This window comes from Flavobacterium nitrogenifigens, assembly GCF_003254565.1.
Taxonomy (GTDB): Bacteria; Bacteroidota; Bacteroidia; order Flavobacteriales; family Flavobacteriaceae; genus Flavobacterium; species Flavobacterium nitrogenifigens.
This window is the reverse complement of the sequence record NZ_QJRI01000165.1, coordinates 1-57671: the sequence shown is the minus strand read 5'-3', so window position 1 is coordinate 57671 and position 57671 is coordinate 1. Positions and strand designations below refer to the sequence as shown.

Here is a 57671-nt window from a genome sequence, read left to right as displayed (position 1 = left end):
ACTGTAATTTATAAAGTGCAAAGATAGTCAAAGAAAGCAGATAAAAAATGTATCACAGAGATTCACAAAGCTAAACACAGAGTTCCACAAAGATTTCTATCGAATATTGCCATTTTAAAAAATATTACTTCGCGAATCTTTGCGAAAAATCTTTGTGAAACTTTGTGGCAAAAACCACAATTGTTACAAATATCACTTTTTTAACCAATAAAACATGTTTTTATAACAAAAATACATTGTAACGAAAAAACCCCTAACTTTATTAACTACTTTTGCAGCAGTTTTTAAACCCTAAAAATCAAAGCGATATGTTAGAAATCGATTTTAAAGAAATCATTACCGTTAGTATGGTGCTTTTTGCCGTAATTGATATTGTTGGTTCAATTCCGATTATTGTGAATTTAAGAGCTAAAGTCGGACACATCGAATCTGAAAAAGCTTCTATTGTTGCCGGAGCAATTATGATTGTTTTTCTTTTTGTTGGAGAAGGTTTACTAAATTTAATTGGTATCGATGTTCATTCGTTTGCTGTTGCAGGATCTTTCGTTTTATTCTTTCTGGCTTTGGAAATGATTTTAGGAATCAGAATTTATCGTGATGAAGAACCAGGATCTGCTTCTATTGTACCCTTGGCTTTTCCTCTAATCGCTGGAGCGGGAACCATGACCACCTTATTATCACTTCGATCTCAGTTTCATACGATTAATATTATCATTGCAATTGTACTAAATATCATCTTGGTTTACATCGTTTTGAAGTCTTCTAAAAAAATCGAAAATCTATTAGGAGAGAACGGACTTGGAGTAGTTCGCAAGACATTTGGAGTAATACTTTTAGCAATTGCTGTTAAATTATTCGCTGCTAATGTTAAAGGTTTGTTTGTCTAAATTTTATTTTTATAAATTTACCCCGTAAAATTTCTAAAATACAACTTTAAGGCAATTTCCCCATAAAGTTCTACTTTATTATTTTAGGCAAAAACAAAAACAACCTTATGAAAATTTTCACTTCAATCTTAGTGCTTTTGGCATTAGCTTTAATCGTTTTTAATATTACGCTATTAGACTTTCAAAACCCTTTTCAAGGAGATAGTATGGTAGCTTTTATTGGAATCGCCGCTTCATTTTGCGCTGTTTTGATTCTTTTGATTTTTAGAATTTCAAAAAGAATTGAAGAAAAAATGAATGACAACAGATAATATGTTTGATGTTTTAATTATCGGCGGAGGAGTATCAGGCATGTCTTGTGCTCTTGTCTTAGGGTCCGCAAAAAACAAAACTTTTGTTACTGATAAAAAAATCGGAATTTTTACCCACCAGAAAAATTCTTCTTTACAAGAGGCAATATTTTATAACGCTTACGGAATTACACCAGGAAAATTAGGTTCTGAACTTTTAACTGAAAGCACTCAGGATTTAGCCATAACTTACCCGCACATTACTCAGATTCCAAATGAAAAGGTAATAAAAATTGAGGGGAGCTATCCTGAATTTACCGTGGTGACAAACAAGAATTCATACCAAACAAGAAATATCGTAATTGGAATTGGTTCTGCTAATACTTTCGACATTGAAGGTTTAATGCAATTTGTTGAACCTCATAAAAAAGCTCTTCCAGAAAAACAGCGTATTCAGCTTAAAAACGAAGATCATAAAGTGGCTGACGGCATTTATGTAATCGGAACTTTAGCTGGCTGGAGAAGCCAATTGGCAATTGCTGCCGGAAGTGGCGCGGCTGTAGCAACAGATATTCTTACTTTATGGAATAACGGCGTACAGACTCACGCTCACGATAGTATTCGATAATTTTTTGTTTTTACCATTAAGAGATTAAGAAAAATTAAGTTTTATTCTGACGGAAACTTAATTATCAAGTTTCATTAAGAAAAAAAAACTAAACAAAAAAACCATTAAGATATTAAGAAAACAAGCCTTGCAGCTTAATAAACTTAATCTCTTAATGTTTTTTTTTGCATGGTCGTCTATTTAACCGAAACGATTTCTGTTACCTTGATATGGTTTTCCTCTTCAGTTTTCCATTTTTCTCCTTTTACAGACGCCACATCTCCAATTTTTAATTGTTTGTAGTTTTGAGGTCCGCCAACGTTTACAATACTAATTGTGGCAAAATATACCTCTTTGGCGTCTGTGGTAATTTTAGCCGTGTAACCATCTTTACCAGCTTCTATACCATCCACTTTTCCTGTAACTACAGCATTCGCATCATTTTTCATAGTTGTGCAAGAAATTACAAAAGTCATTAAAAGTACTAGAAAACTTATTCTTTTTAGATTTTTCATATATTTTAGTTTAACCGCGAAGTTCGCAAAGATTTACGCTAGGTTCGCTAGGTCTTATTTTAAGTTTATATTATTTATGGTTTCCAAACTTTACGCCAGCTGAACACAGCTTCCTGCTATAACTTTTAAATTTTTCCCTACTTTTTTCCAGACTCTTATGTACTTGAAAACTCCATTAATCGGATTACCATCATAAGCTCCTTTTAACGCGACTGTAACAGTAACTACAGCCGAATCGCCAATTATATTCACGATTTGATCTGAACCTTCCAATGAATCGATTTTAATCTTTCCAGAACGGTATGTTTGTAAATCGAAATCTTTAGTGATGGTTTGTCCGTCGGGCATATTAAACAATAAATCATCATGAAGGATTGTTTCCAAAGCCATAACATCCGATTTTTTAATTGCAGTCAAGAGTTCGATTTCTGCATCAACAACGGTTTCTATTTTCATGATATAAGGATTGAAGTTATTTCTTCGGAGTCAGAATTGTTTTTATCATGGCATCTTCTTTTAAGATTACATCATAATAATACAATTCGCCAAACAGCTGTCGTGCAAATTCAGCCGTAATATGGCGGTTTACTAGCGCTTTTGTTTTGTCTAATTTCAAATCCAAGCCTGTCATCAAAATGTAATTCTTGAATCTTTTAAAATAAAGATCTGAATTCTTCATTTTAGTCAAAAACGCATTGAAATTATCTCCTGCAAAAGCATTTCTATTTTTATCTAATTCTTCAAAAACAAAATGTCCCACAATTCCTGTTTGCAGCAAATAAGCAACATTTTCATTTCCGTGCTCTGCTTCCATCGGTACAAAAACGTCCGGAACGATTCCGCCGCCGCCGTATACTATTTTTCCTTTAGGAGTTTTAAATTTTAAAGAATCGGCCACTTTTATGCTGTCTTTTGCATATAATTCTCCAGTAGCAATTCTAGACTCTGATTCTTTAAAATACTCTTCGTTTCCTTTTTTATATGGTTTCTGAATCGATCTTCCTGTTGGTGTATAATAACGAGCTACAGTCAATCTTACTGCTGATCCGTCATTAAAATCCATTTCTCTTTGAACGAGACCTTTTCCAAAAGAACGGCGTCCAACAATAGTTCCACGATCATTATCTTGAATGGCTCCAGCTAAAATTTCGCTTGCAGAAGCACTGTTTTCATTAATTAAAACATACACTTTTCCAGTTTCAAAACTTCCTGCTTTTGTTGCATATGTTTTTTCGGTTGAACCGTTTTTGCTTTTAGTGAAAACAATTAACTGTTTGTCTTTTAAAAATTCATCTGCAATGGCAATCGCTTCTTCCATATAACCGCCACCATTATCTCGCAGGTCAATTACAAGCGATTGAATTCCTTTTTGCTTTAATCTTGTTAAACCAGTTTTAAACTCATTAAAAGTGGATTCTGCAAAACGGTTTATTTTGATATAGCCGATATTATTTCCAAGCAGCATAGAAGCATCAACGCTTTTAATCGGAATAACGTCCCGCTTAACTTTAAATTTCAGTTTCTTCTGTTCTGATTTTCTAAAAACAGTCAATTCAATTTCTGAACCTTGAAGTCCTTTTAATTTGGAGAATAAACTATCTGAAGGCAATTTTCTGCCATACAATTTGGTTTTTCCTGCAAATAGAATTCGATCGCCAGATTTTATTCCTGCTTTTGCTGAAGGCCCATTTTCAACTGGTTTTATAATCGCAACCGAATCTTTATACATATAAAAATTGATTCCGATACCCACGAAATCACCTTTCATGCTTTCGGCAACCTCAGCTTGTTCGCTTGGCGGAATATAAACCGAATGCGGATCTAATTTAGAAAGTATATTATCGACCGTAAGATTTACAATCGAATCGGTATTGACACTATCAACATATTCGGTATTGATAAAATCAATAAGCTTATTAAGTTTGGTTTTAGAGTAATTTTTAGCCAAAAGCTGTTCGCTTGCGGGAGCATTCATTAAGCTTCCGGCAATTGTTCCAAGAGCAAAGGTTGCTCCTATGACTATTGGCAAATATTTTGGATTAAATTTCATTACTCTTCTAAAACAGGAATATGCTCTACTTCTACACCTGCTTTTATTAAAAATTGAATTCCAGAATCATCACGATATCCATCTTTATACACCACTCTTTTTATTCCAGACTGATGTATTAATTTGCTGCATTCTTTGCAAGGCGAAAGCGTGATATATAATGTCGCCCCTTCACAAGATTGTGTTGATCTTGCTACTTTCAGGATTGCATTTGCTTCGGCATGTAAAACATCCCAGCGTGTTAATCCGTCTTCGTCTTCGCAGCAATTTTCAAATCCAGATGGTGTTCCGTTGTAACCGTCAGAAATGATCATTCTGTCTTTTACAATAATAGCACCAACTTGTTTACGTTTACAGTAAGAAAGCAGACTCCACTCTTTTGCAATTCGCAGATATGCTTTATCGTATTTATTCAGTTTTTTTACTTCCATTTAATTTATCTGTTCCAAATTGGGCTATCAATAATCATCGGAATTACAACTCCAATAATAAAAGCCGACATTACCAGTGCCCAGTCGCGTTTTGAAAAACGGAAAACGGTCTGCACTATATATGAAATTACCAGAACAACAAAAACTACTATTAGCTGAGCAGCTTCTATTCCTAAGGCAAACTCTCCTAAAGGCAACAATTTTGAGGTTGCAGAACCGCCTAAAATTGTTTTGAAATAATTAGAAAAACCTAGTCCGTGAATAATTCCAAAGAATAAAGTTATGAAAAATACTAGATTTACACCATCATTTTTTGAGGTCTTTCCTGCTGTAAACAAATGATAAAGTGCTGTTACGAGAATTGTAATCGGAATCAGGAATTCTACAACATCTACTTTTATAGCAATTATACCATAAACAGAAAGAATCAAAGCCAAAGTATGGCCAATTGTAAAAAGAGAAACCAATAAGAAAATTCTTTTCCAGTCTTTAAAAAGATACGGAACAGTTAAGGCGATTAAAAAAAGAACGTGATCGTAAGCATTGATATCTAAAACGTGTTTTAATCCTATTTGAAAATAAATCCAAAATTGTGACATAGGTATATTGCAATTAAATAATTAGGGGTTGTAAACTTACGATTAATTTTCATACCTAAAGATTCAACTCAGTAAATCCTTCAATAAAGAAAAGTTAAATTTTAGGAGAATTTTAAAATCAATAATTTAAAAATAGGATTATATTTGTTATAATAAAACTTTATAACTTATGTCATTTTCAGAATTATTTGATAGCGAATTCAAGCAAAGAAACAAAGGACACTTTTCTGCAATTGTTCGTGTAGCTTTAGCTGATGGAGTTGTATATCCAGAAGAAAAAGCCTTTTTAGATAAACTTGCTTCTCGTTTAGAAATTACAGAATCGGAATACGAAGAAATTCTTAGCGATCCATTAAAATATCCGATCAATCCACCGTATTCTTATGTTCAACGCTTAGAGCGTTTATATGATTTAACAAGAATGGTTCATGTTGATCATCATCTTGAAGACAAACAAGAAGTATTATTGAAAAAAATAAGTGTTGCTCTTGGATTTACACCAAGCAACGTAGATTACATTATTGCAAAAGCTTTATCATTAGTTGATAAAAAAGTAGATGCTGATACTTTTATCTACGAAATGCAGCACATGCATAAATAGTATTCAGTTTTCAGTGGCAGTTTACAGTCTTGCTACTTGATGCAATTTAACTAAAACAAAAAAACAAACCCGACAGTTTTCAAACCTGCCGGGTTTTCTATTTATAATTCAAACTGAAAACTGAGACTGATACCAAAAACTTAATCTGCTTCAGCCATAAATTCCTCAGCCTTTTCTACCATATTATAGCTTCCGCAGAAAAAAGGTACTCTTTGGTGCAATTCAGTTGGCTGAATTTCCATAATTCTTCCGAAACCGTCTGTTGCTTTTCCTCCCGCCTGTTCGGCCAAAAATGCCATCGGATTACACTCGTACAACAAACGTAATTTCCCTTTTGGTGCTTTTGAACTTGTTGGATAAATATAAATGCCACCTTTAATCATATTTCGATGAAAATCGGCTACCAAACTTCCAATATATCTTGAAGTATACGGTCTGTCTCCTTCTTCACGCTGGCAGTATTTAATGTAATTTTTTACTCCCTGCGGAAAATGCACATAATTTCCTTCGTTTACCGAATAAATATTTCCGTTTTCTGGAAATTTCATGTTTGGATGCGAAAGATAAAATGTACCTATCGCTGGATTTAACGTAAAACCATTTACACCATGTCCAGTTGTATAAACCAACATTGTTGAAGTTCCATAAATTACATAGCCTGCTGCAACTTGATTGATTCCCGGCTGTAAAAAATCCTCGCTAGTTACCGGAGTTCCCATTGGAGTTACTCTTCTGAAAACAGAAAAGATAGTTCCCACAGAAACATTTACATCAATGTTTGAAGATCCGTCTAGCGGATCCATTAAGATCACGTACTTATTATTATGACTGTTGTCGCTCCCCTGAACAGTAATAAAATCGTCGTTTTCTTCAGAAGCAATACCACAGACAATCTCACGGTTTATTAACGTCTGGATAAATACTTCGTTTGCATAGACATCTAATTTTTGCTGGTCTTCACCTTGAATATTCTGTTCGCCTGCCGCGCCCACAATATCTACTAAACCCGCTTGGTTTACTTTATGATTGACCACTTTTGCTGCCAATCGAATAGAGTTGATAATTCGCGAGAGTTCTCCCGACGAATACTGAAATGCTTTTTGGTTCTCAATAATAAACTCTCCCAGTGTTTTATTGCGTTCTTCCATTTCTAAATCGTTATAGTTTTATTTTTAAGTCACAAATATCGCTTATTTTGTGAGAATGATTTAAAAATTATGTTGTTAGTTTGCTACTATTGTATATTTGCTAATAATCTGCAAAAAGCACTAGCTAAAATGAAGCTTTTTTAGATATTAAATAGTTAAAAATAGGAATATATGAATATTAGAAAAGGAAATCCTGAAGACATGAAATCGGTGTTAGGGCTTATTCAGGAGCTGGCTATATTCGAAAAAGAACCCGATGCAGTTGTCATTACAGAAGAAGATTTAGTGCGCGACGGTTTTGGTGAAAAACCATTATTTAATGTGTTTGTAGCCGAGATCGAAAATGAAGAAAAACAAAAAGAAATTGTTGGAATAGCATTGTACTATTATCGCTATTCTACCTGGAAAGGAAAAACAATTCACCTTGAAGATTTGATTGTAAAAGAAAAGATGCGAGGCACTGGTTTAGGCTCTGCCCTTTATGCTGAAATCATGAAACAAGGAAAAAGAGACAATGTTAGAAGAGTAGAATGGAATGTTTTGGATTGGAATACTCCAGCTGTTAATTTTTACAAGAATTCTGGCGCGAGAATTCTCGATGGCTGGCAGGTTGTTCAAATGGATGAAACAGGAATTAATTCGTTCTTAGAAAAATTATAAAAAAAATATTTAGCCACAGATTATAAAGATTAAAAGGATTTTAAAATCTGTGGCAATTCGCCACGAATTCACGAATTTTTATTCGTAAAGATTAGAAAAAATAATTCGTGAATTCGTGGCGGAAAAAAAATCTAAAAATCTAAAATTAAAAATGAGAGTATTTAAATTTGGTGGTGCATCGGTAAAAGATGCAGATGGAATTAAAAACGTATACGACGTTTTACAAAAAGTGGGTTATGAAGACGTGATTTTGGTAGTTTCTGCGATGGGAAAAACTACAAATGCTCTCGAAGTTGTAATCAAGAATTACTTTGAAAAATCGACAGAATTAAATGCTTCTGTTCAGGAAATTAAAAAATACCACAATCAAATCTTATTGGATTTGTTTGAAGATGAAAACCATGCGGTTTTTGCAGCTGTAAATGCTCAGTTTGACGAATTAGAATACTTCTTGGCTCATAATAAATCTCCAAACTACAACTTCGTTTACGATCAGGTGGTAAGTTTTGGCGAATTGATTTCGACTAATATCTTAAGCCATTATATGAATTTCAGAGGGATTCAGACGCAATGGCTTGACGTTCGTAATTTCATTAAAACGAATGCAAACTATAGAGACGCAGAAGTTGATTGGGAAACTACGCAACAAAACATCAGTAAAAATGTTCCAAGAAAACAGCTAAATATTACACAAGGATTTTTAGGTGCTGACGAAAATAATTTCACTACAACTTTGGGCCGTGAAGGTTCTGATTATACTGCCGGAATTTTTGCTTACTGCTTAAATGCAGAAAGTGTAACAATCTGGAAAGACGTTCCTGGAGTTATGAATGCCGATCCACGTTATTTTGAAAATGCAAGTTTGCTAAATCAGATTTCATATCGCGAAGCTATCGAGTTGGCGTTTTACGGAGCAACGGTTATTCACCCAAAAACATTACAGCCATTACAGAAAAAAGAAATTCCATTATACGTAAAATCGTTTATCAACCCACTATTAAAAGGAACTTGCGTTTCTAAAGGAGTAGATTTGGAACCGCAATATCCATGTTTTATCGTAAAAAGAGAACAGCTTTTAATTTCGCTTTCATCAATTGATTTCTCTTTCATTATGGAGGAAAACATCAGTGAGATTTTCGGTTTATTCCACGAATTTAAAATCAAAGTAAACTTGATTCAGAACTCAGCAATTAGTTTCTCTGTTTGTGTGGAAGATAAATTTGGGAATTTCCCAGAATTGAACGCTATTCTTTCTAAAAAATTCAAAGTAGAATACAGCGAAAATGTAACTTTATATACAATCCGTCACTTTACAGAAGAGGCAGCGCAGACTGTTGAAGCTAACAAAGAAGTTTTATTGAAACAAGTTAGCCGCGAAACTATGCAGATTGTCACTAAAGAATTAATCTAATATTGCTTTATAAAAGGTAATTATTTAATTCAAAAATTATTGAAAAGGCTTCACATAATTGTGAGGCCTTTTTTATTCCGAAAGAATTTTCTTTATTTAATCACTTTTTGATTATATTTACTTTCTTTATAAAGAACTCAAAATGAGCAAAAAAGGCTTTTTATTAGTTTTCATTATTCTTGGTTTATTATACATCAGTATATCTTTAAGTCCATTACTTGCTAAAGACATAAAAGACATTTCTTATTCAGATTTTAGATTGGTAATTGGTCCGTTTTTATCTACAGTTGGAATTCTTATAACCTATACACAACTGAAAAGTAGAAAAGCCAACAAACAATAGTAATTTTTCTGCTGCTTCTTGATCCTGGAAAATCAAAAAACATCCATCGAAAAAAAACAATTGACAGAACTATTCTAATAACTGATTTTAAAGAACACATAATCCTAATTCACTTTTCTTTACAGCATTATTTATACTTATTAAAACATCATATCAAAAACACATATAATCATGGTCGAAATTTTTAGAGGTTCTTATATTGAATCAATGAATATTAAAAATCTATTGGAAAATAACGGCATTTCTGTTTTTATTGCAAATGAATACATGTCCAATATTCAGCCTTGGTCCGTCTCTGCTGGAGGGAATGATCCTGCCGTTTTAAAAGTACTCGAAAAAGATATGGCTGACAGTCAAGTAATAATTGACAGTTATAATAAAGGCGAATATAATTTGACAGTATAATCTTTTGATGGGCCACAAAAATGAACATTAGATTCCCGATTTAATGCAAATTTAAATCTTAAAAAAAATGAAATTCAGTAAAGAACCATCCGAAGAAGAAAAAAACAATTGGCAAAATGATCCAAATAATTGGGTTTGGGGAATGTTCTATTATAATCCAGAGGACCCAAGATTATTTCCGCCAAAAAAGATTAAAGAATTTGGTTGGACGACCAACTTTGCAAATCCCAATTCAGTACTCGTAATGATTATACTAATTTTAGTAGTGTTAATCTTCATATTGTTTGCTCATTAATATCTATCAAACTATTGTTATATAAGAAATTAAAACTAAAATTTCCGACATAACAATTCCCAATTATAAATACTACTTTTGACTTTTTAGAGTTAGAGTATTTATGTTGAAAAAATTACTGTTTTTGACGGTTTTCTTCTGGTTTTCTGCGCTTCAGGCTCAGGAAACTGAATCTCTGTACAAAACCAAAAAAGTAATCGTTTCAAAAGACACTATTCGCCTTGAAAAAGTCTCTATAAATTCTGGATTTTTTCAAATTCTGAATACAAAAAACCAACCAATCGATTCGACTTCCTATAAAGTCAATTTTCAAAAAGGATATTTACTTTTAAATGAAAATTTCCAATCGGTTTCAGATACTTTAATTGTCAATTATCTTAATTATCCTGATCTCTTGACTAAAGAATACAGCCTTTACAAATCGGATCAGATTGTAAGCGGTGATGTTGGAACAGACAAATTGTATCGCATAGACAATAACTCAAACGCAAAAAAAGCAACTCCTTTTGATGGACTTGAAACTTCTGGAAGCATTACCCGAGGCGTTACTGTCGGGAATAACCAAAGTACGGTTTTAAACTCCAATTTAGATCTACAGATTACAGGAAAACTTTCAGACAAAGTGAGTTTGAGAGCATCGCTACAAGACAATAATATTCCGTTGCAAGATGGTGGCTATTCGCAAAAACTTGATCAATTTGATAATATTTTCATAGAACTTTTTAGCAATGACTGGAACATTCGCGCCGGCGATGTCTTTTTAGAAAATAGGAAAACTCAATTTTTAGGCTTTAATAAAAAAGTTCAAGGACTTTCTGCCAACTTTGATTTTGATACCGAAACAAGTAAAACCAACGTTTTTGCTTCGGTTGCTTTTGTAAAAGGACAATATGCCAAAAGTACTTTTACAGGTCAGGAGGGAAATCAGGGTCCGTATAAACTAAAAGGGCAAAATGGCGAATTGTATGTTTTGGTGATTTCGGGTTCGGAGCGAGTTTATGTAAATGGCGTTTTATTGAAAAGAGGCGAAAACAACGATTATGTGATTGATTACAATGCCGGAGAAATTGTCTTTACTTCGCTTTTTACCATCACTTCAGAAATGCGTATTAATGTCGAATATCAATATTCTGAACGAAATTACAATCGTCTTGTAACATACGCAGGCGCAACTCACGAAAACAAAAACTGGAGTTTTGGCGGATATATTTATTCTGAAAATGATATGAAAAATCAGCCTTTGCAACAAAATCTTTCTCCAGAACAAGTTCAGATTTTAAGTCAGGCAGGTGATGATGTTAATCTAATGAAAGCACCTTCTGCTTACGAAGATAGTTATGCCGAAAATAAAATTTTATACAAAAAAATACTTGTCAATTCGGTTGAAGCTTATGAATATTCAAATAATCCTGCTGATGTCTTGTACAATGTAAGATTTAGCCAAGTTGGTGCAAATTCCGGAAATTATATCATTCAAAACAATAATTCTGTCGAACGAATTTATCAATATGTTGAGCCTGTTAAAGGAATTCTGCAAGGAAATTATGAGCCAATTGTACAGCTTGTTGCGCCAATAAAACTGCAGGTGGCAACGTTTTTAGGAAAATACAATCCGAATGAAAAAACTTTAGTTGATTTTGAATTGGCTGTTAGCAATAATGACCAGAATTTATTTTCTGGAATTGATGATGCTAATAATGAAGGAATCGCTTTTAAAACCAATCTTAAAAAACGTCTTTTTTCTAGAAGCTGGAACTTAGACGCTTTCGCGAATTATCAATTCGTACAGCAGAATTTTAAATCGGTAGAACGTTTGTATAATATCGAATTTAACCGCGACTGGAATTTAACGGGAACCCAATATGGTAATCAGAGTCTTTTGGTTACAGGTTTGAATTTTGATTTGTTTTCGAAAAAAGAAACTTCGAATATTGGTTTACTGACTTATCAATTTGAAAAATTAGATTACAGCGAAAGCTACTCTGGAGCCAGACATACTACAAACGCTTTATTCAAATTGAAGAATTGGACAATCGAAAACAACGGAAGTTTCCTTAATTCTGATGCTACAGCTTCGACTTCAAAATTTATTAGAAACCAAACCAGAACCAAATATCATTTTGGCAAAAACTGGGTTGGAGGAACTATGCAATTAGAAGATAATCAGCAAAAAGATAAAGTAACCAACCAGTTTTCGGCTTTAAGCCAAAGATTTTCAGAATATGGTGTATTTACCGGACGAGGCGACAGCACTAAAGTTTTTGTGGAAGTTGGTTTTCTGCAAAGACGCAACGATAGTTTGCAAAACGGATTACTGCAGCATGTCAATAATTCGCAAACCTATTATTTAAAATCAAAACTGATTCAGAACAAAACAACCGATTTAGCAGTTTATGCGAGTTACAGAAATTTAGATTTTACGGATAAATCAAGACAAAATGAACCTTCTTTAAATTCGAGAATTCTGTACAACGACCGTTTTTTTAATCAGTTGATGCAAATTGGAACGGCTTACGAAACCAGTTCGGGAACTATTGCACAACAGGAATTCACTTATGTAGAAGTGCCAACAGGTCAAGGTGTTTATACTTGGAATGATTATAATGGCAACGGAATTCAGGAATTGGAAGAGTTTGAAGTTGCCGTTTACCAAGATCAGGCGCGCTATGTTAGAGTCTTTTTGCCGAATCAGATTTACATTAAAACCAATCAAAATAAATTTTCGCAATCTTTAACTTTAAATCCGCTGCAATGGCAGAATGAAAAAGGATTTAAAAAACTGCTGTCTTATTTTTATAACCAGACTTCTTTTATAATGGATAGAAAGGTTAAGAGCGATGGCGAAAAATTAGAACTCAATCCGTTTGATTCATCAGAAGAAAATATTTTGGGTTTGAATTCGAGTTTCAGAAACAGCTTATTTTATAATCGAGGCAAACAGAAACATTCGGTTACGTATTCTTACCTTATAAATAAAGGAAAGAGTCTGCTTTCTGTAGGTTCACAACATGTGCAGAATTATTCGCATCAAATTCAGTACACCCATTTATACCAAAATAGCTGGCTGTTTAATTTCTTCACCAAAACCATAAAAACCGATTTGGTTTCAAAAGATTTTGCAGAGAAAAACTATGATATTCAAGGTTGGCAGCTGGCACCAAAAGTCAGTTATTTATTTTCTAAAAATACCAAATTGGATTTCTTTTATGAGCTTCAAAACAAAAAAAATCAAATTGGAAATTTTGAAACTTTAGACCAAAACAGAATCGGAACTTCTTTTTCTTATGCGGGCGAAAAGAAAGTTACAGTTAATGGCGAATTCTCTTTTTATGAAAATAAATTTAACGGAAACGAATTCTCTTCAGTCGGTTTTCAAATGCTCGAAGGACTACAAGCGGGATCAAATTTGGTTTGGAAACTGCTTCTGCAAAAGAACATTACGTCTTTTTTGGATGTTAATTTAAATTATCAAGGAAGAAAAAGTGAAACCGGAAATACGATTCACACAGGAAATGTCCAGCTTCGTGCATATTTTTAATGCACTGCGAAAAAGATGACAATAAATTGTTTAATTTTAATTGAAATTTAAACTTTTAGCCTTATGAAAAAATTAGTATTATTATGTTTAATGGTTGTTTTCTCTTCTAATTTTTACGCACAGGAAACAACTGCAAAAACTACGAAAAGCAAGACAGAAGCTTCCGCAAAAAAAACTAAAGCGACTGCAGATAAAGCCTCGGCTGATGCAAAAAAAGAGGCCACAAAATCTAAAAAAGCAGCAGATGATGCAAAAACAGCTTCAACAAAAGCCAAAAAAGAATCTGCTGACGCAGCAAAAAAGACTGCCGACAAACAAGCGACTAAAGCTAAAGCTGATGCAAAAAAAGCTACTGTAGAATCTGACAAAGCAAAAAGTACGGCTGACAAAGCAAAAAGCACAGCAGACAAAACCAAAGCTGATGCCAAGAAAACAACTGCAAAAGCTGACGCTACAAAGAAAGATGCCACAGCTGCTAAAAAGTCGGCTACTAAAACTTTAAAAGAAACGAACGAAAAAGCGCCATCTGTACCAGACAAAGTAACTGGCGAATACAATGGTAAAAAAGTATATACAGGTCCAAGAGGCGGTAAATACTATATTAACAAAAATGGTAATAAAACGTATATTCAGGATTAAGGTACTGAGGGACTAAGGTTCTGAGGTGCTAAGGTTTAGTACGAGATTTTGAAGAAGCTGTCCAAAAGGACAGCTTCTTCTTTTTGTAAGCTTCGGAGAAGCAAAATATTTATAGAAATTGCAATTCCCAGAGATAAAAAAGCTCCAGCGGAGCGACATGTTTTTTATAATCGAATATATGTCGCTCCGCTGGAGCTCTTTGCCTTTGCGCAATTGGATTTCTATAGATATGTCGCCCCTCTGGGGCTTTTTAATATGTTTGCAAAATCTTTTTTATTTAAATCAATAAATCTCAGAACCTTAGTTCCTCAGCAACTTAGCACCTTAAATTAATAATTTCGTAATACCTTCGAAATAACATAAAAAACATATTTTTCTATCTTCGTTTTTAAAAACGTGTTAAAAATGAGCATAGATTATTCTGCGAATAAAACTATTTTAGTGGCTCCATTAAATTGGGGACTTGGACATGCCACTCGATGCATTCCTATTATCAAGGCGCTTCAGGAGAATAATTATATTCCGATTATCGCTTCCGACGGTGTTGCGCTGGCTCTATTACGAAAAGAATTTCCTTATATACAAACTTTAGAATTGCCTTCTTATCATATTGAATATGCAAAGAATGGCAAAAACTTTAAATGGAAGCTGATTAAAAACCTTCCGAAGATGATTACCGCTATTCTCGATGAGAAAAAAATGGTGAATCATTGGGTAAAAAAGCACGGCATTGACGGTATAATTTCGGACAATAGATTGGGAGTTATCAGTAAAAAAGTGCCTTCTGTTTTTATTACGCACCAATTGAATGTAATGACAGGAAACACAACTTGGTTTACGAGTAAATGTCATCAGCATTTTATTAAAAAATACAATGAATGCTGGGTTCCAGATTCTAATGAAAAAACAAACCTAACGGGAGATTTAGGCCATTTAAAAAACAATGAACTGAATCTAAAATATATTGGCCCGTTAAGTCGTATGAAGAAAAAGGATACGCCCAAAATATATGATATGATGATTATATTGTCTGGGCCAGAACCTCAACGTACTTTTTTAGACGAAAAACTGCAGAAAGAAGCGGCAAAATATCCTGGAAAAGTGGTTTTTGTACAAGGAAAAGTAGAAAAGTCACAAGAAAAATGGCAGGCTGGAAATGTCACTTATTATAATTTCATGAACTCGAAACAGCTGGAACAGACTTTTAACGAAAGTGAGTTTGTATTGTGCCGTTCGGGTTATACTACTGTTATGGATTTGGCGAAGCTGGGTAAAAAGGCCTTTTTTATTCCGACACCTGGACAATATGAACAGGAATATCTGGCGATAAAACTGCAGGAAGAAAATCTTGTGCCGTATGCCATGCAGGATGATTTTACCATTGGAGACTTATCAAAAGTAAAGTCTTTTAAAGGATTGTCTCAATTTGAAAACAATATTGACTGGGATTCGCTATTTAAGGTTTTTGAAGACAAAACTGCGTAATTGAACGCGGATGAAACGGGTTTGCTATCGCAAAGACGCAGATTATACGGATTATATCTATTGTTTCTTCCTATAAAAAAACCTCCAGCTAAAGCTGGAGGTTTTTCAGTTTTTATCAGTGTCTTCGCGAAAGCGAATCCGTTTTATCTGCGTACTGATTTTAGAAGTTAAACTGCACTTGTAATCTTAGTACATTTCCTTGCTGTCTGTTTATTGGCAGTGCGCTATCTTCAAAAGTTCGATCTGCTACAACGTATTCTGCTGTAAGTTCAAATGCTTTGATTGGTTGCCATTCTACACCAAATTCGTAATCTCTAACTACGTAACTTCTAGCATCTTTTTCATATTTTTTCCCTCCGTCATAATATTGAAATTTAGCGAAAGGATAAATACGCTGTTTTTTAAGATCCCATTTATAGTTTAACAAAACATAGCCTCCGTTCAAATCGGTTTGGTCAATATTTTTGGTAAGCGTATTGTATCGAGGCCCAGTTCCGATGTTGTATTCAGTTTGGATTCCGAATGGTCTTGGATATAAAACGAAAGTCGCTCCAACTCTCTGATCTTTTACATATTGCGGATCGTTAACCGTAACTCCTGGCGAAACTTCTCCCGTAAAAGCCCATTTACCAGTATACGCCTGAATTCCAGGTTCTATAATTTGGCTTCCAATAACAAAAGGATATGATACTCTTGTTACGACATTCAAATCTCTGTTTCCATCCAATTTATTAGCAATCTGGCCGTTGTAAACTCCAAAGGCAAAAACACCAAAATCTCCAGAACCTTTGTAACCATCTTTAACTAGCATTTCAAAACGCTGTCTGATTTCGGCTGGAGCCCAATAAAAGAATATTCCTAAATCACGCTCATTTAAGATTGAGCTATTGATTGCATCGGCGCGGTCTAGAGTTAAACGCTGTGAACTAGATTGCATGTTTTCAAATCCGTATGGAATTTTACTCTGTCCAACACGTACTCTATATTCTTTTTTCTTATCAAAAGAAAGATCAAAATACAAGTCACGAATCTGAACGAAGTTATTAATTCCGCTTGACGGCGAACTCGCAAAATCAGGCTGAAAGTAGAAAAACACATTTGGATGCACTTGTCCAGAAAACACTAAACGGGCACGGCGAATAAAAAGTCCGTTGTTTGCTTTTGCATCTGGAGCTGTCGAAGTTGTCCCCCAAGATCTATCACATTGCTCGCACGAAACTTTATCGTTTGTCGAAAATAGACCATTGTATCTAATTTGCGCATAACCTCTCAAAGAGATTCTATCATACCAATGTTCTTCAACTCCTCCTCCAGATTTAGTTTCTGGAAGTTTTGCTTTGTTTATAGAATCTAAAATACGCATTACTTCGTTTTTTACATCCTGCTTATTTAGCTCTTGCTTATTTGTTTCTTGTGCATTGGCAGCACAAGTTAGCAGTAATAAAACTGCCAATAGTTTTCTTTTTATCATTAGTTCTGTAATTCCCTTAATTTCAGGATGCAAAGATGGAGCACCTATGTTAAGAAATCATTAACCAGATGTTACTATAATAAAAATTTAATGTTATGACCTAAATTGTAATGTTTATTTATCGTTAAACACCTTTGTTTTAGGGCTTTTAGCAAAACTGACGTTACGATTTTTTAACGTCAGTTTTCACTGTTTTATTTGCTTTTTCGAGTGTAAAAGAGAATTCTGAGCCAATTCCGAACTCACTTTCTACATAAACTTTCTCTTTATGCGCCTCAATAATATGCTTTACAATCGCCAATCCTAAACCAGAACCGCCTTCAGATCGAGTTCCGCTTTTATCCACTCGGTAAAAACGCTCAAAAAGTCTTGGAATGTTTTGTTTTTCAACGCCTTCTCCGTTATCGCTAATACGTATTAAGACTTTTTTCTTCGTTAAGTTTACAACACCAACTTCAGTCAGACCGCCTTCTTTTCCGTATTTAATAGAATTGACAATTAGATTTTCCAACACTTGCTGAATTCTATCTTGATCTCCTCGAATCATTACAGACTGCACATTTTTACTTTCAAAAGCCAATTTAATTTTCTTTTTGTCGGCTTTCATTTCAAGCAATTCGAAAACATTTTGAATTAATTCAACAATATCAAAATCTGTCATGTTCAAATCTAAATCTCCCGATTCTAATTTGGTAATCATATCCAGATCTTCTACTATATAAATAAGACGCTCTACTCCTTTTTCGGCACGTTTTAAATATTTTTTTCTGATATTTTTATCGTCCATTGCGCCGTCAAGCAAAGTCGAAACATAGCCTTGAACGGTAAACAAAGGTGTTTTCAGTTCGTGCGAAACGTTTCCTAAAAACTCTCTTCTATATTGTTCACGAATTTCGAGCATTTCGATTTCAAGCTTTTTATCTGTCGCAAACTTTTTCACTTCACGCGAAAGTGTTTCCATATCAGTATTAATCGGCTGATTAATCAATGTCGTTGATTCTAACAGTGAAACCTCATCGTAGATTTTCTTCACTCTTCGGTAAATAAACCGTTCTACGCGATATTGCAAAACCAAAAAAGAGAAAATATAGATTGCAATAATGAAAATTATTCCAAATGCAACCTGATGTTTTAATTGATTTTTATAAAATAATGACATTAATATCAGCACAAATCCCGTTGTAAAGAGACTGATATACAATGCCGATTTTATGGCGAATTTGTATGTTTTTTTAAAATTAATCTTCATTGAAAAAATTGAACCATTAAGAAATTAAGGAAATTAAGTTTTGTTTTTAAGTTGTCTTCTTATGAATGAATTAAAAAAACAAAAAATGAATAACTCAAAAACCATATAAGAAAATGAAGATTGTAGAGCTTCAATTCTTATATGGTTTAAATGTATTGAATATTTTTAAAAGAATTTGAATGGGTTTAAAAACTAAGTGCCCTAGCAACTTAGTATCTTAGAACCTTAGCATCTTCAAAATCTAAACTTCAAATTTATAGCCTACACCTTTTATGGTTTTAAAAAGGTCTTCGCCTATTTTTTCGCGCAGTTTTCTGATGTGAACATCGATTGTTCTTCCTCCAACCACAACTTCATTGCCCCAAACTTTATCCAAGATTTCGTCTCTTTTAAAAACTTTTCCTGGTTTTGAAGCCAATAGATAAAATAATTCGAATTCTTTTCTTGGCAAAGCAATTTCTACATTGCCTTTTATGATTTTGTATTCCTCACGGTTAATTTCGATTCCGCCTACATTTAAAGTATCTGTAACAACTTCTTGCTCTTTTAACCTTCTTAACAGCGCCTTTACTTTAGACACCAATAATTTTGGCTTAATAGGTTTGGTTATATAGTCGTCGGCACCTGCATCGAAACCAGCTACTTGAGAATAATCTTCGCTTCTTGCTGTAAGGAATGTTATGATAACATTATTTAATTCTGGAATTTTTCTAATATGCTCGCAAGCCTCCATTCCGTCCATTTCTGCCATCATCACGTCCATAATGATTAGTTCTGGCAGCTCTTTCTGCGCTTTTGCTATAGCATCTTTTCCGTTAGAAGCTGTAACAATCTGATAGCCTTCCTGAGCAAGGTTATAGCCAACGATTTCTAAGATATCTGGTTCGTCGTCAACTAATAAAATCTTAGTTTGTGTTTTTTTCATAAATAGCAAAAATTGAGATTTTTATATCGAAACTTCTTCATTAAACATTCGATATTTCTTATTTCACAGGGTAAATATACTAACAAAAGAACCTTTAAAAAATGGTGTTAACCGTAATTTAATCTCGTAACAATTTGATAATCTTAACAACACAAAAACATAACAAGTCGGTAACATGGACTTCACAGAGCGGTTCTTTCTTTGCACAAAAATAATAAGACACAAACACAACACTGAAAAAAAATGAAATTCAATTTAAGATTTCTCTTTATTGCATTATTTATCTGTACGATTTCGATCGCGCAAAACAAAGGTACGATTTCTGGAGTTCTAACTGACAAGGATATGAACAACGAAGCGTTGCCATTTGCTAATGTTTTAGTTAAAGGTACAAATATTAGCGTAAATACCGACGTAGACGGGAAATATTCCTTAAGCGTAAATCCTGGAAGTTATACTTTAATCTTTAGTTTCCTAGGATATGAATCTGTAGAAGCTCCGGTTGCCGTAAAAGCAAACGAAACTGTAACTGTTAATAAAGGACTTACGTCTGGAAGCTATACACTTAAAGATGTAGTGGTAAAATCAACAGCCAACAAAGAAAAAGAAACCGCTTTACTTTTAGATCAAAAGAATGCTGTTGTAATTAAACAAAGTATTGGTGCACAAGAAATGTCTCGAAAAGGTGTAAGCGATGTTGAGGAAGGTTTAACTAAAATTACTGGAATCACAAAAGTAGATTCTCGTGGAATATTTGTACGTGGACTGGAAGACCGATATAATAATTTATTGATTAATGATTTGGCTGCACCAACAAACAGCCCATTCAATAAAATTATTGCTTTGGATTTGTTTCCAACAAATATTGTTGGAGTAATTGATGTGTACAAAACATTTAATCCAAACATTTATGGTGATTTTGCTGGAGGTACTTTTAATATTCAAACTTCAAAACCAACAAAAAGCATTACGAAAATAAATATTGGAGCAGGTTATACAACCGGAAACAGTTTCAAAGATTTCTTGCTTTCTGGAGATGCAGATAGCGCTTCAGGTTTCTTCGGATTTAATGGTAAAGACAGACAATTACCAAGTTTTCTTGGAGATCAGGCAACGAGACAAACTTTCACAACTGACCAGGCTTTAAACTCTGTAAGTGGAGACAAAGGTTTTAATGTAAGTCAATCTAAAAGCCCTTTGAACACAAGTATCAACCTTTTGCATGCCGAGAAATTCGATTTGAGTAATAATAATGTTTTCTCGTACCTTCTTTCTATAAATTACGACAATAATTTTTCAATAAGAGAAGGAGTTGACAGAACTATCGATTTACAGTCTTCTGGATCTAAGTATGTAAACAATTTTATCACCACTGATTATCGTTTCAAAACCACAAACTCAGCATTAGTTGGTTTAAACTACGGCAACGAAAGACTTAAGTTATCATTCAACACATTATACATCAGAACTACCTTAAACTCTATAAAAGATCAATACGGGCCATCAGGAGGAACAGCTGCTGAAAATGGATTTATCCGTACCAATCAATTAGACAAAAGTGATTATTTGAATGCTCAATTATTGGGTGAATACGCAATAACCAAAGATAAAAACCAGACTATTAAAGCTGGAGCCTCTTTTGCTACTACAAAATATGAGCAGCCAGACAGAAAGTTTTTCTCTGGTCTTAAAACAGGCGATGATATGATAAGTTCTTCTTATGGAGCAAATAATTTCCTACGCCAATATTTGACTGTTGATGGTAATTCTTTTTATTCAGCATTAGTAGAGTATAATTTGAAATTCGGAAAAAATGACAAACAAAACAAATTAACAGTTGGATATAATGGCAGCGGATCTAAGATGGAATCTTCATACCGTTTTGTTTCAAGTACTGGAAATGATGGTTTTTCTTCAAGCATAAATAATATAGATACTCAAATAATCAGCGACATTTCAGCTAATAAAATGTCTTTTAGCGAAAACTCTAATGCTACTTACAAAGTGAAACTTGACGAAATGGCTAATGCAGGGTATGCTAATTTGTTTTTAAAATTTGGAGAGAAACTTGAAGCAAACGCTGGAATTCGATTTGAAAGCACTCTTAAGGAAACTCATTACAGAACATTAGGTTCTTTTGATGCTCCTTTCAGAGTATTAAAATATGATAATGCTTATTTTTTACCATCAGTAAATCTTAAGTATTTGCTTACTGACACCGCCAACATTCGTTTAGCAGCAAGCAAAACATACACCAAACCAGTTATCATGGAGGCTTTCCCTATATCTTTCATTAATGCTGACGGAACTTCAACTCAAGGAAATTCAATTTTGAAAAACAGTGACAATTACAATGCTGACTTAAAATATGAGCTGTTCCCAACGACTAAAGAAATGATTGCTGTTGGAATATTTGGAAAACACATTGTCAATCCAATTGAAAAAACGTTCATCTCAAACGCAACAACAGGAACAGTTACTACTTTTCTAAATTCTGAAAGTGCCAACATATTTGGAATGGAAGCTGAATTAATCCTTGGTTTAGAAAGAATCAGCGAAAAATTAGATAATTTTTCATGGGGATTAAATGCTACTTTGATGTCATCAAAAGTTACTGTAAGCCCAACTTTTGAATCTATCGATGAGGACGGCATAATTACTGTAAAACCTTCCATTGAAACGCATCAATCAAGATCACTTCAGGGTGCATCAAACTGGTTAGTAAATTCAGATTTAAAATATGAATTTAATTTCAGCAATGATTGGTCGAACACTGTTTCATTAGTGTATGGTGTTTTTGGAAAAAGAATATATGCTGTAGGAACCAATGGCCAAGACAATATCTATGAGTTGCCTGTGCAGCAATTGGATTTTGTATGGGGAAGCAAAGTTTCTGAGCACTTTGATGTAAAATTCACTGCTGATAACATTTTAAATTCATGGAGAAAACGTGAATTTGGAAACGATGGAACTATAAAAGTAGCTGAAGAATCATTATTGGCTAATAGTTATAAAAAAGGAGTTGGTTTCTCTGTAAAACTAGGATATACTTTTTAGTACCCAAATAAATATAAAAATGAAAGCTCCAGATATCTGGAGCTTTTTTATTCATAAACTATTGTAAAAAATCCCTTAACATTCTCTTCACATTTTGGTTGTTTTTTGATAACTGTAATGTAATATTGAGATAACCTCCTAAAGAGATTTCCGTTCTACTTTTGACAAAAATAAAAACGAATAATACAACACAAAAACTATGAAAACTAAATTTTTTGCTTTAGCACTTGCTACAGGATTATTTTTAAATTCTTGCTCAAGTAGTGATGATCCAACTCCTGCTCCACAACCTGCAACAGGCGAAATCACTGGTCCAATCACTGCAAACAAAACTTACGCTTTAGGTAACTACACTTTAAAAGGTATTGTAAAAATCAACGAGGGTGTAACTGTAACTTTTGAAGCAGGATCAACAATTACTATCGATAAAGCTACTGGAGACAACGCATTAGTTGTTTTAAAAGGCGCAAAATTAATTACAAAAGGAACTGCTGACAAACCAGTAGTATTTACAGAAAAATCAAAAGTTCCAGGATCTTGGGGAGGAATCATTATGTATGGTGATGCTCCTGTAAAAGTAGCTGGTGGAGGATCGACTTCAACATCTGAAGACGGAAATAACACATCTTACGGAGGTACAAATCCTACTCACAATGGTGGATCTTTAGTATATACAAGAGTAGAATATGCAGGTTCAAAATTAGCTGACGGTCAAAAAGAGAACAATGGTTTTACTTTTTACTCAGTAGGTTCAGGAACAACTTTAGATCACTTAGTAGCTTACAAAGGTGCTGATGACGGATTCGAATTCTTCGGAGGAACTGTAAGTATGACAAACGCTATTTCTTACGGAAACTATGATGATTCATTTGACTGGCAAGATGGATGGCAAGGTCAAGCAAATACAAACTGGTATGCTTACCAAGTTGATAAAGGAAACTATGGTATGGAAATTGAAGCTTCTTCAAACAACAATGCATTTTTTCCAAAAGTAACTAATATCACTCTAAAAAGAGCTGCAGGTACAGTTACAGAAGAGCAAAAAGAAATTCAATTGGATGCTATTCAATTTAAAAAAGAAGGAAATGGAGACTACAGTAATATCGTAATCGATGGTTATGTTAGTCAAACTTCTCCTACAGCATTCAATGGTGGTGTGTTACAAATATTAGATAAAGTTACTTACGATCACCAAGTTGCTGGTGGAAAAATCAAATTAAACAACGTAAAAATCACTAACTCTCCTATTACTTTTATTTCAGGACAGGCTACTTTTACATTATCTGCTGCTAGTTTTGTTCCTGCAACAAACTGGTCAACTAGTACTACTGCTACTGGAGCTACATTAACTCCTGGAGCTTGGGCAACAGTTGATGGTGTAAACTTGATCAAATAATTTGAAAATTATATTTCAAACATAAATTGTTAAAAACATCCTAATTCTTTAGGATGTTTTTTTTTGGCGTCATTTTTGTATTTTTTTTTGTATATTTACGGTAATCAAATACATACGATGGCAAAAAACTACTTTTATATTACTTTCTTATTGGCATTTTTCTTTACTCTAAGCGTTTCGGCGCAAGATAATAAGCAATTACCAAAACCTCAGGAATCTACTTCTATTGAGGGTCTAAGCTTGTATCCTAACCCTGTGACTAACGGAAAAGTCTATATATCATCTAAAAACGATTTAGAGAAAGAAATTATTGTGTTTGATCTTTTAGGCAAAAAAGTATTGCAAGCACATTTAGTATCAAAAGAACTAAGTGTTTCAGAACTGCCACCAGGTGTTTACATCATCAAAATAAGCGAACAAAACGCATCGGCAACACGAAAACTCATTATACGATAAAAAAGCTCCTTTGGAGCTTTTTTTAGTTTTCAGTCGCAGTTCACAGTTTTCAGTTTATATGCTTTGCTGAATACTGCGACTGAAAACTGTGACTGAATACTGCGACTGAACACTAAATATAATATCTTTGCAAAAAAAAAGTTTTGATCACAGCCAACGATATCTTTACCATTTCAAGTCAGAAACAATTTGAAAAAATAGCACTAAAAGTGTTTCGTTTTCAGCATGAGAATAATAAAGTCTATCGCGATTTCTGTGATTTTTTAAAAGTAAATCCGCAGCAAGTAAAATCTTTGCAGCAAATTCCTTTTTTACCCATTCAATTTTTCAAAAGTCACAATGTCGTTTCTAATACAGATCCTGCACAAGTAACTTTTACAAGCAGCGGCACAACCGGAATGATCACCAGCAGACATTTAGTGACCGATATTTCCCTGTATGAGGAAAGTTACCGCAAAGGATTTTCTCAATTTTATGGCAATATAGAAGATTACGTTGTTTTAGCCCTTTTGCCGTCTTATTTAGAACGCGAAGGCTCTTCGTTAATTTACATGGTAGAAGATTTAATAAAACTCTCTAATCAGCCTGAAAGTGGGTTTTATTTGCACAATCATGACGACCTTATCAAAAAGCTTCTTGAATTGGACGAAGCAGGCCAAAATGTAATCTTAATTGGGGTTACGTATGCTTTGCTGGATTTAATCGAAAAGCACCAATTCAATCTTCAAAATACCATTATTATGGAAACTGGAGGAATGAAGGGAAAACGCAAAGAAATGATTCGTGAAGAACTGCACGAAATACTTTGCAAAGGTTTCGGCGTTTCATCTATTCATTCAGAATACGGAATGACCGAACTTTTAGCGCAAGCCTATTCTTTAGGCGAAGGTGTTTTCGAATGTCCGTCTTGGATGCATATTTTAGTTCGCGATCCAGAGGATGCTCTCACTTACGTGAATGATGGAAAAACTGGCGGAATAAATGTGATAGATTTAGCCAATATCAATTCATGTTCTTTTATAGCCACGCAGGATTTAGGCAAAAAATATTCAAACAACTCTTTCGAGGTATTGGGACGTTTTGACAATTCTGATATTCGTGGCTGCAATCTGATGGTTTTATAGTTTAATCGTTGATTTGGTTAATCGTTTAATCGATCATACCGAATCTTAAATTCACTGCATTGTTCAAACGTTCCTACGGAACGTATAATTTCAAACCAAATTTTTACTACCGACGAGACATTCCTACGGAATGATTTTTTTCAATAAAAAAATCCCAATATTCTTTCGAACATTGGGATTTATATATCAATTTAAATTTCATTAATCGATTAAACGATTAACCGATTAAACCGTTAAACCTTTTAAACAACACGAATCACAAAATAGTTCTTCTTTCCGCTTTGCAATAAAACGAATTGATTGTTGATTAAATCATTTGCCGTTAAAACAAAATCTTCTTTTATTTTTTCTCTATTTACAGAAATTGAGTTTGCAGTTAAAGCACGTCTCGCTTCTCCGTTTGACTTAAAGAAACCCGTTTTTTCATTTAAAACCGTAATGATATCCAATCCATTTTCTAAATCAGCTTTTGCGATTTCAGCCTGCGGAACTCCGTCAAAAACTTCTAAGAAAGTCGCTTCATCCAGTTTTTTCAAATCTTCAGCAGTTGAATTCCCGAATAAGATATTTGAAGCTTGAATTGCTTTTTCTAATTCTTCTCTATTGTGTACAAAAACGGTGATTTCTTCTGCCAGTTTCTTTTGTAGAACTCTTAAATGCGGAGCTGTTTTATGCTCTTCGATTAAGGCATCAATTGTATCTTTATCTAAGAAAGTAAAAATCTTAATATATTTCTCAGCATCTACATCTGTTGTATTTACCCAAAATTGGTAGAATTTGTATACAGAAGTTTTATCAGCATCTAACCAAACGTTTCCACCTTCAGATTTTCCGAATTTAGATCCATCTGCCTTTGTAATCAAAGGCGTTGTTAAGGCATAAGCTTTAGCATTCTCACCTCCCATTCTACGCACTAATTCTGTTCCTGTGGTAATATTACCCCATTGGTCAGAACCACCCATTTGCAGAATACAATTGTTGTTTTTATATAAATGATAGAAATCGTAACCTTGAATTAACTGATATGTAAATTCTGTAAAAGACATTCCCTCTCCTTCGCCGCTAAATCTCTTTTTTACAGAATCTTTAGCCATCATATAGTTTACGGTAATTCTTTTTCCAACTTCACGTGCAAAATCGATAAAAGAGAATTCTTTCATCCAATCGTAGTTATTCACCATTACAGGCGCATTTGCTTCGGTTGAATTAAAATCTAAGAAACGAGACAAAACGCTTTTGATTCCAGCTACGTTTTTAGCTAGAGCTTCTTCATCAAGCAAGTTTCTTTCATCAGATTTACCAGAAGGATCCCCAATCATTCCTGTTGCTCCACCTACTAAAGCAATCGGTCTGTGACCAAAATTCTTTAAGTGAACCAATAAAATAATCTGAACCATACTTCCGATGTGCAGTGAATCTGCCGTTGGATCAAAACCGATATAGGCAGTGGTTGCTTCTTTTAGCAATTGTTCTTCCGTTCCAGGCATACTATCATGGTATAACCCGCGCCATTTTAATTCTTCAACTAGATTCTTCATTTTTTAAATAATTTGCGCAAATGTAATCAATGTCAATGGTAATGACAAAAAAGTCTGCTACGAAGACACTAAGACACAAAGTTTTTTATTTCCATAAAATTTACGCTAAGCCTTCACAAGAAAAAGCAAAAACTTTGCGTCTTAGTGCCTTTGTGGCAAAAAGAAAAAAACCTTTGCAACTTTGTCCCTCTGCAACTTTGCACCTTTCCAACAAAAACTTATCTTTACAAAATGGTATTAGTAACTGGAGGAACTGGTTTAGTAGGCGCACATTTATTGCTTCATTTAATTGAAAATGGAGAAAATGTTCGGGCAATTTACAGAACCGAAAAGAATATTCAGAAAGCAAAGTCGGTTTTTGATTTTTACAAGAAAACAGATTTGTTTGAAAAAATCAATTGGATTGAAGCCGATATTCTAGACATACCTTCACTTGAAACTGCTTTTATTGGCATCAAACAAGTATATCATTCCGCAGCTTTTATTTCTTTTGAACCAAAAGACGAGGAAATCCTGAGAAAAACCAACATCGAAGGAACTGCAAACATGGTCAATTTTGCCATTGCCAAAGAAGTAGAAAAATTTTGCTACATTAGTTCGATTGCAGCTTTAGGAGATATTGCAGCTCACGAAACACATATTACCGAAGAAACAGATTGGAATCCTGAAAAACCACACAGCGATTATGCCATTTCTAAATATGGTGCCGAAATGGAAGTTTGGCGCGCACATCAAGAAGGTTTAAATGTTATTATTGTAAATCCAGGAGTAATTTTGGGCCCGCCGAAAATGATGAATATTTTCGATGAAGGCAGTAGCGAGATTTATCGTAAAGTTTCTAAAGGACTTCCGTTCTTCACGCTAGGAAGTACCGGTTTTATTACTGTTGATGATGTTGCAAAAACCAGTTATGAATTGATGAGAAGCGATATAAAAAACGAACGCTTCACGCTCATCTCTGATAATATCATTTTTAAAGATCTTTTAAACACCGTTTCTGATGCTTTAAAAGTAAAAAGGCCACATATTCATGCCACCCCTTTTCTAATGAATTTCTTATGGATGGCTGACGGAATATTTTCGACTTTATTTTTCAGAAAAAGAAGCATTACAAAAGCAACAGCAAAGGCTTCGTACTCAAAAAACCTGTATAGTAACGAAAAAATAAAAACCGCTCTAGGAACGGTTTTTACTGATATTCATAAATATATTTTAGAAAGCTCTAAATTATAAATCTCTTCTGTGCTTTCTTTGCGCCAATCTAATTGAATCGACGTTAATTTTCGGAATTCTTTTTTGAACTGAATCTTTCGAAACCTCTTTTAATTCTTTAGGCTTATTTTTATTCTCTTTTGCTGCTTTTTTTTCATCAATTTTAGCTAAAGAATCTGCTGCTCTTTGATTTACTTCAATTCTTTTATTGACCTGATCAAACATATCTTTGTAATTCTCATAATCCGAAGCATAATACATATTGTTCTGCGCAAATTGAAGACTGTCTACTTTATACTTCTTCAAAATAAACTTAGTAGGATCATTTTCTATTGAATCCATAAACAATGGTTTCTGATATCTCATGGCTTCCAAAAGAGATAAATCATACATAATATCAATCATTTTATCTTTCTCAATAAGCTTTGCAGGCTGTTTTACGACATCCTTTTTACAGCTTACAGAAAGAAACAAAACCAATATTATGACTATAAAATTCTTCATAGTTGCTTTTTATCTGTCAAACAATAATCTTTTACCTGCTCTGGTATCTTTTACTTTGAAATTATTGTAAACCAATTCTCCATTTACAAAAGTATGCGTAATTCTTGATTTGAAAGTATAACCTTCAAACGGAGACCATCCGCATTTGTATAAAATATTTTCTGGCTTAACACTCCAAGGCAGACTTGGATTTATAATTACCAAATCGGCGTGGTAACCTTCTCTGATAAAACCTCTTTTTTCAATTTTGAAAAGCTTTGCTGGATTATGGCACATTTTCTCCACAATTTTCTCCACGCTGATTTTACCTTGATGATGCGCTTCGAACATTGCTACAACAGCGTGCTGTACCAACGGACCTCCAGAGGGCGCATTCAGGTAAGATTGCTGTTTTTCTTCTTTGGTATGCGGCGCGTGATCTGTCGCAATAACGTCAATTCTTCCGTCATTCAAAGCTTTCCAAAGCTCCGCACGATCATCAGCTGTTTTAACCGCAGGATTCCATTTAATGAAATTTCCTTTTGTTTTATAATCTTCATCTGTAAACCAAAGATGGTGTACACAAACCTCAGCGGTGATTTTTTTCTCTTCTAACGGAATTTTATTAGTAAACAATTCCATTTCTTTCGCAGTTGAAAGATGGAAAATATGCAATCTTGCACCTGTTCTTTTTGCTAAAGCTACTGCTTTTGAAGAAGAAATATAACACGCTTCAGCACTTCTAATTAAATTGTGTGCCGTAACCGGAACATCGTCTCCGTATTGCTCTTTAAAAGCTGCAAGATTATTTTTAATTGTAGTCTCGTCTTCACAGTGAACTGCAATTAACATTGGAGTGCTTGAAAATATTTTTTCTAAAACCGCTTCATTATCCACCAACATATTTCCTGTTGAAGAACCTAAGAAAATCTTAATTCCCGCAACATTTTTTGGATTCGTTTTTAAAACCTCTTCCAAATTATCGTTTGTTGCTCCCATCATAAACGAGTAATTCGCAAATGATTTTTTTGACGCAATTTGATATTTATCTTCTAAAATTTCTTGAGTAACCGCATTCGGAACCGTATTCGGCTGTTCGATAAAAGAAGTAATTCCGCCCGCAACAGCCGCACGAGATTCTGATTCAATGTCGCCTTTATGCGTTAAACCTGGTTCTCTAAAATGCACTTGATCGTCTATCGCACCAGGCATTAAATAATTTCCTTCAGCATCGATTACGATACAATCTGAAGTTTTTAATGAAATGCTGTCTGCAATTTCAACAATCAAATCGTTTTCAATTAAAACATCACCTTCAAAAATTGTCCCTTCGTTTACAATTTTGGCATTTTTTATTAAAATCCTGTTCATTTCGGTTGGTTTATAATGAATTGACTAATTTTCTTAATCTAAGTGAAATCACTCCAAGTATAGCTTCTTTGATAATAGCATTACTCATTTTAGAAACTCCTTTTGTTCTATCTGTAAAAATAATTGGGACTTCGGTAATTTGAAATTTGGCGCAGTAAGTCCTGTACTTCATTTCAATTTGAAACGCGTATCCAACAAACTTTATTTTATTCAAATTGATTTTCTCTAGAACTTCTCTTTTGTAGCAAACAAAACCCGCAGTAGCATCGTGAATTTTCATTCCGGTGATAAATTTCACATAAACAGAAGCAAAATAAGACATAAGAACTCTACTTAATGGCCAGTTCACCACATTCACTCCTTTTACATAACGAGAACCAATTGCAAGATCTGCTCCACCAAAATGACAAGCATCATATAATTTTTCTAAATCATTTGGGTTATGAGAAAAATCGGCATCCATTTCAAAAATAAATTGATAATCACGTTCCAAAGCCCATTTAAAGCCGTGAACATAAGCTGTTCCCAACCCTGATTTTTTAGTTCTCTGCTCCAAAAACAATTTTCCTGGATATTCTTCCTGCAATGCAATGACTTTTTTTGCAGTATGATCAGGAGAATTATCATCGATAATCAGCAGATGAAAAGATTTATGTTGCGAAAGTACAGCTCTAACTATACTTTCTATATTTTCAATTTCGTTATAAGTGGGAATTATGACAATGCTATCATTCATTTTTTTCTCGGTAATTTCACCGCAAAAGTAAACTTTTTATAGCATTTGATTCATAATAAATATATAATAAAAGTATTGCGTCAAAAAATTACTAATTTTGTATCGCTATGATTGAACAATTACACCCTAGAATTCTTGAAAACAAAGACTGGGCAACACTTTTATTTGTGCTGACCTTTGCTGTTGTTGCCATGACAAAATCGGCTTACGAAACAAGATTTAGTGAGTTTAGTAAACTTATTTTTTCTGATAAATACGCCAAAATTTATCGAGACAATAGTCACATGAAAAACAGCTTTACGGTAGGTTTATTTTTTGTGCAGGTTGTATCGTTTGCTTTTTTTATTCTACTAACGATGAATATTTTTGGCTATGCTTCAAAAACCGACTGGCTTTTATTTATCCGAATTGCAACTTTTCTGCTTTATTTCATTCTAGGAAAATATTTAATCGAGAAAATTGTAGCAGCTTCTTTCAATATTGACGAATTTGTAGAGCTTTTTAACTTACAAAAAGTAACATACAGAACTTATATTGGCGTTTTAATCCTTCCAATCAATGCCGTTTTGTTTTATTACAACAATATTCCGCAGATTATACCGCTAGCAATCATAGGCATCTCACTGTGTATTAGCGTATACTCTTACTTTATTTCAATTAAAACGTATCAAAACGTAATTATCGGTAAGTTATTTTATTTTATTTTGTATCTTTGCGCTCTTGAAATAGCCCCTTATTATTTTCTCTATTATTGGATAACAAAAGGGAGTGCTTAGAAAATATTTATAATATGAAAGTGAAAACAATTTTGGTGTCACAGCCTGAACCTAAAGTGGAGAATTCTCCTTACTTTGAGCTCCAACAAAAACACAAAATAAAAATTGATTTCAGACCATTTATTCATGTAGAAGGGGTTAGCGCAAAAGAGATTCGATTACAAAAAATCGATCTTAATCATTACACTGCGATCATTTTAACAAGTAGAAATGCTGTAGATCATTTTTTTAGAGTGGCTGATGAAATGCGTTACAAAGTTCCTGAAGGGTTGAAGTATTTTTGTCAATCTGAGGCTGTTGCGTTTTACCTTCAAAAGTATGTTGTGTACAGAAAACGTAAGATTTACGTTGGAGCAAAAGATTTTGCAGATTTATCTCCGTTAATTAAGAAGTACAAAGACGAGAAGTTTTTACTTCCTGCATCTGACCAATTAAACGCAGATGCTCCTGTTACATTAAACGGTTTAAAAGTAGATTGGGCACAAGCAATTTTCTACAGAACTGTAATGAGTGATTTATCTGATTTAGCAGATGTTTATTATGATGTCTTAGCTTTTTTCAGTCCGACAGGAATTAAATCATTGTTTAAAAATTTCCCAGATTTTAAACAAAACGATACCAGAATCGCCGTATTCGGAAGCACAACTCAAAAAGAAGCTTTAGATCATGGTTTAAGAATTGATATTCTTGCTCCAACTCCTGAAACGCCTTCTATGACAATGGCTTTAGAAAAATACGTTGCAGAAGCAAACAAAGGGAAATAATCCTTTATAAAATATACAATTTTTAAAATTCCAAATTCCAAGTTAACCGCTTGAAATTTGGAATTTTTTCTTTTTAGGTTTTATTCCATACGTTTCCCGTGGTTGAAACCACGGGCTATGATTGGAAATTGAGTTTTGGTTTTTGGAATTTGGAATTTGGAATTTGGAATTTGGGATTTCAATATTGGAATTTCCATTTCCCCTTCATTTTGACTACATTTGATTTCTATTGATAACCCAAATCTTAAAAATAGTTTCAAATTATAAGTTATGAAAATCAACTCCCTTTTAATTGAAATTGACGGAATCGACAAAGAAATACTTCGATATCTCATGGACGATGCCCGAAAACCAATCTTGCAAATTGCTAATAAAATAGGAATTTCAGGCGCAGCCATTCACCAGAGACTAAAAAAACTAGAGCAATCTGGCGTTATTTCTGGTTCTAAATTTACTGTAAACCCAAAAGTTCTAGGCTATAACACAATGGCTTTTGTTGGAGTTTATCTCGACAAAGCTTCTAGAAACTCTGAAGCCGTAAAAGAACTTAGAAAAATCCCAGAAGTTTTAGAATGTCACTATACCACAGGAAACTGGTCTGTTTTGATTAAAATCATCTGTCGTGATAACGAACATTTAATGCAGCTTCTGAACACCAAAATCCAAGCAATTGAAGGAGTTTCAAGAACTGAAACTTTTATTTCTCTTGATCAGCAGATTGATAGGCAGATACAGCTTTAGAATTAGATAATGTGTCAATTCGATAATTAGATAATTTCACTCGAGCTGTCACCTTTAGCGAAGTCGAAAGGCTTAATTACCTATAAGGGCTTCGACTCCGCTCAGCTTGACAAACTTCATAAAACACAAAACCCGACAGGTTTTAAAAACCTGTCGGGTTTGCTATAAATTATCTAATTGACTAATTATCCAATTAATTCCTTCTACTTCCAGAATAAATTGATATATAGTACAGCAACGTTGCAATAGAACCTATTGCCGCTACTACATAAGTTCTTGCTGCCCATTTTAAAGCATCTTTTGCCCCTGCTTGTTCTTCTTGCGTAAGCATGTGTTTGTTTTCTAACCAAGCCAAAGCACGGTTACTTGCATCATATTCTACAGGAAGTGTAATAATTGTAAACAAAGTTGTTGCCGCAAAAATGATGATTCCAACCAGTAATAAACCTGGAAAAACTTTGATCATCAAAATTCCTGCAAGTAAGATCCATTGTACAAAATTTGAAGCTACACTTACAATCGGCACTAATTTAGAACGCATTGTAAGCCATTCGTAGCCAATTGCATGTTGCACTGCGTGACCGCATTCGTGCGCTGCAACGGCAGCTGCGGCTGCATTGCGATGATTATAAACTGCCTCACTTAAATTTACTGTTTTATCTGATGGATTATAATGATCTGTTAACTGACCTGGCGTTGAAATAACGCGAACATCTGTAATTCCGTTATCGGCAAGCATTTTTTCAGCAATTTCTCTTCCGCTCATTCCGTTTCTCAATTGCAGTTTCGAATACAACTCAAATTTACTCTTCAGCTGCGAACTTACCAGCCAGCTGAACAACATTATAGCTCCAGCAATAATTAAATATCCTGATCCCATTTTTTTGTGTTTTTAGATTGATTTTTAAATTTACAAAACAAACTGCAAATTGCGAACCACTTTAACAAAATGCCATTTTGACATTATTTTACCACTTTTGACTCAATTCAGCATGTTGTTTTTAAGCAGAAAAGCAATTAATTCTGCCACATTCTTCATTTTATACTTCTGAAGAATATTGCGTCGGTGTGTTTGAACGGTTAGAAAACTCAAAAACAAATCGTCTGCAATTTCTTGAGTCGATTTTCCTTGCGAGAGCAATAAGGCAATATCGCGTTCTCTTCTGCTCAAACCCGGAATTCTTTCTAAATCTTCAGACAAAGGTTGGCTAATTATAGTTTTTACCTCTTCACTAAAAACAATTTCACCATCAATAGCTTTATAAATACATTCTTTAAACTCATCAAAAGAAGCGTTTTTAAGAATATATCCGTTTCCACCGTTTTGGATAAACTGCATTACCAAACTTCTTTCAGACTGGCTACTCATACCTATAATTACAATTTTAGGATGCTTTTGCTTAATTGTTTTACACAGATCAACACCGTTTATTACTGGCAGAAAAATATCCATTAAAATCAAATCGACTTTATTGTCTTCTATATAATCTAAAAGCACAATTCCCGATTCGAATTTTTCTACAATTTCTATATTCTCTAAATCCGACAGCAAACCTGAAATTCCAGAAATCACAATCGGATGATCGTCTACTATTACCGTTTTATACTTCATAATCATGATTTGGGTTATATTTTAATTCGATATAAGTTGAAGTTCCTTTATCCAGAACCGAATCAATTTCTAATTTTCCATTCAAAAAAGCCACACGGTTTTTGATATTCCGCAAGCCCATTCCATCTCTTTTTTCTGCATGTTCTACATTAAAACCAATTCCATTATCTTCTACAGTAATAAAAAACACATCTTTATTTTGTGAACAGGAAATCAGAATCTGAGATGCTTTGGCATATTTTAAGGCATTATTTAAAAGTTCTTGAATGATTCTGAAAATCATGATTTTAAAATGCTGCGGTAAAGTTGTTTTTTTAATCAAATACTGAAATTCGATCGTGGTTTCGGCCGTTGAATGCGAAGCACATAAATCTCTAAGCGCATGTTCGAGACCCAATTTCATCAAACTTTCAGGCATTAAATTCTGAGAAATATTGCGGAGTTCTTTAATCGAATCATTCAACAAACCATTTATATTTGGGTCATTTTCTTTATTTTCACGATTGGCTAGATTCAGATGCATTTTAAGACCAGAAAGCATACTTCCAAGTCCGTCGTGAAGATCTCTCGCGATTCTTTTACGTTCGATCTCTTCCCCTTCAATCAAAGCGTTTGAAACGGATAATTTTTGCTGATTCTCTAATGCTTCAAGTTCTTGTTTATGATTGACTTCTTTTTGAAAACTTATCTTTTTCTGATAATTATTCCAACTCCACAAAAACAAAACCGTCAGAAACAAAACAAACGAAAGCACTGCAAAAAGCAACATATTCAAACGGTTATTATTAACCTGCAAAACCGCTTTTTCATTCTCCGACTGCAGCAGACCAATTTTCTTTTCGCTTTCTGCTTTTTTATATTTTGCTTCAAGCTCAACAATTTCAGTTTTCAGTTTAGCATCGTTTAGACTATCGTTTATAACATTGTATTTATTCGAATAATAATACGCTTTCGGATATTCTTTTGTCGCATTATAAACTTTAGACAGTTCTTTGTAATAATTCTTTTTATCTACAATAAAAGGTGTTTTTTCTATTAGATATTCTAAATTACTTTTGGCTTTATCGTAATTTTTCAGTTTAAAAAGCACTTCATATTCCGCAAATTTCAATCTATTTACTGCAATGGCATTCTGATGGCTTTCTGCCGATTTAATTCCTTTTTCAAAACTCACTAATGCCTCGTTGTGTTTGTTTTGTTTCGCATAATAAAGCCCTTCCGAATAATAATAAGAATCATTTAAGTTTGATTCTGGATATTTTTTTAAAGTCTCAAAAGCTTTGTCCAGAATTTCTTTGGCATCATAAAAATGTTTCAGCTCGACTAAATTTTCTGCATTTATAATATACGTTTCCATCTTAGACTCTGCTAAAGTCGCAGATTTTTTGGTGGCGCTCTCAATATATTTCTGCGCTTGATCCAGATATTCAGCAGCTTTTTCGCGTTCATCATTATTCATAAAAATAATGGCAACTGCTTTATTTAATGCACTGATCAATTCATAATCGCCACTTTTTTTAGCAATGGGAATCGCTTCATTTACCAGCAATTTCATGTAAGCGTTTTCATTATTCTTGCGCTGCTGCATAATGCCATAATTCTGAAGTATCACAGCGCGAAGTTTATATGCTTCTTTATTACGGTATTTTTTAAGTTTGGTATTAGCCTCAAGCAAAGCTTTTTCAAAACCTTCTAAATCGCCTTTTTCTATAAAACTGTAGGCATTATAAAAAATAGAAGCATCTTTTAGAAAAGGAAATTTGGCTTTAAGCTTATTTGCCTGTTCCAAATATTCTTTAGACTTTTTGGCATCCTGAGCCATCAAAAACAGTTTTGACAATCTGAAACTATTCAAACTTTTGACACTATCGGATTTTGTGTTTTTTGTGATTTTAACAATACTGTCAATATAAACAGAATCATCATCTAATGAAAGAATTACTTGTGAATGGGAATTTACAGCGAAAAATAAAAAAAATAAAAAGGCGTAGATTTTCTTCATAAATGTGGCATTTACTCAAAGTTATTAAAGCTTAGTGACTTTCAAAAAGAAATTGCTTGCTTTTACCTGATATCAGGTAATAAAAAATACATTTTATCAGGTATTGTTCCCCCGTAGTTAAGGGGCTAATTTTGTTGTAGATCTTACTATTAATTAAATATATACTATGAAATCAATTTTGAAAACCTTAGCAATTGTAATGACTCTTGCTTTTACAGCAGTTTCTTGCAGCAGCGATGATGATAAAGGCTCTGCTAACAACTCAAGAGACGTTAAATACGAAATAACTGGAAATTATACTGGAACTCTTTCTACTACTTATTTTGAAAAAGGAGGAAATGCTCTAAACGAAGATATCACTAAACTTCCTTGGACTAAAGAATTTACTGCCGATGCAAAATCTATCGGTGCATCATTAAGCGCTAGCGGATATGGCGGAACTCCAGGTCAAACATTGACTGGAAAAATTTATGTTGGAGGAAAATTACAAAATGAATTAACTGCAACAGCTACAAATGATGGTATAATTGTATTGCCACTTACACCATACGTTTTCGGACAATAGTTTATAGAAATTTAAAATTTTAGATTTTTGTTTTTGGTAAAAGAAAGCTTCGCAATTGCGAAGCTTTCTTTTTTTTATAACTCTAATTGATGATTAACTTCTTCAAATTTTTCAATAAGACCATTTATTTTATCTTGCTGCTTTTTAATTTGTTTTGGACGAATGTAAAACCAATTGAACAACATCCAAAGCAACGTGATTCCGTACGTTAAACTTGCTCCTAAAACACTCATTCTGCTTGCGTATTCGTACATGTACAAGCAAATACCTAGTGTTAGCGCGATAAAATAAAAATTCATCATTTTGGTTTGCAAAAACTGTTGTTTCTTTTTTATTAAAATCAGTTTCTGCAAGTATTCCTGATTGGTTTGCGTAGAATCGATGCTTTTATAATCGTTCGATAATTTATTGTATAAAAATACATAAATCATCATCGCAAGAATAGTAAGCACAATTCCAATTTTAGTTGAAATAAACTGTGGCTGATAGTATATCCAGATAAAAATTATAAAAGCACTCGTTGCCAAAAGCAAAATATTGATCATCCACAAACTGCGTAAAGCTGCCTTTTTAAACTTATCTACTCTCGCCAGCAAATCGCTCATGTCTGGCTGACTTACGGATTGTTTTTTCCATAAATCTTTAAAATCTATATTATTATCGTTGTCCATTTTCTTTAAATTTTTGAGTCAGTTTTTCTTTAATTCTGTGAATTTTCACCCTAACATTTGCCTCAGAAAGTCCGACAATTTTAGCAATTTCATTTTGTTTGATATCTTCTAGTTCTAACGAAATAATGATACGATCGGTTTCTGGAAGCTCAGCAATACATTTATACAAGAATTGAATCTGAGGTTCTAATGATGTTTGTTTTTCTTCTGAAAGATGAACGGGCAGTTCAGATTTTGGGAAACGCTTCTGCTTTTCTATCTGCCTAAGACAATTATTGGAAGCAATTCTGAAAATCCACGTTCCAATAGAAGATTCATTTCTAAAGGTTTCCAATTTCTGCCAGACAATTATAAAAGTTTCCTGAGTCAAATCCTGAGCGGCATCATAATCGTTCACAAAACCCATACAAAGCCTGAAAATCCTGTCCCAATAAGTTTTATATATTTCTTCGAATTTCATTTTAAGCTTTTATAAAATTGTTCAACTGCCCCATGTACCAAGCGGTATCATCGTACATAATAAAGTGCAGACCATTTGTGGCGTATTGAAAATTGGCAACTTTTAAATTTTTATACTGACCTTCAATTGCTGGTTTTAAATTTATAAAATAAGATTCTAATAAAACTAAAGACGGACATTTTATCTGTGCGATTTTCGCTCTTAAATCAGTATTATAAAAATCACAATACATTTGTCCAAAAGTGTTTCGGTCTGACTTTACGCTCCAGCTCACAACCGTTTCCAATTTAGATTGATCTTGCAAAAGCCTCGGCATCATTTGTTTCTGCATATCGTAAAACTGCGTTTCGTTCATTCCCGTCATTTTATTTACAGTTGCCGTACAATCGTTATTTTCTTTTGATTTAAAAGAAGGATCACTCAAAGCCGCCAAACACGGAAGTGCATCCACAACCACAATTTTCCCAATCAATTCTGGATAATCTGCCGCAATGGCAAGTGCCAATCCTCCGCCCATACTGTGGCCAACTAAAATTGGTTTTTCGATTTTATTGTCTTTGATATAAGCTGCAATTTCGTTTTTCCAATTTTCAAATGAAGGATTTGGTTGTGGTTTTACTCCTGCAAAACCTGACATGGTAAGTGTGTAACAAGTGAAGTCTTTTTCGAATACTCTTTTGGTATCATTCCAAACTTCGCCAGAAGAAGCAAATCCAGGAATGAAGATTATAGATTGTTTTCCTTTTCCTGTTTTAATTACTTCGAAAGGATATTGTTTGGTTTGTGCAAAAACATTTAGACATAATGCTGAGAATAAGAATGCGATAATTAAGATGATATACTTTTTCATTTTTAATAGTTTTAAGTTGTTAAAATTCTAATAGCAATAAATTGTTAATTAAATCGGATCCATGCTTTTGATACGACGACTATTAAAATGTTACAACGAAAATGAAAAATTCAATAAAAAAAATCCAAATTCCAATGTTTACGGGGTTTTTAACCGCAAGGAACGCAATGAACGCTAGTTTTTTTGCTCGCAAAGACGCGAAGTCGCGAAGTTTTTTTCCCAATCTTGTCATCCTGAGGAACGAAGGATCACACAAGATACTCCGTAAACTGAATCGTCAATCTTTGTAGAGTTTCGCGTGTGATCCTTCGTTCCTCAGGATGACAAACTTGTGCGTATTGTCATTCTGAGCGAAATCGAAGACCACGCAAGAAGCTCCGCAATCAAAATCGCCAATCTTTGTAGAGTTACTTGTGAAGATTTCTCGTTCCTCTAAATGACAAACTATGCGTATTGTCAGTCTGAGCGAAGTCGAAGACCACGCAAAGATTATCCGCCACGAATTCACAAATTACTATTCTCAAAGATTATCAAAAATAATTCGTGAATTCGTGGCAGAAAAAAATAAGCACAAAAAAAATCCCAAACCCCAATCGTAAAATTGGAATTTGGAATTTTTATATTGAAAATTAATTTGGTTATCCTACCAAATTGATGATTTTCCCAGGAACAATAATCACTTTATTTGGAGTTCTTCCGTCTAAGTGTTTTTGAGTTCTTTCGTCTTTCATTACGATTTCTTCGATTTGTTCTTTGGTTAAATCCAAAGGCAATTCGATTGTGAAACGCATTTTTCCGTTAAAAGAAACTGGATATTCTTTATTTGTTTCAACTAAATGTTTTTCTTCAAAAATAGGGAAAGCAACTTCTGAAATTGAAGTTGTATGTCCTAACTGTGACCATAATTCTTCAGCAATATGTGGTGCGTAAGGCGAAACCAAAATTGCTAATGGTTCTAAGATTGCTCTAGAATGACAGTTTTGAGAAGACAATTCGTTTACACAAATCATAAATTGAGAAACCGAAGTATTGAAAGAGAAATTCTCGATATCTTCAGCCACTTTTTTGATGGTTTTATGCAATGATTTCAAGTTGTCTTTTGTTGGTTCGTCGTTGTTTACGATTAAACCATTATCATCAAAATACAATCTCCATAATTTTTTCAAGAAACCAAACACACCAGAAATTCCGGCAGTATTCCAAGGTTTTGCCTGCTCTAATGGCCCTAAGAACATTTCGTATAAACGTAATGTATCAGCACCATATTCAGCACAAATATCATCTGGCGTTACTACATTATAGTATGATTTCGACATTTTTTCTACTTCACGGCCTACAATATATTTTCCGTTTTCGTCTAAAATAAATTCAGCTGTAGCAAAATCTTCCCTCCAAGCTTTGAACTTTTCGATATTTAATTCATCTGAAGAATTTACGAAATTTACATCAACACGAATTGGCTGTACATTTTGACCTTCAATTTTATTTTTAGATACAAAAGTGTTTGTTCCTTCTAATCTGTAAACATAAGCCGTTGTTCCTAAAATCATTCCCTGATTAATCAGTTTTTTGAATGATTCTTCGGTCGGAGCAAAACCTTTGTCTTTTAAGAATTTATTCCAGAAACGAGAATACAACAAATGTCCTGTTGCGTGTTCGCTTCCTCCAATGTATAAATCTACATTTTCCCAATAAGCCAAAGCTTCTTTAGACGCAAATTCATTCTCATTGTGTGCATCCATATAACGCATCCAGTACCATGAACTTCCCGCCCAACCTGGCATCGTATTTAATTCTAAAGGAAAAATAGTGACATTGTCAATCAACTGTGTACTAACTACTGAACACTGAACATTGTCCCAAGCCCAAACCGCTGCGTTTCCTAATGGAGGCAAACCGTCTTCTGTTGGCAAATATTTCTCCACTTCAGGCAAAATAATTGGCAAGTGCTGCGTCTCAATCATTTTTGGCAATCCATTCACATAATAAACTGGGAATGGCTCACCCCAATAACGCTGACGAGAGAAAACAGCATCACGTAAACGGTAATTTGTTTTACCTTTTCCTTGACCGATTTCTTCTAATTTTTCGATCGCTTTTTGAGTTCCTTTTTTATAATCTAATCCGTTTAAGAAATCAGAATTTGCGATTTCAACGTTGTCTTTAGATCCGTAAGCCGCTTCAGAAATATCAACATTAGCGAAGATATTTTTGATTTCCTGCATTCCGTTCTGACCTTTAAAGAAATTAGCAAAAGCGTAATCTCTTTCGTCTCCGCAAGGAACCGCCATTACAGCACCAGTTCCATAACCCGCCAAAACATAATCACCAATCCAAACCGGAATTGGTTCTTTTGTAAAAGGATGTTCTGCATAAGCTCCTGTAAATACACCAGAAATCGTTTTTACATCGGCCATACGCTCACGCTCAGATCGTTTTGCTGTTTTTTCGATATACGCTTCAACAGCTTCTTTTTGCTCTGGAGTTGTAATTTTAGCTACCAAATCATGTTCTGGCGCCAAAGTCATAAAAGTAACTCCAAAAATAGTATCAGGTCTTGTTGTGAATACTTCGATTACTTCATCATGATTTTTCACATTAAAAGTCACCAAAGCTCCAACCGATTTCCCAATCCAATTTCTTTGTGATTCTTTAATTGACTCACTCCAATCAATATCATTTAGACCTTGAAGCAAGCGTTCGGCATAAGCAGAAATTCGCATACTCCATTGTGTCATTTTTTTTCTTATAACAGGAAAGCCTCCACGTTCCGAAACTCCGTTTACAATTTCGTCATTTGCTAAAACAGTTCCTAAGCCTGGACACCAGTTTACTTCTGTTTCTGCCAAATAGGTTAATCTATATTGCAAAAGGATTTCTTCTTGTTCATCTTTAGAGAATGCATTCCATTCGCTTGACGAAAAAACAGCAATATTATCATCTGAAACGGCATTTACATTTGCATTTCCTTCTTTTTCAAAAACTGAAATTAAAGTCGAAATATCTTCAGCTTTGTCTGTCGTTTTATTATACCAAGAATTAAATAACTGAATAAAAATCCATTGTGTATGTTTATAATAATCAGGATTTGAAGTACGTACTTCACGCGCCCAATCAAATGAGAATCCGATTTTGTCTAATTGTTTTCTGTAACCCGCAATTTGTTTTCCTTCTTTATCAACTCCACCGTCAATATTTACTCGCGTTGTATCTTCAGGACGCTGTCCTGTCTGAATCGCATATTGTTCTGCAGGCAATCCGAAACTATCGTAACCCATTGGATGCAAAACATTGAAACCTTGATGTCTTTTGAAACGAGAATACACATCTGAAGCTATATAACCCAGCGGATGCCCAACGTGCAGTCCTGCTCCAGATGGATAAGGAAACATGTCGAGAACATAATGTTTCGGCTTTTCAGAGTTATTTTTTGCTGCAAAAGTTTGATTTTCTGCCCAATATTTTTGCCATTTGGCTTCAATTTCGTTTGGATTGTACTTCATTTCTAAGTGACTAAGATTCTAAGTTACTAAGGTTCTAAGCTTTTCACTAAATTAATTAAGCCGCAAATTTACATTTATTGCGGATTGTAGCAAAGCTATTTCACTGACAAACAAATAAAATAACAAAATACTTATTTTTAATTACGTAAAAATACTTATGTTTGCATTTTAATACTTAGAAAATATATGGCAAAGACAGAATATTTTTACCAGAAAAGAATTATTTTTGAATAGCATTTAAAAAATTAAAATGGCTGACAGTAAAAAATATAGTGTCGAAGTTCGTGTTTGGATTGAAGAAGCTGAAGGCGCTTTTCTTGGAATTGGTAAAATCTGGCTTTTAGAAAACATCAAGAAAACGGGATCGATTACCAATGCTGCGAAAGAAATGAAAATGGCGTATCGTCAGGCTTGGCAATTGGTTGAAGAAATGAATCAACGTGCCGAGTCTCCTTTGGTTGAAAAACTTCTTGGAGGAAAAGGTGGCGGTGGTGCAAAATTGACCGAAGCGGGAGAAAGAGCCATTGCTGTTTTTTATGAGGTTGAAAAACGTATTAAAGAATTTGCGCAGAAAGAAACTCAGAATTTGAAATTTTAAAAAACTTTATCCTTTCAATTTTTATCGATATGATTTCGGTCACAACTTATATTATAAAAATAGATTTTTTTTGCTTATCAGTATTCATTTAAAAACATACTGAATTTTCAATAAAAAAATAATTAGCCAAAAAATCAATTTATAAACCATCAGTATTCATTATAAAACATACTAAAAACAACTAACCCAAAGCATGAACCATAAATTATATTTCGTTTTACTTTTTTTCGGTCTGAAAAGCTTTTCTCAAACTGAAAATTCAAAAACAAAACAAGACAGCATTAAAAAAGAAGAACTGAATGAAATCGTGATTACAGCATCGCGTCGTTCTGAAAAATTAATGCATTCGCCAATTAGTATCGAGCAGTTAAAATCGGCGGAAGCCAAAATAATGGGATCACCAAGTATTTATGAAGCACTTGAAAATGTAAAAGGCGTTCAGATTATTACGCCAAGTTTAGGTTTTAAAGTTATAAACACAAGAGGTTTTGCCAATTCAACCAATGTAAGATTTGCTCAGTTAGTGGACGGAATCGATAATCAGGCGCCGCATTTAGGCGCTCCAATTGCCAATGCGCTTGGAGCAAATGATCTCGATATTGATAGAATCGAAATTATTCCTGGAACGGCAGCCGCTTTGTACGGAATGAACGCTATTAATGGTTTAGCCAATATTCAAACCAAAAATCCTTTTGAATATCAGGGAATCGCTGTTCAGCAATTAACTGGAGTGAATCATGTCGGGAATATTGATCGGTTTTCACCAAAAGTGTATTCGCAGTTTAATTTAAGAATTGCCAAAGCTTTTAATGAAAAATTGGCCTTTAAAATAAATGCATCCACAACCGGCGGAACGGATTGGGTTGCAGATGACAGAACAGATTTAGCTCCAAACGCAAATGCTTCGACAGGCTTATTTGGCGCAGATAATCCGGCTTATGACGAAGTAAACGGTTACGGAAATGAATCGGCAAACCGAAAAACTTTAAACTTAAATGGCAAAAATTATGTTGTGGCCAGAACGGGTTATCGCGAAACGGATATTTCTGATTATGAAATCAAAAATTACAAAGCAGATTTCGGTTTATATTTTCGACCAAAAAAAGATCATGAGCTTTCTGTGACTTACAAAACAGCTTTAATCAATACGATTTACCAGCGTTCAAATAGATTTCGATTAGACAATTATACTTTAAATCAATTTTCTGCCGATTATCATACTCCTATTTTTCAGGTAAAAGCCTACGCAACAACCGAAAATACTGGCGATTCGTACAATATGCGTTCGTTGGCAGAAAATATGGATCGTGCGTATAAGTCTGATGATAAATGGTTTGCCGATTACAGCACTGCTTATAAAAATGCTGTTACAGGCGGAGCAAGCGTCGCCGACGCACACAGAATTGCTCGAACACAATCTGACGCAGGAAGATTTCTGCCTGGAACAGAAGCTTACGAACAAAAGAAAAACGAATTGATCGATATTAATAATTGGGATATTGGTGCAGCTTTGAGAGTGAAATCGACTTTGGTTCATGGCGAAGGATTAATCAATTGGGATAAAGCTTTTATTTCTTTCTTCGAAAAAATTGATGCGAAATTATTGAGCGGAGTTGATTACAGAAATTACATTATTGTTCCCGACGGAAATTATTTCATCAATCCTGTTCATGACGATGAAAATCTAACGTATCAAAAAACGGGAGCTTTCACACAAGTGACAAAAGATTTTTTCTCAGATAAATTACGTTTGGGTGCAACTGTTAGAATGGACAAAGCCGATTATTTTGATGCAAAATTTACGCCTCAGTTTACAGCGGTTTATTCGCCAAAAGAAACAATGAATTTTAGAGCTTCATATCAAACAGGGTATCGTTTCCCGAGTATTTTTGAAGGTTTTTCAAATGTAAATTCTGGCGGTGTAAAACGTGTTGGCGGATTGCGAATTATGTCTGATGGCGTTTTTGAAAACTCCTATACAAAAGCTTCAATTGATAAATTTCAAGCGCAGGTAAATACAGATGTGAATACAAACGGTTTGACTCAGGTGCAGGCCATCGAAAAAAATAAAAATACAATTCAGAAAAATCCGTACACCTATTTAGAACCTGAATTTGTAAAATCGTTTGAAGTTGGTTTTAGAGGAATGGCTTTGAACCGAAATCTTTTTATTGATGCCGATTTCTATTACAACTCTTATAAAAATTTCATTGCACAAGTTGAAGCGAGTATTCCAAACACGACAGATCCGAATTTGATTCCGACTGCTTTATATTCTAAAAACACGCAAAACCGCTACAGACTTTGGACGAATTCAAAAAGCAAAATTTACAATTACGGAGGAAGTTTAGGTTTGAAATATCGTTTTGATAATACTTTTAGCGCTTTAACCAATTTAACTTATACCAAATTGGACAGAACTGATGATAAAGACGGACTTGAAGACGGTTTCAATACTCCAGAGTTTAACGTTAACGGAACATTGATCGCACAAAATATCTGGAAAAGTCTTGGCGCAAGCGTTACGGCACGTTATCAAAACAATTTTGATTATGTTTCATTTTTAGTCAGCGGAACTGTTCCTGCATACTGGTCAATGGATGCTCAGGTAAATTATAGTTTCAAAAAAGGCATTTCGGCTAAATTGGGCGGAACAAATATTCTCAATAAACCCTACACTTCAATTCTTGGCGGACCATCAATTGGCGGATTGTATTATTTGTCGCTTGTTTGGGAAACCAATAAAATTTAAAAAAGCAATTAACCAAAAAATCTATTTTTAACTGGCAGTATTCATTTTAAAACATACTGAAAAAACTATTTTTATGAAACCAAAATTATTAATCTTTCTGCTATTTCCACTCATCGGATTTTCACAGCAAAACAATCCGAAAGCCCCAGATTCACTCAAAATTTCAAACGTCTTTAATCTTGGGGAAGTTATTATTACCAATCATCAAAACAAAGACACTTTAAATCGAATAACTTCAAAAGCAATGGAATCTCAAAATAAAATGGAGGTTTCAAAAGCTTTAAACATGTTGCCTGGAGTCAGCTTAACTGCTTCTGGACCAAGAAATGAATCTATGGTCTCTGTTCGTGGTTTCGATTTAAGACAAGTTCCTGTTTATATGGACGGAATTCCAGTTTATGTTCCGTATGATGGTTATGTCGATTTGGCTAGATTTACCACTTTTGATTTAGCAGCTGTCGATGTTTCGAAAGGATTTTCATCTGTGCTTTATGGGCCAAATTCGCTTGGAGGCGCAATCAATCTGGTTTCTCGAAAACCTTCTAAAAAGTTGGAATTTGACGGCTCTTTAGGAATGATAAATGAAAACGGATACAGAGGAAATGTAAATATTGGTTCGAACTTAGGAAAATTCTATGTTCAAGGAGGTTTCTCTTATTTGGACAGAAACTCCTACAGAATGTCTTCAAATTTTATTCCGACAGCCAATGAAAATGGCGGGCAAAGAGACAATTCGTATCGAACCGATCAAAAAATTAGTTTCAAAGTTGGCTGGACGCCAACTGAAAAAAGCGAATATGCCATTGGATACATTAATCAGCAAGGCGAAAAAGGAAATCCTGTTTATACCGGAAACGATCCTTTAAATACTCTTTTGCTAAAACCCCGCTATTGGCAATGGCCCAACTGGGATAAAGAAAGTTTTTATTTTATTTCGAATTCTGCTTTTGATGATAAAAATAGTTTCAAAACCAGATTATATTTTGATCGATTTAAGAATACTCTCGATAGTTACGACGATGCTACTTATTCAACACAAACAAAACCTTATGCTTTTGAAAGTATTTACAACGATTATACCTTCGGAGGAAACTTGGAATACAACACCAAAATAATTCCGAAAAATGATTTAAAAATTGCTTTTCATTTTAAAGAAGACGTTCACCGTGAGAACAATCTAGGCGAACCCGTCCGTCACTTTATAGACAATACAGTTTTAATTGGAATTGAAGATGTTTATAAAGTCAGTTCAAAATTTACCGTAATTCCGGGTGTTAGTTACAACATTCGAAAAAACAATGAAGCCGAAGATTATAATAGCACTACAAAAGTAATTTCAGATTATCCAGATGCGGGAGCAAGTGACGCTTTTAATGCACAAGTTGGATTTTTCTATCAATTAAATAATCAGCAAAAACTTGGTGCAACCGTTTCTCAGAAAACTAGATTTGCAACTATCAAGGACCGATATTCTTATAGAATGGGGACTGCGATTCCGAATCCAGATTTAAAACCTGAAAAAGCAATCAATTACGAATTGAATTATACGGCCAATCTTTTCGAGAAAATCACTTTCCAGACAGCGCTTTTCTATAGTTCGCTTTCAGATGCGATATTGAGTGTAAGCAATGTTGAACCAGGAAAATCTCAAATGCAAAATTTTGGCGAAGCCGATTATAAAGGTGTTGAAGCGCAATTAAATTATGCTGTTTTAGAAAACTTGTCGCTGAATTTGAATTACACTTACATCGAAAGAAAAAACATAACAAACCCGAATATTCATTTTACAGATGTTCCGAACACAAAAGTGATGGGAACTTTAGAATATAGCCCGATTAAAATTCTTCGATTAATTGCCAATGCCGAATTCAACTCTCCACGTTTCAGTACAAGTTATGGTGCGCGAGTTCCAGATTATACGCTTTTGAATTTATATGGCTCCGGAAAAATCTCTAAAAATTTTAGTCTAGACGCCGGAGTTAACAATATCTTCGATAGAAATTATAGCTTAGTCGAAGGCTATCCTGAAGAAGGACGCAATTTCTTCGTAACACTTCGTTTTTTCAGTTTCAACTAATTCAAAAATTATATTTAATATGAAAACACAAAATTATATTCTCGTTTTACTGATTGCATTTTCATGCGCCATGTGTAATTCTTCTAAAAAAGACAAAGAAGAAACCGTTACTACAGAAAAAATCGCAAAAACAGACAATGACAAACATCCTGTCTTAACTCCCAAAGACAGTTTAAAAATGGTAAATCATTCGATAGAAGTAAAAGGTGATGTCGAATTTCCTTTAAACTTAACTGTCGATTCTTTAAAAAAGATGAAAGTTGTTATGCTTGATGATTTTAAAGTAGTCTGTCAAAGCGGTGAAGTAAAAAAAGACAATAAAGTGTGCAAAGGTGTTCTTTTGAAAGATATTTTAGAAAAAGCCAAAATCAAACAAAACGGACATAAAGACAGAAACTTCTACATCGTAGCAAGAGCTTCAGATGATTATAAAGCTACTTTTTCTTGGGCAGAACTTTTCAATAACCCGACGGGAGAAAATACTTATATCCTTTTTGAAGAAAATGGAAAACCAGTAAAAAACGGAGAAATGATCGCGATTTGCAAAAACGATATTAAAACTGGACCACGCCATGTTTATTGGCTAAAAAGCATTGAAGTTTATAAAGTTAAATAAAGATGCTAAGGTTCTGGGATACTAAGTTGCTAAGTTTTTTTTGCTCGCAAAGTCGCGGAGTTGCAAAGTTTTTCTTCTAAGATATATTAAAAACTTTGCGACTCCGCGACTTTGCGAGATTAAAACGTTTTTACATAAAAACTTTGATTGCTTTACAATTAAACCCGCTTTTATTCAAGATTTAAATTGTACTTTTAAGTATAAAAGTTTGTTATTAACTTTAAATAAAGAAATTCTTTATTATTTTTACCACATAATTTAAGTATCTATGAGTTCTAACTTTGATAAATTTCAAAAACGCAGGTTAATTTCCTCTTATTTTTCGGTAGTTTTAAGTGTATTCTTGGTATTATTCCTTTTGGGAGTACTAGGTTTATTCATTATTAATTCTAAACAATTGGCTGACGATTTTAAAGAAAAAATTGCCATGACAGTTTTCTTCAAAAATGAAGCGAATGACAGTATTATCAAAGCATTCAACACTGAACTTAAAAGAGCGCCTTTTGCTAAATCTTTTGTTTATGTTACCAAAGAAAAAGCGGCAAAAGAACACACTGATATTATCGGAGAAGATTTCTTAACCTTTTTGGGAGAAAATCCGTTATTGAATTCATACGATATTCACTTAAAAGCAGATTACGTAGAAAGAGACAGTATCGTTAAGATTGAAAGCAACTTTCGCAAAAATGCTATGATTTCAGATATTGTTTACGACAAACAATTGGTAAATCTTGTAAATGACAACATCAGAAAAGTAAGTATGTGGATTTTGATTATCAGCGGTTTCTTGACCGTAATTGCTGTTTTATTAATCAATAGTTCATTGCGTTTATCTATTCATTCAAATCGTTTTATTATCAAAACCATGCAAATGGTTGGAGCTACAAAAGCGTTTATCCGTAAACCATTTGTAATGCGAAGTGTAAAATTGGGAATGCTTGGTGCAGGTTTAGCTATTATTGCTTTAATCGCGCTTTTATTATATGTAGACACTAATTTCCCTGGCTTAGGAATTCTTGAAGACAAAGCTTTAACTGGTTTGGTTCTAGTTGCCGTTTTCGGATTAGGAGTTCTAATTACTTGGGTAAGTACACATTTTGCAACGCAACGTTTCTTGAACTTAAGAACTGACGATCTTTATTAATTTTTGATTTTAGATTGCAGACTTTAGATTTTAGATTGAAATATAAACCCATATAAAAAGAGGATAAGATTGCTTCGTTCCTCGCAATGACAAAATGAAAAACAACAATAATAAAGAAGAACAACAAGTTCAAAAACAGGAATTCCTTTTTGACAGCATCAATTATAAAATTTTATTGATTGGTATTGCTGTAATTGCTCTAGGATTTATTCTAATGTCTGGTGGAGGAAGTAAAGATCCTAATGTTTTTAACGAAGAAATTTTCAACTTTAGACGTATTCGTTTAGCACCAACAACTGTTTTAATCGGTTTTGGAATCACGATTTATTCTATATTCAAAAAATCTAAATAATAAAGGTTTATAGATTTTTTGTCACCCTGAGCGAAGTCGAAGGGCAATCTAAAATCTGAAATCTGAAATCTAAAATTCTAAATGAATACATTACAAGCTATTGTTCTTGCCATTATTGAAGGAATTACAGAGTTTTTGCCTGTTTCTTCTACAGGTCACATGATTATTGCTTCTTCTTTTTTTGGAATCGCTCATGACGATTTCACTAAACTTTTCACCATTGTAATTCAGCTTGGCGCGATACTTTCGGTTGTAATTTTATACTTCAAACGTTTCTTTCAAACTTTTGACTTCTATTTTAAACTTTTAGTCGCTTTTATTCCAGCGGTTGTTTTAGGATTATTATTAAGCGATTTTATTGATGGTTTACTTGAAAACCCCGTAACAGTTGCTGTTTCACTTTTAATTGGAGGTGTTATTTTATTGAAAGTTGACGAATGGTTCAACAAACCAAACGATCCAGAAGTTTCAACTGAAATCACTTATGCTAAAGCTCTAAAAATTGGTTTATTTCAATGTCTTGCTATGATTCCTGGAGTTTCTAGAAGTGGTGCAAGTATTGTGGGAGGTATGGCGCAAAAACTGACTAGAACTTCTGCCGCAGAATTTTCATTTTTCTTAGCGGTTCCAACAATGTTAGGAGCAACTGCAAAAAAATGCTATGATTATTATAAAGCTGGCTTTGAATTATCTCATGACCAAGTGAATATGTTGGTTATTGGTAACATTGTCGCTTTTGCTGTAGCGTTATTAGCAATTAAAACTTTCATCGGATTTTTGACTAAAAACGGATTTAAAGTTTTTGGTTATTACCGAATCATTGCTGGAATCATTTTATTATTGATTCACTTTTTCATTCATCCGCTTACGATTATATAATGACACCTGAAGAATATTTAGAAGGACAAGTTTTATTGATTGACAAACCATTAAAATGGAGTTCATTTCAAGCTGTCAATAAATTAAAATACCTTTTAATTAATAAGGTCGGACTTCCAAAAAAGTTCAAAATTGGCCACGCAGGAACTTTAGATCCTTTAGCGACTGGGCTTTTATTAATCTGCACCGGAAAATTCACTAAAAGAATTTCAGAACTTCAAGGTCAGGCAAAAGAATATACGGGTACATTTTATATTGGAGCTACTACTCCATCGTACGATTTAGAAACCGAAATCGACCAGACGTTTCCAACCGATCACATCAATGAAGATTTGATTCATGAAACTGTAAAACAGTTTTTAGGAGAAATCGATCAGAAACCACCAATTTTTTCTGCAATTAAAAAAGATGGTGTTCGTTTGTATGAACATGCTCGTGCCGGAGAATCAATCGAAATTGCAAGCAGAAAAACTACAATTCACGAATTTGAAATTACAAGAATTGCATTACCAGAAGTAGATTTTAGAGTAGTTTGTTCTAAAGGAACTTACATTCGTTCCCTAGCTTATGATTTTGGAAAGGCCATGAATTCTGGTTCGCATTTAACTGTTTTACGCCGAACAAAAATTGGCGATTACGACGTAAAAAATGCTATTGACATTACTTTGTTTGAGGAAAGTTTTAAATAAATAAAAAAAGCACATTACGTTATTTGAAAGTAATGTGCCAAGCTCTTAAAACAAGTAATTTTGTTTCATACGCATCTCAAATTAATAGTGAGGCACATTCTTCCCGCCAAATAAAAATGTGGAAAAGAAATCATAGAATCTTTCGAATAACTTTTTCATAATAGTGTATTTTTAATTATTAAATAAACACCAATAAAAAGAGTAAACCTGAAAGCTATAATAGACGTGGGATTAGTTTTACTAAGTTACGAAATTCTATTGAAGTCAAAAAGACTTTAAGATAATTTTATTAACAAATAATCTGTTTATCAACACATTAATCCGATTAAAGGCGATTATATTTAATATTTTCCATAATTTCGACCAACTCTTCCTGAACCGAAATTCCTTTATCAGCCAGATACCATAACTGCAGATCTGTTTTTATTTTTTCGTCAATAGCACCAACTTCTCTTTTGTGTTTTTCCATTAATTCAGTCGCTCCTTTTGGTCTTGGTCCCCAATCTGCTCGTACAATTCCTGCTTCTTTACAAATCACGATTATTTTTGGAATTGCTCTTCCGCCATTAGTTAGATAATGACTCATTAAATCATCATTTTCATCTCGAAATGCAATTTTCAAATCTATTTTTTTATTCGAAACCAAAGCCATTTTATTTAAAATTGGAAGTATCTGTGCCGCATCTCCGCACCAGCCTTCTGAAAGCACCAACCAGATATAATGATTATCTAAATTTTGAAGTTTTTCTGCAATTGCATCTGAAATAGTTATCGTTTTTTCCAGCCTATTCATTCTAGCTTCATTCAATTTAGAATAATCAGTAAGACTTTCAGATTGTTCATTTCCCGTAGATTTCCCTTCGGTCAATAAATCAGTTACAATTTTTCTGTATTCAGCATAAGAATGACTATTGAATAATGCTTTTGCTACGATGCTTTTCATATTTGTTTCATTTTTAGAATACAATAAAAATACAAAATTTAGGAAGACGGAGAAAATGACATTTATCACATTTAATTTAAATAACTTCAAAGCCTTTCTAAACCTAAAATTGCAGCAAGAATTAATTTTTTGCAAACATTATTTTTAAAAATCAGAATATGTCTATATTTGCACAAATTAACGCAACACACACATGAAATATAAAAGAATTCTTCTTAAACTTAGCGGAGAAGCCCTAATGGGTGATTTACAATACGGTATTGATCCGAAAAGATTAGGCGAATATGCAGATGAAATCAAGCAGATTCACGACAAAGGAGTAGAAATTGCTATTGTTATTGGAGGAGGAAATATTTTTAGAGGCGTTGCCGGTGCAAGCGCAGGAATGGACAGAGTGCAAGGAGATTATATGGGAATGCTTGCAACTGTAATTAACGGAATGGCTTTGCAGGGCGCTCTTGAAGATAAAGGAATGAAAACGCGTCTACAGACTGCTTTGAAAATGGAATCTATTGCAGAACCATACATTAAAAGAAGAGCTGACCGTCACTTAGAAAAAGGCAGAATCGTAATTTTTGGAGCTGGAACCGGAAATCCATATTTTACAACTGATACTGCTGCAGTTTTAAGAGGTATCGAAATCAATGCTGATGTTATCTTAAAAGGAACTCGTGTTGATGGTGTTTACGATTCTGATCCAGAAAAAAATGCTTCGGCTGTAAAATTTGATTTTATTTCGTTTGACGATGTGATCAAAAAAGGATTAAATGTAATGGATACTACTGCATTTACATTAAGCCAAGAAAATAAATTGCCAATCGTTGTTTTTGATATGAATAAAATCGGAAACCTTTTGAAGATTTGCGAAGGCGAAAACATCGGAACTGTAGTAAATATATAGTCATCAGTAACAGTTTTAAAGTCGCGCAAGACTATAACTGAAAACTGAGAATGAAAACTGAAAACTAAAGAAAAAATGACTGAAGAAATAGACTTTATTTTAGAAAGTACTGAGGAATCAATGAATGGTACTATTGCACACTTAGAGAAAGAATTTCTTAATATTCGTGCAGGAAAAGCTTCTCCAGCAATGCTTGGAGGTGTTTTTGTTGATTATTATGGGTCTGCAACACCGCTTTCTCAAGTATCTAAAATTAGCGTTCCAGATGCTCGAACAATTACATTACAGCCATTTGAAAAAAATATGCTTTCTGTTATTGAAAAAGCAATCTTAATCGCAAACATTGGTTTTAACCCAATGAACAACGGAGACGTTATCATCATCAGTGTACCACCTCTAACAGAAGAGCGTCGTCGTGATTTGGCTAAACAAGCAAAATCTGAAGCTGAAGATGCTAAAATTGGTATTCGTAATTCTCGTAAAGATGCTAATACTGACATCAAAAAATTAGAAAAAGAAGGAACTTCAGAAGATATCTGTAAATCTGCAGAAGAAGAGGTTCAAAACCTAACAAATGCTTACATTAAAAAAATTGATGAGTTATTGGCTGCAAAAGAAGCCGAAATCATGAAAGTATAAGTAAGATTTGGTTATAAAATAAAAAATCCGTCTGGTTTATTGCTCCAGACGGATTTTTTTATTGTTATTTTTGCATACGAAAAGTAATTTCTTTTCGTTTTTGAAACTATATCATTCTGTATGAAGCTATTTTGTTTTTTGACTTTGTTTTTTACGCTTACTCTTCAGGCGCAAATTCAAATAAACGGAATCGTAACCGATTCAAACAACAAACCACTTCCGTTTGCTACAATTACGACTTCAGAAAATAATAACACAATTACAGATGTTGATGGAAAATTTATTTTTAAAATCAGTTCCTCTGCAACATCACTTACGGTTTCTTATATAGGTTTTCAAACCAAAACTATTGCATTAATCAACAGCAAAACTTTTTATTCAATAGCACTTTTACAGCAGGCCGATGATTTAAAAGAAGTTGTGGTTTCTAATGAAAATCCTGCTCTCACGATAATAAAAAAAGTTATTGCCAATAAAGCAATAAACGATCCGCAAAAGAAGCTCAATAATTTTGAATACAAAACCTACAACAAACTTATTGTAACAGCCAATCCAGATTCGATCGACGGTCGTATTGATACTTCGGCGGCTTATAAAGATTTAAACAAAAGAATCATTAATATCGATTCTTCTGATTATAAGTTTAAAGAAATTGTGAGCAAACAGCACTTATTTCAAACCGAGAAAGTTTCGCAATATCAATTTGGAAACAACAAACTGAAGGAAACTGTTTTAGGAACAAAAATCGCTGGTTTCAAACAGCCTATTTACGAAGTTCTTGCCTTCAACCTTCAATCTATTTCGATTTATGATTCTAATTATGAATTATTCGAAACCAAGTATGAAAATCCGATTTCTAGAAATGCTCCTTCAAGCTACAATTACAAACTTTTAGATACCGTAAGCATTCGGGGCCGTGATGCCTATATGATCTATTTCAAAGACAAATCAAAACACAGAACTTCTGGATTAGAGGGAGTTTTATATATTGACAAAGAAAATTACGCTGTCGCGAAAGCGGTAATGAGAATAAAAGGCGTTTTGGATATCAGCGGCATTCACGAATTTGAATATATTCCGAAAGAAAAAATCTGGTTTCAGAGCAATACCACTTTTAAAATCGTAAAAGGAAAAAATGACGATGATATTCGTATTTTAGGCGGCACCATTCAATTTGATGGAGATGTTGAAGACAATTTCGAACGAAGAAAAAAAGTGGCTTCAGACTTTACTTATCTACTTTCTGAAAGCAATAGTTTTGATATTCGCGTAAATACTGACACTCCAATAAAAAGCTCTTCGCTTTATATCGAAATTAAAGACGATGCGGCCAAAAAACCTGAAAGTTTCTGGGAAGCTTACCGAAAAGAAAATCTCGACTTAAAAAGCCAAAAAACATACTTATTACTCGACAGTCTTTCTGTTCGAAATAGGATTGAAAAACGATTAGGAATTGGCCGAAAAATCATTAACGGCTTCTACCCTATTGGCCCTGTCGATTTAGATTTGAAAAAGATCATAAGCTATAATAATTATGAAGGTTTTCGTCTTGGTGTAGGAGGAATTACAAACGATCGTTTGTCTAAATATTTCCGTATTGAAGGCTACGGAGCTTACGGAACAAAAGATGGAGTTTTTAAATATAGCGTTGGTGGAGGCGTTTTGTTAGACAAACACACCAATACTTGGTTTAATGGTTATTATACTGATGATGTTCGAGAGATCGCGAGTACTGTTTTTAGTGTTGACAAACGTGTTTTTAAAATTTACGATCCGCGTCCCATCAATATTAGTACTTTTTATGAATATGTTGGATGGCGTGCCAATGTTCAAACCAAATTTATTCCGAAAACCGAGGCTGTTTTAGAACTTTCAAGAAATTATATCGAACCAAAATTTGATTATCTATATAATCTAAACGGAAAATTGTATTCTAATTATATTATGACCACAGCGATGCTTTCTATTGTCTGGGCGCCTTTTAGTAATTATATGCAGACTCCGACAGGAAGAAATGAAAGCGATAAAAAATTTCCGAGATTTACTTTTCAGTATACTCAATCTCTACCGAATGTTTTTGAAAATGATTTTACTTTTAGCAAAATAGATTTTAAAGCTGAATACGAAAAACAATACTTAAATCGCCAGAAAACAGGTTTGCTTTTACAAGCTGGTTTAGCAATGGGAGATGTTCCTATTACGCATTTGTACAACACAGCTCCTAACAACTTAACCAAGGAAACTGTTGTTCAGCGTATCACTTTTGCGGGTAGAAATTCTTTTGAAACCATGTTTTTTAATGAGTTTTTCTCAAGTCAATATCTAATGTTTCAAATTAAACATGGTTTTGACCGACTTACCCTTTTCAAAAAAGTAAGACCATCTCTAGTTTTAGTGACAAGAATGGCTTGGGGAAGTATGGAAAAACCAGAACAGCACGTTGGTCCAGCTTACAAAACTTTGGATAAAGGCTATTATGAATCGGGATTAGAATTGAACAGAATTTTTAAAGGTTTTGGTTTAGGCGGATTCTACAGATATGGACCAAATCAGTTAATGAGGTTTGAGGATAATATCGCCGTTAAAATTTCGTATGTTCTTGATTTAGGGCTATAACTTTAAAATTCTTTTTTTCGCCACGAATTCACAAATTTATCTACTTAAACTTTGCGAAAATTTTACCGATAAATTTCACAAATTACCGCTAGGTTAATTTGTGAAATTATTGACAAGTACCGCGTAAAGAAATTCATTAAAATTCGTGAATTCGTGGCTAAAAAAAATCCCAAACCCCAATAAGTAATTTTAAAATTCTTTCTTTCACCACGAATTCACAAATTTATCTACTTAAACTTTGCGAAAATTTTACCGATGAATTTCACAAATTACCGCCAGGTTAATTTGTGAAATTATTGACAAGTACCGCGTAAAGAAATTCATTAAAATTCGTGAATTCGTGGCTAAAAAAAATCCCAAACCCCAATAAGTAATTTTAAAATTCATCTTTTCGCCACGAATTCACAAATTTATCTACTTAAACTTTGCGAAAATTTTACCGATGAATTTCACAAATTACCGCCAGGTTAATTTGTGAAATTATTGACAAGTACAGAGTAAAGAAATTCATTAAAATTCGTGAATTCGTGGCTAAAAAAATCCCAAACCCCAATAAGTAATTTTAAAATTCATCTTTTCGCCACGAATTCACAAATTTA

At 33.8% G+C, this 57671-nt stretch carries 53 protein-coding genes; 32 read left to right on the top strand and 21 right to left on the bottom strand.

The window, feature by feature from the left end; translation table 11 throughout:
• Positions 1-308 precede the first annotated feature (308 nt).
• From DM397_RS05180 to DM397_RS05170, 3 genes are all read left to right on the top strand, one after another.
• Positions 309-887 (top strand): MarC family protein, encoded by a 579-nt coding sequence (locus DM397_RS05180; RefSeq protein ID WP_008465051.1) that lies wholly within the window; start codon positions 309-311, stop codon positions 885-887.
• A gap of 107 nt (positions 888-994) precedes the next feature.
• Entirely contained in the window at positions 995-1198 is a 204-nt protein-coding gene (locus tag DM397_RS05175; RefSeq protein ID WP_095928256.1) for a hypothetical protein, read from the top strand.
• 1 nt (position 1199) lies between these two features.
• A complete protein-coding gene (locus DM397_RS05170) occupies positions 1200-1805 on the top strand; it encodes an FAD-dependent oxidoreductase (RefSeq protein WP_111376551.1) in 606 nt (201 codons plus the stop codon).
• A 176-nt stretch (positions 1806-1981) separates the two neighbouring features.
• On the opposite strand, the gene DM397_RS05165 is transcribed toward DM397_RS05170, so the two are convergent.
• From DM397_RS05165 to DM397_RS05145, 5 genes are all read right to left on the bottom strand, one after another.
• The gene (locus DM397_RS05165) at positions 1982-2299 is read right to left on the bottom strand and encodes a hypothetical protein (RefSeq protein ID WP_111376511.1); all 318 of its coding nucleotides are present in this window, start codon (positions 2297-2299) and stop codon (positions 1982-1984) included.
• Between the two features lie 90 nt (positions 2300-2389).
• Entirely contained in the window at positions 2390-2755 is a 366-nt protein-coding gene (locus DM397_RS05160) for a nuclear transport factor 2 family protein (protein ID WP_111376510.1), read from the bottom strand.
• Between the two features lie 16 nt (positions 2756-2771).
• Positions 2772-4349, bottom strand: a complete 1578-nt coding sequence (locus DM397_RS05155; RefSeq protein ID WP_111376509.1) for a S41 family peptidase — start codon at positions 4347-4349, stop codon at positions 2772-2774.
• Positions 4349-4780 carry a deoxycytidylate deaminase gene (locus DM397_RS05150; protein ID WP_012022621.1) on the bottom strand — a complete coding sequence of 144 codons (432 nt, stop codon included), beginning with the start codon at positions 4778-4780 and terminating at the stop codon, positions 4349-4351. Before DM397_RS05150 ends, DM397_RS05155 begins: the two co-directional genes overlap by 1 nt.
• A 5-nt stretch (positions 4781-4785) precedes the next feature.
• The gene (locus DM397_RS05145) at positions 4786-5379 is read right to left on the bottom strand and encodes a HupE/UreJ family protein (protein WP_111376508.1); all 594 of its coding nucleotides are present in this window, start codon (positions 5377-5379) and stop codon (positions 4786-4788) included.
• A gap of 169 nt (positions 5380-5548) precedes the next feature.
• On the opposite strand from DM397_RS05145, the gene DM397_RS05140 reads away from it, so the two are divergent.
• Entirely contained in the window at positions 5549-5980 is a 432-nt protein-coding gene (locus DM397_RS05140) for a TerB family tellurite resistance protein (protein ID WP_095928262.1), read from the top strand.
• Between the two features lie 140 nt (positions 5981-6120).
• On the opposite strand, the gene fbp is transcribed toward DM397_RS05140, so the two are convergent.
• Positions 6121-7128, bottom strand: coding sequence for a class 1 fructose-bisphosphatase (fbp, locus tag DM397_RS05135; RefSeq protein WP_111376507.1), 1008 nt, complete (start codon positions 7126-7128; stop codon positions 6121-6123).
• A gap of 171 nt (positions 7129-7299) precedes the next feature.
• Between fbp and DM397_RS05130 the strand changes: the two genes are divergently transcribed.
• The 8 genes from DM397_RS05130 (at position 7300) to DM397_RS05095 (ending at position 15904) form a co-directional block, all read left to right on the top strand.
• Positions 7300-7788: a GNAT family N-acetyltransferase gene (locus DM397_RS05130; protein ID WP_111376506.1), complete on the top strand. Its 489-nt coding sequence runs from the start codon at positions 7300-7302 to the stop codon at positions 7786-7788.
• A gap of 151 nt (positions 7789-7939) precedes the next feature.
• On the top strand, positions 7940-9199 hold the full coding sequence (locus tag DM397_RS05125; protein ID WP_008465067.1) for an aspartate kinase: 1260 nt from the start codon (positions 7940-7942) through the stop codon (positions 9197-9199).
• A gap of 142 nt (positions 9200-9341) precedes the next feature.
• On the top strand, positions 9342-9542 hold the full coding sequence (locus DM397_RS05120) for a hypothetical protein (protein ID WP_111376505.1): 201 nt from the start codon (positions 9342-9344) through the stop codon (positions 9540-9542).
• Between the two features lie 171 nt (positions 9543-9713).
• A complete protein-coding gene (locus tag DM397_RS05115; RefSeq protein WP_111376504.1) occupies positions 9714-9947 on the top strand; it encodes a putative signal transducing protein in 234 nt (77 codons plus the stop codon).
• A 67-nt stretch (positions 9948-10014) separates the two neighbouring features.
• Positions 10015-10242 carry a DUF5808 domain-containing protein gene (locus DM397_RS05110; RefSeq protein ID WP_111376503.1) on the top strand — a complete coding sequence of 76 codons (228 nt, stop codon included), beginning with the start codon at positions 10015-10017 and terminating at the stop codon, positions 10240-10242.
• Between the two features lie 103 nt (positions 10243-10345).
• Positions 10346-13780 (top strand): hypothetical protein, encoded by a 3435-nt coding sequence (locus tag DM397_RS05105; protein WP_111376502.1) that lies wholly within the window; start codon positions 10346-10348, stop codon positions 13778-13780.
• 63 nt (positions 13781-13843) lie between these two features.
• Positions 13844-14419 carry a hypothetical protein gene (locus tag DM397_RS05100; protein ID WP_167511660.1) on the top strand — a complete coding sequence of 192 codons (576 nt, stop codon included), beginning with the start codon at positions 13844-13846 and terminating at the stop codon, positions 14417-14419.
• Positions 14420-14824: 405 nt separating this feature from the next.
• Positions 14825-15904 (top strand): glycosyltransferase, encoded by a 1080-nt coding sequence (locus tag DM397_RS05095; RefSeq protein ID WP_111376501.1) that lies wholly within the window; start codon positions 14825-14827, stop codon positions 15902-15904.
• A gap of 160 nt (positions 15905-16064) precedes the next feature.
• Here DM397_RS05095 and DM397_RS05090 read toward each other — a convergent pair whose 3' ends face one another.
• From DM397_RS05090 to DM397_RS05080, 3 genes are all read right to left on the bottom strand, one after another.
• Positions 16065-17375 carry a porin gene (locus DM397_RS05090; RefSeq protein WP_111376500.1) on the bottom strand — a complete coding sequence of 437 codons (1311 nt, stop codon included), beginning with the start codon at positions 17373-17375 and terminating at the stop codon, positions 16065-16067.
• A gap of 163 nt (positions 17376-17538) precedes the next feature.
• A complete protein-coding gene (locus DM397_RS05085; RefSeq protein ID WP_111376499.1) occupies positions 17539-18624 on the bottom strand; it encodes a sensor histidine kinase in 1086 nt (361 codons plus the stop codon).
• Between the two features lie 241 nt (positions 18625-18865).
• On the bottom strand, positions 18866-19549 hold the full coding sequence (locus tag DM397_RS05080) for a response regulator transcription factor (protein ID WP_008465097.1): 684 nt from the start codon (positions 19547-19549) through the stop codon (positions 18866-18868).
• Positions 19550-19792: 243 nt separating this feature from the next.
• Between DM397_RS05080 and DM397_RS05075 the strand changes: the two genes are divergently transcribed.
• The 4 genes from DM397_RS05075 to DM397_RS05060 all read left to right on the top strand — a co-directional run bounded on the left by DM397_RS05075 (position 19793) and on the right by DM397_RS05060 (position 25582).
• Positions 19793-22606: a TonB-dependent receptor gene (locus DM397_RS05075; protein WP_111376498.1), complete on the top strand. Its 2814-nt coding sequence runs from the start codon at positions 19793-19795 to the stop codon at positions 22604-22606.
• A gap of 199 nt (positions 22607-22805) precedes the next feature.
• A complete protein-coding gene (locus tag DM397_RS05070) occupies positions 22806-24002 on the top strand; it encodes a hypothetical protein (RefSeq protein WP_111376497.1) in 1197 nt (398 codons plus the stop codon).
• Positions 24003-24119: 117 nt separating this feature from the next.
• Entirely contained in the window at positions 24120-24458 is a 339-nt protein-coding gene (locus DM397_RS05065) for a T9SS type A sorting domain-containing protein (RefSeq protein WP_111365835.1), read from the top strand.
• Between the two features lie 143 nt (positions 24459-24601).
• The gene (locus DM397_RS05060) at positions 24602-25582 is read left to right on the top strand and encodes a LuxE/PaaK family acyltransferase (RefSeq protein WP_111376496.1); all 981 of its coding nucleotides are present in this window, start codon (positions 24602-24604) and stop codon (positions 25580-25582) included.
• A gap of 242 nt (positions 25583-25824) precedes the next feature.
• On the opposite strand, the gene tyrS is transcribed toward DM397_RS05060, so the two are convergent.
• Positions 25825-27120 carry a tyrosine--tRNA ligase gene (gene tyrS / locus DM397_RS05055; protein ID WP_091135455.1) on the bottom strand — a complete coding sequence of 432 codons (1296 nt, stop codon included), beginning with the start codon at positions 27118-27120 and terminating at the stop codon, positions 25825-25827.
• Positions 27121-27351: 231 nt separating this feature from the next.
• Between tyrS and DM397_RS05050 the strand changes: the two genes are divergently transcribed.
• The gene (locus DM397_RS05050) at positions 27352-28353 is read left to right on the top strand and encodes an NAD-dependent epimerase/dehydratase family protein (protein WP_111376495.1); all 1002 of its coding nucleotides are present in this window, start codon (positions 27352-27354) and stop codon (positions 28351-28353) included.
• Here the strand turns inward: DM397_RS05050 and DM397_RS05045 are convergent.
• Genes DM397_RS05045 through DM397_RS05035 form a run of 3 tightly spaced genes read right to left on the bottom strand, consistent with a single transcriptional unit; the run spans position 28348 to position 30922 of the window.
• Positions 28348-28836, bottom strand: coding sequence for a DUF4296 domain-containing protein (locus tag DM397_RS05045; RefSeq protein WP_111376494.1), 489 nt, complete (start codon positions 28834-28836; stop codon positions 28348-28350). The two genes, DM397_RS05050 and DM397_RS05045, sit on opposite strands and share 6 nt — an antisense overlap.
• 9 nt (positions 28837-28845) lie before the next feature.
• Entirely contained in the window at positions 28846-30186 is a 1341-nt protein-coding gene (locus tag DM397_RS05040; RefSeq protein ID WP_111376493.1) for a dihydroorotase, read from the bottom strand.
• A gap of 10 nt (positions 30187-30196) precedes the next feature.
• Entirely contained in the window at positions 30197-30922 is a 726-nt protein-coding gene (locus tag DM397_RS05035; RefSeq protein WP_008465116.1) for a polyprenol monophosphomannose synthase, read from the bottom strand.
• Positions 30923-31029: 107 nt separating this feature from the next.
• Between DM397_RS05035 and DM397_RS05030 the strand changes: the two genes are divergently transcribed.
• The 3 genes from DM397_RS05030 (at position 31030) to DM397_RS05020 (ending at position 33203) form a co-directional block, all read left to right on the top strand.
• A complete protein-coding gene (locus DM397_RS05030) occupies positions 31030-31698 on the top strand; it encodes a DUF4271 domain-containing protein (RefSeq protein ID WP_111365825.1) in 669 nt (222 codons plus the stop codon).
• 14 nt (positions 31699-31712) lie between these two features.
• Entirely contained in the window at positions 31713-32462 is a 750-nt protein-coding gene (locus DM397_RS05025; protein ID WP_111365823.1) for a uroporphyrinogen-III synthase, read from the top strand.
• A 270-nt stretch (positions 32463-32732) separates the two neighbouring features.
• Positions 32733-33203, top strand: a complete 471-nt coding sequence (locus DM397_RS05020; protein WP_008465121.1) for an Lrp/AsnC family transcriptional regulator — start codon at positions 32733-32735, stop codon at positions 33201-33203.
• Positions 33204-33396: 193 nt separating this feature from the next.
• Here DM397_RS05020 and DM397_RS05015 read toward each other — a convergent pair whose 3' ends face one another.
• The 3 genes from DM397_RS05015 to DM397_RS05005 form a co-directional block, all read right to left on the bottom strand.
• Entirely contained in the window at positions 33397-34083 is a 687-nt protein-coding gene (locus DM397_RS05015; RefSeq protein ID WP_111376492.1) for a zinc metallopeptidase, read from the bottom strand.
• Positions 34084-34185: 102 nt separating this feature from the next.
• Positions 34186-34815 carry a response regulator gene (locus DM397_RS05010; protein WP_239457800.1) on the bottom strand — a complete coding sequence of 210 codons (630 nt, stop codon included), beginning with the start codon at positions 34813-34815 and terminating at the stop codon, positions 34186-34188.
• Positions 34805-36817: an ATP-binding protein gene (locus DM397_RS05005; protein WP_111376490.1), complete on the bottom strand. Its 2013-nt coding sequence runs from the start codon at positions 36815-36817 to the stop codon at positions 34805-34807. Before DM397_RS05005 ends, DM397_RS05010 begins: the two co-directional genes overlap by 11 nt.
• 166 nt (positions 36818-36983) lie before the next feature.
• Between DM397_RS05005 and DM397_RS05000 the strand changes: the two genes are divergently transcribed.
• A complete protein-coding gene (locus tag DM397_RS05000) occupies positions 36984-37382 on the top strand; it encodes an MmpS family transport accessory protein (RefSeq protein WP_111376489.1) in 399 nt (132 codons plus the stop codon).
• Positions 37383-37456: 74 nt separating this feature from the next.
• Here DM397_RS05000 and DM397_RS04995 read toward each other — a convergent pair whose 3' ends face one another.
• From DM397_RS04995 to leuS, 4 genes are all read right to left on the bottom strand, one after another.
• Positions 37457-38053, bottom strand: coding sequence for a hypothetical protein (locus DM397_RS04995; protein ID WP_111376488.1), 597 nt, complete (start codon positions 38051-38053; stop codon positions 37457-37459).
• Positions 38040-38513: an RNA polymerase sigma factor gene (locus tag DM397_RS04990; protein ID WP_111376487.1), complete on the bottom strand. Its 474-nt coding sequence runs from the start codon at positions 38511-38513 to the stop codon at positions 38040-38042. The genes DM397_RS04995 and DM397_RS04990 overlap by 14 nt, the downstream gene beginning before the upstream one ends.
• 1 nt (position 38514) lies before the next feature.
• On the bottom strand, positions 38515-39363 hold the full coding sequence (locus DM397_RS04985) for an alpha/beta fold hydrolase (RefSeq protein WP_111376486.1): 849 nt from the start codon (positions 39361-39363) through the stop codon (positions 38515-38517).
• Between the two features lie 638 nt (positions 39364-40001).
• A complete protein-coding gene (leuS, locus tag DM397_RS04980) occupies positions 40002-42866 on the bottom strand; it encodes a leucine--tRNA ligase (RefSeq protein WP_111376485.1) in 2865 nt (954 codons plus the stop codon).
• 250 nt (positions 42867-43116) lie between these two features.
• Here leuS and DM397_RS04975 point away from each other — a divergent pair, with 250 nt between their 5' ends.
• The 8 genes from DM397_RS04975 (at position 43117) to truB (ending at position 51973) form a co-directional block, all read left to right on the top strand.
• Complete coding sequence (locus DM397_RS04975; protein ID WP_111376484.1) at positions 43117-43464, top strand: winged helix-turn-helix domain-containing protein; 348 nt, start codon at positions 43117-43119, stop codon at positions 43462-43464.
• Positions 43465-43657: 193 nt separating this feature from the next.
• Positions 43658-46216, top strand: coding sequence for a TonB-dependent receptor (locus DM397_RS04970; RefSeq protein ID WP_111376483.1), 2559 nt, complete (start codon positions 43658-43660; stop codon positions 46214-46216).
• 73 nt (positions 46217-46289) lie between these two features.
• Positions 46290-48293, top strand: a complete 2004-nt coding sequence (locus DM397_RS04965; RefSeq protein WP_111376482.1) for a TonB-dependent receptor plug domain-containing protein — start codon at positions 46290-46292, stop codon at positions 48291-48293.
• 19 nt (positions 48294-48312) lie between these two features.
• Positions 48313-48909 carry a molybdopterin-dependent oxidoreductase gene (locus tag DM397_RS04960; RefSeq protein WP_167511659.1) on the top strand — a complete coding sequence of 199 codons (597 nt, stop codon included), beginning with the start codon at positions 48313-48315 and terminating at the stop codon, positions 48907-48909.
• Between the two features lie 268 nt (positions 48910-49177).
• Entirely contained in the window at positions 49178-50053 is an 876-nt protein-coding gene (locus DM397_RS04955; RefSeq protein WP_008465135.1) for a cell division protein FtsX, read from the top strand.
• A 94-nt stretch (positions 50054-50147) separates the two neighbouring features.
• A complete protein-coding gene (locus DM397_RS04950) occupies positions 50148-50405 on the top strand; it encodes a DUF3098 domain-containing protein (RefSeq protein ID WP_111376481.1) in 258 nt (85 codons plus the stop codon).
• 81 nt (positions 50406-50486) lie between these two features.
• A complete protein-coding gene (locus DM397_RS04945) occupies positions 50487-51284 on the top strand; it encodes an undecaprenyl-diphosphate phosphatase (protein WP_111376480.1) in 798 nt (265 codons plus the stop codon).
• Positions 51284-51973, top strand: a complete 690-nt coding sequence (truB, locus tag DM397_RS04940; RefSeq protein WP_111376479.1) for a tRNA pseudouridine(55) synthase TruB — start codon at positions 51284-51286, stop codon at positions 51971-51973. Before DM397_RS04945 ends, truB begins: the two co-directional genes overlap by 1 nt.
• Before the next feature lie 325 nt (positions 51974-52298).
• Here the strand turns inward: truB and DM397_RS04935 are convergent, their stop codons facing one another.
• Positions 52299-52916, bottom strand: coding sequence for a thioredoxin family protein (locus DM397_RS04935; RefSeq protein ID WP_111376478.1), 618 nt, complete (start codon positions 52914-52916; stop codon positions 52299-52301).
• Between the two features lie 193 nt (positions 52917-53109).
• Here DM397_RS04935 and pyrH point away from each other — a divergent pair, with 193 nt between their 5' ends.
• The 3 genes from pyrH (at position 53110) to DM397_RS04920 (ending at position 57072) form a co-directional block, all read left to right on the top strand.
• Positions 53110-53817 (top strand): UMP kinase, encoded by a 708-nt coding sequence (gene pyrH / locus DM397_RS04930; protein WP_073416024.1) that lies wholly within the window; start codon positions 53110-53112, stop codon positions 53815-53817.
• Between the two features lie 75 nt (positions 53818-53892).
• Positions 53893-54456, top strand: coding sequence for a ribosome recycling factor (gene frr, locus DM397_RS04925; RefSeq protein ID WP_111376477.1), 564 nt, complete (start codon positions 53893-53895; stop codon positions 54454-54456).
• 120 nt (positions 54457-54576) lie between these two features.
• The gene (locus DM397_RS04920; protein ID WP_111376476.1) at positions 54577-57072 is read left to right on the top strand and encodes a DUF5686 family protein; all 2496 of its coding nucleotides are present in this window, start codon (positions 54577-54579) and stop codon (positions 57070-57072) included.
• Positions 57073-57671 lie beyond the last annotated feature (599 nt).

What these genes read in the sequence shown, in the direction of transcription:
- DM397_RS05015 (WP_111376492.1), bottom strand. Translation starts at nt 34,083, where the DNA reads ATGGGATCAGGATATTTAATTATTGCTGGAGCTATAATGTTGTTCAGC.
- DM397_RS05155 (WP_111376509.1), bottom strand. Translation starts at nt 4,349, where the DNA reads ATGAAATTTAATCCAAAATATTTGCCAATAGTCATAGGAGCAACCTTT.
- DM397_RS05140 (WP_095928262.1), top strand. Translation starts at nt 5,549, where the DNA reads ATGTCATTTTCAGAATTATTTGATAGCGAATTCAAGCAAAGAAACAAA.
- DM397_RS05040 (WP_111376493.1), bottom strand. Translation starts at nt 30,186, where the DNA reads ATGAACAGGATTTTAATAAAAAATGCCAAAATTGTAAACGAAGGGACA.
- DM397_RS05170 (WP_111376551.1), top strand. Translation starts at nt 1,200, where the DNA reads ATGTTTGATGTTTTAATTATCGGCGGAGGAGTATCAGGCATGTCTTGT.
- DM397_RS04990 (WP_111376487.1), bottom strand. Translation starts at nt 38,513, where the DNA reads ATGAAATTCGAAGAAATATATAAAACTTATTGGGACAGGATTTTCAGG.
- DM397_RS05030 (WP_111365825.1), top strand. Translation starts at nt 31,030, where the DNA reads ATGATTGAACAATTACACCCTAGAATTCTTGAAAACAAAGACTGGGCA.
- DM397_RS05095 (WP_111376501.1), top strand. Translation starts at nt 14,825, where the DNA reads ATGAGCATAGATTATTCTGCGAATAAAACTATTTTAGTGGCTCCATTA.
- DM397_RS05180 (WP_008465051.1), top strand. Translation starts at nt 309, where the DNA reads ATGTTAGAAATCGATTTTAAAGAAATCATTACCGTTAGTATGGTGCTT.
- DM397_RS05150 (WP_012022621.1), bottom strand. Translation starts at nt 4,780, where the DNA reads ATGGAAGTAAAAAAACTGAATAAATACGATAAAGCATATCTGCGAATT.
- DM397_RS05045 (WP_111376494.1), bottom strand. Translation starts at nt 28,836, where the DNA reads ATGAAGAATTTTATAGTCATAATATTGGTTTTGTTTCTTTCTGTAAGC.
- DM397_RS05105 (WP_111376502.1), top strand. Translation starts at nt 10,346, where the DNA reads ATGTTGAAAAAATTACTGTTTTTGACGGTTTTCTTCTGGTTTTCTGCG.
- DM397_RS04920 (WP_111376476.1), top strand. Translation starts at nt 54,577, where the DNA reads ATGAAGCTATTTTGTTTTTTGACTTTGTTTTTTACGCTTACTCTTCAG.
- DM397_RS05010 (WP_239457800.1), bottom strand. Translation starts at nt 34,815, where the DNA reads ATGAAGTATAAAACGGTAATAGTAGACGATCATCCGATTGTGATTTCT.
- DM397_RS05165 (WP_111376511.1), bottom strand. Translation starts at nt 2,299, where the DNA reads ATGAAAAATCTAAAAAGAATAAGTTTTCTAGTACTTTTAATGACTTTT.
- leuS (WP_111376485.1), bottom strand. Translation starts at nt 42,866, where the DNA reads ATGAAGTACAATCCAAACGAAATTGAAGCCAAATGGCAAAAATATTGG.
- DM397_RS05100 (WP_167511660.1), top strand. Translation starts at nt 13,844, where the DNA reads ATGAAAAAATTAGTATTATTATGTTTAATGGTTGTTTTCTCTTCTAAT.
- DM397_RS05115 (WP_111376504.1), top strand. Translation starts at nt 9,714, where the DNA reads ATGGTCGAAATTTTTAGAGGTTCTTATATTGAATCAATGAATATTAAA.
- DM397_RS05090 (WP_111376500.1), bottom strand. Translation starts at nt 17,375, where the DNA reads ATGATAAAAAGAAAACTATTGGCAGTTTTATTACTGCTAACTTGTGCT.
- DM397_RS05000 (WP_111376489.1), top strand. Translation starts at nt 36,984, where the DNA reads ATGAAATCAATTTTGAAAACCTTAGCAATTGTAATGACTCTTGCTTTT.
- DM397_RS05020 (WP_008465121.1), top strand. Translation starts at nt 32,733, where the DNA reads ATGAAAATCAACTCCCTTTTAATTGAAATTGACGGAATCGACAAAGAA.
- DM397_RS05050 (WP_111376495.1), top strand. Translation starts at nt 27,352, where the DNA reads ATGGTATTAGTAACTGGAGGAACTGGTTTAGTAGGCGCACATTTATTG.
- DM397_RS04935 (WP_111376478.1), bottom strand. Translation starts at nt 52,916, where the DNA reads ATGAAAAGCATCGTAGCAAAAGCATTATTCAATAGTCATTCTTATGCT.
- frr (WP_111376477.1), top strand. Translation starts at nt 53,893, where the DNA reads ATGACTGAAGAAATAGACTTTATTTTAGAAAGTACTGAGGAATCAATG.
- truB (WP_111376479.1), top strand. Translation starts at nt 51,284, where the DNA reads ATGACACCTGAAGAATATTTAGAAGGACAAGTTTTATTGATTGACAAA.
- DM397_RS04985 (WP_111376486.1), bottom strand. Translation starts at nt 39,363, where the DNA reads ATGAAAAAGTATATCATCTTAATTATCGCATTCTTATTCTCAGCATTA.
- DM397_RS05080 (WP_008465097.1), bottom strand. Translation starts at nt 19,549, where the DNA reads ATGAAAAAAACACAAACTAAGATTTTATTAGTTGACGACGAACCAGAT.
- DM397_RS05130 (WP_111376506.1), top strand. Translation starts at nt 7,300, where the DNA reads ATGAATATTAGAAAAGGAAATCCTGAAGACATGAAATCGGTGTTAGGG.
- DM397_RS05065 (WP_111365835.1), top strand. Translation starts at nt 24,120, where the DNA reads ATGGCAAAAAACTACTTTTATATTACTTTCTTATTGGCATTTTTCTTT.
- DM397_RS05175 (WP_095928256.1), top strand. Translation starts at nt 995, where the DNA reads ATGAAAATTTTCACTTCAATCTTAGTGCTTTTGGCATTAGCTTTAATC.
- DM397_RS04945 (WP_111376480.1), top strand. Translation starts at nt 50,487, where the DNA reads ATGAATACATTACAAGCTATTGTTCTTGCCATTATTGAAGGAATTACA.
- DM397_RS05070 (WP_111376497.1), top strand. Translation starts at nt 22,806, where the DNA reads ATGAAAACTAAATTTTTTGCTTTAGCACTTGCTACAGGATTATTTTTA.
- DM397_RS05110 (WP_111376503.1), top strand. Translation starts at nt 10,015, where the DNA reads ATGAAATTCAGTAAAGAACCATCCGAAGAAGAAAAAAACAATTGGCAA.
- DM397_RS05120 (WP_111376505.1), top strand. Translation starts at nt 9,342, where the DNA reads ATGAGCAAAAAAGGCTTTTTATTAGTTTTCATTATTCTTGGTTTATTA.
- DM397_RS04955 (WP_008465135.1), top strand. Translation starts at nt 49,178, where the DNA reads ATGAGTTCTAACTTTGATAAATTTCAAAAACGCAGGTTAATTTCCTCT.
- DM397_RS05075 (WP_111376498.1), top strand. Translation starts at nt 19,793, where the DNA reads ATGAAATTCAATTTAAGATTTCTCTTTATTGCATTATTTATCTGTACG.
- DM397_RS05160 (WP_111376510.1), bottom strand. Translation starts at nt 2,755, where the DNA reads ATGAAAATAGAAACCGTTGTTGATGCAGAAATCGAACTCTTGACTGCA.
- DM397_RS05005 (WP_111376490.1), bottom strand. Translation starts at nt 36,817, where the DNA reads ATGAAGAAAATCTACGCCTTTTTATTTTTTTTATTTTTCGCTGTAAAT.
- DM397_RS04970 (WP_111376483.1), top strand. Translation starts at nt 43,658, where the DNA reads ATGAACCATAAATTATATTTCGTTTTACTTTTTTTCGGTCTGAAAAGC.
- DM397_RS05125 (WP_008465067.1), top strand. Translation starts at nt 7,940, where the DNA reads ATGAGAGTATTTAAATTTGGTGGTGCATCGGTAAAAGATGCAGATGGA.
- DM397_RS04950 (WP_111376481.1), top strand. Translation starts at nt 50,148, where the DNA reads ATGAAAAACAACAATAATAAAGAAGAACAACAAGTTCAAAAACAGGAA.
- pyrH (WP_073416024.1), top strand. Translation starts at nt 53,110, where the DNA reads ATGAAATATAAAAGAATTCTTCTTAAACTTAGCGGAGAAGCCCTAATG.
- DM397_RS05085 (WP_111376499.1), bottom strand. Translation starts at nt 18,624, where the DNA reads ATGAAGATTAATTTTAAAAAAACATACAAATTCGCCATAAAATCGGCA.
- DM397_RS05025 (WP_111365823.1), top strand. Translation starts at nt 31,713, where the DNA reads ATGAAAGTGAAAACAATTTTGGTGTCACAGCCTGAACCTAAAGTGGAG.
- DM397_RS05145 (WP_111376508.1), bottom strand. Translation starts at nt 5,379, where the DNA reads ATGTCACAATTTTGGATTTATTTTCAAATAGGATTAAAACACGTTTTA.
- DM397_RS04995 (WP_111376488.1), bottom strand. Translation starts at nt 38,053, where the DNA reads ATGGACAACGATAATAATATAGATTTTAAAGATTTATGGAAAAAACAA.
- DM397_RS04975 (WP_111376484.1), top strand. Translation starts at nt 43,117, where the DNA reads ATGGCTGACAGTAAAAAATATAGTGTCGAAGTTCGTGTTTGGATTGAA.
- DM397_RS05035 (WP_008465116.1), bottom strand. Translation starts at nt 30,922, where the DNA reads ATGAATGATAGCATTGTCATAATTCCCACTTATAACGAAATTGAAAAT.
- tyrS (WP_091135455.1), bottom strand. Translation starts at nt 27,120, where the DNA reads ATGAAGAATCTAGTTGAAGAATTAAAATGGCGCGGGTTATACCATGAT.
- DM397_RS04965 (WP_111376482.1), top strand. Translation starts at nt 46,290, where the DNA reads ATGAAACCAAAATTATTAATCTTTCTGCTATTTCCACTCATCGGATTT.
- DM397_RS04960 (WP_167511659.1), top strand. Translation starts at nt 48,313, where the DNA reads ATGAAAACACAAAATTATATTCTCGTTTTACTGATTGCATTTTCATGC.
- fbp (WP_111376507.1), bottom strand. Translation starts at nt 7,128, where the DNA reads ATGGAAGAACGCAATAAAACACTGGGAGAGTTTATTATTGAGAACCAA.